At 46.0% G+C, this 57,671-nt stretch carries 54 protein-coding genes and 1 pseudogene (2 of these 55 cut by a window edge); 40 read left to right on the top strand and 15 right to left on the bottom strand.

Features of this window, described 5'->3' with window-relative positions; genetic code table 11:
- On the bottom strand, window positions 1–343 hold the 5' portion of the coding sequence (locus AC58UW_RS20050) for a metal-dependent hydrolase (RefSeq protein WP_497422379.1). 161 nt of this gene lie to the left of the window's left edge; only the first 343 of its 504 coding nucleotides appear in the window; its start codon is at window positions 341–343; its stop codon lies beyond the left edge, outside the window.
- A gap of 215 nt (window positions 344–558) precedes the next feature.
- Between AC58UW_RS20050 and AC58UW_RS20055 the strand changes: the two genes are divergently transcribed.
- The 7 genes from AC58UW_RS20055 (at window position 559) to AC58UW_RS20085 (ending at window position 7,064) form a co-directional block, all read left to right on the top strand.
- The gene (locus AC58UW_RS20055) at window positions 559–828 is read left to right on the top strand and encodes a late competence development ComFB family protein (RefSeq protein WP_497422380.1); all 270 of its coding nucleotides are present in this window, start codon (window positions 559–561) and stop codon (window positions 826–828) included.
- A gap of 224 nt (window positions 829–1,052) precedes the next feature.
- The gene (locus AC58UW_RS20060) at window positions 1,053–2,084 is read left to right on the top strand and encodes a BMP family lipoprotein (protein ID WP_497422381.1); all 1,032 of its coding nucleotides are present in this window, start codon (window positions 1,053–1,055) and stop codon (window positions 2,082–2,084) included.
- A 90-nt stretch (window positions 2,085–2,174) separates the two neighbouring features.
- On the top strand, window positions 2,175–3,674 hold the full coding sequence (locus AC58UW_RS20065; RefSeq protein ID WP_497422382.1) for an ABC transporter ATP-binding protein: 1,500 nt from the start codon (window positions 2,175–2,177) through the stop codon (window positions 3,672–3,674).
- Entirely contained in the window at window positions 3,667–4,734 is a 1,068-nt protein-coding gene (locus tag AC58UW_RS20070) for an ABC transporter permease (protein ID WP_497422383.1), read from the top strand. The genes AC58UW_RS20065 and AC58UW_RS20070 overlap by 8 nt, the downstream gene beginning before the upstream one ends.
- Window positions 4,718–5,641, top strand: coding sequence for an ABC transporter permease (locus tag AC58UW_RS20075; RefSeq protein WP_497422384.1), 924 nt, complete (start codon window positions 4,718–4,720; stop codon window positions 5,639–5,641). Before AC58UW_RS20070 ends, AC58UW_RS20075 begins: the two co-directional genes overlap by 17 nt.
- 21 nt (window positions 5,642–5,662) lie before the next feature.
- The gene (locus AC58UW_RS20080) at window positions 5,663–6,340 is read left to right on the top strand and encodes a sulfite oxidase-like oxidoreductase (RefSeq protein WP_497422385.1); all 678 of its coding nucleotides are present in this window, start codon (window positions 5,663–5,665) and stop codon (window positions 6,338–6,340) included.
- Between the two features lies 1 nt (window position 6,341).
- The gene (locus AC58UW_RS20085) at window positions 6,342–7,064 is read left to right on the top strand and encodes a nucleoside phosphorylase (RefSeq protein WP_497422386.1); all 723 of its coding nucleotides are present in this window, start codon (window positions 6,342–6,344) and stop codon (window positions 7,062–7,064) included.
- Between the two features lie 169 nt (window positions 7,065–7,233).
- Here the strand turns inward: AC58UW_RS20085 and AC58UW_RS20090 are convergent, their stop codons facing one another.
- The 3 genes from AC58UW_RS20090 to AC58UW_RS20100 all read right to left on the bottom strand — a co-directional run bounded on the left by AC58UW_RS20090 (window position 7,234) and on the right by AC58UW_RS20100 (window position 10,666).
- On the bottom strand, window positions 7,234–7,530 hold the full coding sequence (locus AC58UW_RS20090) for a hypothetical protein (protein WP_497422387.1): 297 nt from the start codon (window positions 7,528–7,530) through the stop codon (window positions 7,234–7,236).
- Between the two features lie 167 nt (window positions 7,531–7,697).
- Window positions 7,698–8,345, bottom strand: coding sequence for a response regulator transcription factor (locus AC58UW_RS20095; protein WP_497422388.1), 648 nt, complete (start codon window positions 8,343–8,345; stop codon window positions 7,698–7,700).
- Window positions 8,342–10,666 carry an ATP-binding protein gene (locus AC58UW_RS20100; RefSeq protein ID WP_497422389.1) on the bottom strand — a complete coding sequence of 775 codons (2,325 nt, stop codon included), beginning with the start codon at window positions 10,664–10,666 and terminating at the stop codon, window positions 8,342–8,344. Before AC58UW_RS20100 ends, AC58UW_RS20095 begins: the two co-directional genes overlap by 4 nt.
- Window positions 10,667–10,740: 74 nt before the next feature.
- On the opposite strand from AC58UW_RS20100, the gene AC58UW_RS20105 reads away from it, so the two are divergent.
- From AC58UW_RS20105 to AC58UW_RS20120, 4 genes are all read left to right on the top strand, one after another.
- Window positions 10,741–10,926, top strand: a complete 186-nt coding sequence (locus AC58UW_RS20105; protein ID WP_497422390.1) for a hypothetical protein — start codon at window positions 10,741–10,743, stop codon at window positions 10,924–10,926.
- A 223-nt stretch (window positions 10,927–11,149) separates the two neighbouring features.
- Window positions 11,150–11,320, top strand: coding sequence for a hypothetical protein (locus tag AC58UW_RS20110; protein WP_497422391.1), 171 nt, complete (start codon window positions 11,150–11,152; stop codon window positions 11,318–11,320).
- Window positions 11,310–11,684: a hypothetical protein gene (locus AC58UW_RS20115; protein WP_497422392.1), complete on the top strand. Its 375-nt coding sequence runs from the start codon at window positions 11,310–11,312 to the stop codon at window positions 11,682–11,684. Before AC58UW_RS20110 ends, AC58UW_RS20115 begins: the two co-directional genes overlap by 11 nt.
- Window positions 11,685–11,778: 94 nt before the next feature.
- Complete coding sequence (locus AC58UW_RS20120) at window positions 11,779–11,907, top strand: hypothetical protein (protein WP_497422393.1); 129 nt, start codon at window positions 11,779–11,781, stop codon at window positions 11,905–11,907.
- Window positions 11,908–11,974: 67 nt separating this feature from the next.
- Here the strand turns inward: AC58UW_RS20120 and AC58UW_RS20125 are convergent, their stop codons facing one another.
- Complete coding sequence (locus tag AC58UW_RS20125; RefSeq protein ID WP_497422394.1) at window positions 11,975–13,195, bottom strand: PASTA domain-containing protein; 1,221 nt, start codon at window positions 13,193–13,195, stop codon at window positions 11,975–11,977.
- Between the two features lie 464 nt (window positions 13,196–13,659).
- On the opposite strand from AC58UW_RS20125, the gene AC58UW_RS20130 reads away from it, so the two are divergent.
- From AC58UW_RS20130 to AC58UW_RS20140, 3 genes and pseudogenes are all read left to right on the top strand, one after another.
- Window positions 13,660–15,312 (top strand): hydroxysqualene dehydroxylase, encoded by a 1,653-nt coding sequence (locus tag AC58UW_RS20130; RefSeq protein WP_497422395.1) that lies wholly within the window; start codon window positions 13,660–13,662, stop codon window positions 15,310–15,312.
- A 102-nt stretch (window positions 15,313–15,414) separates the two neighbouring features.
- Window positions 15,415–20,103, top strand: a pseudogene (locus AC58UW_RS20135) (AAA family ATPase); the annotation flags it as partial.
- A gap of 3 nt (window positions 20,104–20,106) precedes the next feature.
- Window positions 20,107–20,610, top strand: a complete 504-nt coding sequence (locus AC58UW_RS20140) for a sensor histidine kinase (protein WP_497422500.1) — start codon at window positions 20,107–20,109, stop codon at window positions 20,608–20,610.
- A 58-nt stretch (window positions 20,611–20,668) separates the two neighbouring features.
- On the opposite strand, the gene AC58UW_RS20145 is transcribed toward AC58UW_RS20140, so the two are convergent.
- The gene (locus AC58UW_RS20145; RefSeq protein WP_497422396.1) at window positions 20,669–21,007 is read right to left on the bottom strand and encodes a L,D-transpeptidase; all 339 of its coding nucleotides are present in this window, start codon (window positions 21,005–21,007) and stop codon (window positions 20,669–20,671) included.
- 139 nt (window positions 21,008–21,146) lie between these two features.
- Here AC58UW_RS20145 and AC58UW_RS20150 point away from each other — a divergent pair, with 139 nt between their 5' ends.
- The 7 genes from AC58UW_RS20150 (at window position 21,147) to AC58UW_RS20180 (ending at window position 27,756) form a co-directional block, all read left to right on the top strand.
- The gene (locus tag AC58UW_RS20150; RefSeq protein WP_497422397.1) at window positions 21,147–22,313 is read left to right on the top strand and encodes an iron-containing alcohol dehydrogenase; all 1,167 of its coding nucleotides are present in this window, start codon (window positions 21,147–21,149) and stop codon (window positions 22,311–22,313) included.
- Window positions 22,313–23,233 carry an EamA family transporter gene (locus AC58UW_RS20155; protein ID WP_497422398.1) on the top strand — a complete coding sequence of 307 codons (921 nt, stop codon included), beginning with the start codon at window positions 22,313–22,315 and terminating at the stop codon, window positions 23,231–23,233. Before AC58UW_RS20150 ends, AC58UW_RS20155 begins: the two co-directional genes overlap by 1 nt.
- A 259-nt stretch (window positions 23,234–23,492) precedes the next feature.
- Window positions 23,493–24,956, top strand: a complete 1,464-nt coding sequence (locus AC58UW_RS20160) for an RICIN domain-containing protein (protein WP_497422399.1) — start codon at window positions 23,493–23,495, stop codon at window positions 24,954–24,956.
- 177 nt (window positions 24,957–25,133) lie between these two features.
- Window positions 25,134–25,538 (top strand): pentapeptide repeat-containing protein, encoded by a 405-nt coding sequence (locus AC58UW_RS20165; protein ID WP_497422400.1) that lies wholly within the window; start codon window positions 25,134–25,136, stop codon window positions 25,536–25,538.
- Between the two features lie 23 nt (window positions 25,539–25,561).
- A complete protein-coding gene (locus AC58UW_RS20170) occupies window positions 25,562–26,320 on the top strand; it encodes an AAA family ATPase (RefSeq protein ID WP_497422401.1) in 759 nt (252 codons plus the stop codon).
- Between the two features lie 2 nt (window positions 26,321–26,322).
- Window positions 26,323–27,117: a sporulation protein gene (locus AC58UW_RS20175; protein ID WP_497422402.1), complete on the top strand. Its 795-nt coding sequence runs from the start codon at window positions 26,323–26,325 to the stop codon at window positions 27,115–27,117.
- A 513-nt stretch (window positions 27,118–27,630) separates the two neighbouring features.
- Window positions 27,631–27,756 carry a hypothetical protein gene (locus AC58UW_RS20180; protein ID WP_497422403.1) on the top strand — a complete coding sequence of 42 codons (126 nt, stop codon included), beginning with the start codon at window positions 27,631–27,633 and terminating at the stop codon, window positions 27,754–27,756.
- Between the two features lie 245 nt (window positions 27,757–28,001).
- Here the strand turns inward: AC58UW_RS20180 and AC58UW_RS20185 are convergent, their stop codons facing one another.
- Together AC58UW_RS20185 and AC58UW_RS20190 are read right to left on the bottom strand one after the other, a co-directional pair.
- Window positions 28,002–29,426 (bottom strand): discoidin domain-containing protein, encoded by a 1,425-nt coding sequence (locus AC58UW_RS20185; protein ID WP_497422404.1) that lies wholly within the window; start codon window positions 29,424–29,426, stop codon window positions 28,002–28,004.
- Between the two features lie 159 nt (window positions 29,427–29,585).
- Window positions 29,586–30,068 carry a phage lytic cycle repressor MrpR family protein gene (locus AC58UW_RS20190; protein WP_497422501.1) on the bottom strand — a complete coding sequence of 161 codons (483 nt, stop codon included), beginning with the start codon at window positions 30,066–30,068 and terminating at the stop codon, window positions 29,586–29,588.
- Window positions 30,069–30,282: 214 nt separating this feature from the next.
- Here AC58UW_RS20190 and AC58UW_RS20195 point away from each other — a divergent pair, with 214 nt between their 5' ends.
- Window positions 30,283–31,614, top strand: coding sequence for an APC family permease (locus AC58UW_RS20195; protein ID WP_497422405.1), 1,332 nt, complete (start codon window positions 30,283–30,285; stop codon window positions 31,612–31,614).
- Here the strand turns inward: AC58UW_RS20195 and AC58UW_RS20200 are convergent.
- From AC58UW_RS20200 to AC58UW_RS20210, 3 genes are all read right to left on the bottom strand, one after another.
- The gene (locus AC58UW_RS20200; protein WP_497422406.1) at window positions 31,598–32,485 is read right to left on the bottom strand and encodes a LysR family transcriptional regulator; all 888 of its coding nucleotides are present in this window, start codon (window positions 32,483–32,485) and stop codon (window positions 31,598–31,600) included. The genes AC58UW_RS20195 and AC58UW_RS20200 overlap by 17 nt on opposite strands.
- 81 nt (window positions 32,486–32,566) lie before the next feature.
- Window positions 32,567–33,325 carry a twin-arginine translocase subunit TatC gene (gene tatC / locus AC58UW_RS20205; RefSeq protein WP_497422407.1) on the bottom strand — a complete coding sequence of 253 codons (759 nt, stop codon included), beginning with the start codon at window positions 33,323–33,325 and terminating at the stop codon, window positions 32,567–32,569.
- A 28-nt stretch (window positions 33,326–33,353) separates the two neighbouring features.
- Window positions 33,354–33,581 (bottom strand): MerR family transcriptional regulator, encoded by a 228-nt coding sequence (locus AC58UW_RS20210; protein WP_145657875.1) that lies wholly within the window; start codon window positions 33,579–33,581, stop codon window positions 33,354–33,356.
- 230 nt (window positions 33,582–33,811) lie between these two features.
- On the opposite strand from AC58UW_RS20210, the gene AC58UW_RS20215 reads away from it, so the two are divergent.
- The 5 genes from AC58UW_RS20215 (at window position 33,812) to AC58UW_RS20235 (ending at window position 37,749) form a co-directional block, all read left to right on the top strand.
- On the top strand, window positions 33,812–35,419 hold the full coding sequence (locus AC58UW_RS20215; protein ID WP_497422408.1) for a flavin monoamine oxidase family protein: 1,608 nt from the start codon (window positions 33,812–33,814) through the stop codon (window positions 35,417–35,419).
- A gap of 20 nt (window positions 35,420–35,439) precedes the next feature.
- Entirely contained in the window at window positions 35,440–36,000 is a 561-nt protein-coding gene (locus tag AC58UW_RS20220) for a RidA family protein (protein WP_497422409.1), read from the top strand.
- A 20-nt stretch (window positions 36,001–36,020) separates the two neighbouring features.
- The gene (tatA, locus tag AC58UW_RS20225) at window positions 36,021–36,233 is read left to right on the top strand and encodes a twin-arginine translocase TatA/TatE family subunit (protein WP_497422410.1); all 213 of its coding nucleotides are present in this window, start codon (window positions 36,021–36,023) and stop codon (window positions 36,231–36,233) included.
- 422 nt (window positions 36,234–36,655) lie between these two features.
- A complete protein-coding gene (locus tag AC58UW_RS20230) occupies window positions 36,656–37,183 on the top strand; it encodes an SDR family NAD(P)-dependent oxidoreductase (RefSeq protein ID WP_497422411.1) in 528 nt (175 codons plus the stop codon).
- A 56-nt stretch (window positions 37,184–37,239) separates the two neighbouring features.
- The gene (locus tag AC58UW_RS20235) at window positions 37,240–37,749 is read left to right on the top strand and encodes a hypothetical protein (protein WP_497422412.1); all 510 of its coding nucleotides are present in this window, start codon (window positions 37,240–37,242) and stop codon (window positions 37,747–37,749) included.
- A gap of 386 nt (window positions 37,750–38,135) precedes the next feature.
- Here AC58UW_RS20235 and AC58UW_RS20240 read toward each other — a convergent pair whose 3' ends face one another.
- Window positions 38,136–38,447, bottom strand: a complete 312-nt coding sequence (locus AC58UW_RS20240; RefSeq protein WP_497422413.1) for a hypothetical protein — start codon at window positions 38,445–38,447, stop codon at window positions 38,136–38,138.
- Window positions 38,448–38,580: 133 nt separating this feature from the next.
- Window positions 38,581–39,588, bottom strand: coding sequence for a LacI family DNA-binding transcriptional regulator (locus AC58UW_RS20245; protein WP_497422414.1), 1,008 nt, complete (start codon window positions 39,586–39,588; stop codon window positions 38,581–38,583).
- A gap of 121 nt (window positions 39,589–39,709) precedes the next feature.
- On the opposite strand from AC58UW_RS20245, the gene fucU reads away from it, so the two are divergent.
- From fucU to AC58UW_RS20290, 9 genes are all read left to right on the top strand, one after another.
- Entirely contained in the window at window positions 39,710–40,135 is a 426-nt protein-coding gene (gene fucU / locus AC58UW_RS20250; protein ID WP_497422415.1) for an L-fucose mutarotase, read from the top strand.
- A gap of 82 nt (window positions 40,136–40,217) precedes the next feature.
- Entirely contained in the window at window positions 40,218–42,008 is a 1,791-nt protein-coding gene (locus AC58UW_RS20255; RefSeq protein ID WP_497422416.1) for an L-fucose isomerase, read from the top strand.
- Between the two features lie 21 nt (window positions 42,009–42,029).
- Window positions 42,030–43,529, top strand: a complete 1,500-nt coding sequence (locus AC58UW_RS20260; RefSeq protein WP_497422417.1) for a rhamnulokinase — start codon at window positions 42,030–42,032, stop codon at window positions 43,527–43,529.
- A 7-nt stretch (window positions 43,530–43,536) separates the two neighbouring features.
- The gene (locus AC58UW_RS20265; protein WP_497422418.1) at window positions 43,537–44,196 is read left to right on the top strand and encodes a class II aldolase/adducin family protein; all 660 of its coding nucleotides are present in this window, start codon (window positions 43,537–43,539) and stop codon (window positions 44,194–44,196) included.
- A gap of 840 nt (window positions 44,197–45,036) precedes the next feature.
- Window positions 45,037–46,359 (top strand): response regulator transcription factor, encoded by a 1,323-nt coding sequence (locus tag AC58UW_RS20270; RefSeq protein ID WP_497422419.1) that lies wholly within the window; start codon window positions 45,037–45,039, stop codon window positions 46,357–46,359.
- 112 nt (window positions 46,360–46,471) lie between these two features.
- Entirely contained in the window at window positions 46,472–47,905 is a 1,434-nt protein-coding gene (locus AC58UW_RS20275) for an ABC transporter substrate-binding protein (RefSeq protein ID WP_497422420.1), read from the top strand.
- Between the two features lie 66 nt (window positions 47,906–47,971).
- Window positions 47,972–48,883 carry a carbohydrate ABC transporter permease gene (locus AC58UW_RS20280; protein WP_497422421.1) on the top strand — a complete coding sequence of 304 codons (912 nt, stop codon included), beginning with the start codon at window positions 47,972–47,974 and terminating at the stop codon, window positions 48,881–48,883.
- Entirely contained in the window at window positions 48,880–49,761 is an 882-nt protein-coding gene (locus tag AC58UW_RS20285) for a carbohydrate ABC transporter permease (protein WP_497422422.1), read from the top strand. Before AC58UW_RS20280 ends, AC58UW_RS20285 begins: the two co-directional genes overlap by 4 nt.
- A gap of 143 nt (window positions 49,762–49,904) precedes the next feature.
- Window positions 49,905–51,689, top strand: a complete 1,785-nt coding sequence (locus tag AC58UW_RS20290) for a sensor histidine kinase (RefSeq protein WP_497422423.1) — start codon at window positions 49,905–49,907, stop codon at window positions 51,687–51,689.
- A 352-nt stretch (window positions 51,690–52,041) separates the two neighbouring features.
- On the opposite strand, the gene AC58UW_RS20295 is transcribed toward AC58UW_RS20290, so the two are convergent.
- Complete coding sequence (locus AC58UW_RS20295; RefSeq protein WP_497422424.1) at window positions 52,042–52,236, bottom strand: hypothetical protein; 195 nt, start codon at window positions 52,234–52,236, stop codon at window positions 52,042–52,044.
- Between the two features lie 112 nt (window positions 52,237–52,348).
- Window positions 52,349–53,221, bottom strand: a complete 873-nt coding sequence (locus AC58UW_RS20300) for an AraC family transcriptional regulator (RefSeq protein WP_497422425.1) — start codon at window positions 53,219–53,221, stop codon at window positions 52,349–52,351.
- 248 nt (window positions 53,222–53,469) lie between these two features.
- On the opposite strand from AC58UW_RS20300, the gene AC58UW_RS20305 reads away from it, so the two are divergent.
- The 4 genes in view from AC58UW_RS20305 to AC58UW_RS20320 are tightly spaced (at most 39 nt apart) and all read left to right on the top strand, a layout consistent with a single transcriptional unit that may run on beyond the window.
- Entirely contained in the window at window positions 53,470–54,663 is a 1,194-nt protein-coding gene (locus AC58UW_RS20305) for an LLM class flavin-dependent oxidoreductase (protein ID WP_497422426.1), read from the top strand.
- A gap of 39 nt (window positions 54,664–54,702) precedes the next feature.
- Window positions 54,703–56,001 carry an ABC transporter substrate-binding protein gene (locus tag AC58UW_RS20310; protein WP_497422427.1) on the top strand — a complete coding sequence of 433 codons (1,299 nt, stop codon included), beginning with the start codon at window positions 54,703–54,705 and terminating at the stop codon, window positions 55,999–56,001.
- Window position 56,002: 1 nt separating this feature from the next.
- Window positions 56,003–56,878: a carbohydrate ABC transporter permease gene (locus tag AC58UW_RS20315; protein ID WP_497422428.1), complete on the top strand. Its 876-nt coding sequence runs from the start codon at window positions 56,003–56,005 to the stop codon at window positions 56,876–56,878.
- 20 nt (window positions 56,879–56,898) lie between these two features.
- Window positions 56,899–57,671, top strand: partial view of a carbohydrate ABC transporter permease gene (locus AC58UW_RS20320; RefSeq protein ID WP_497422429.1) — the 5' portion only. The gene runs 43 nt beyond the window's last position; 773 of the gene's 816 nt are visible here — the first part of the coding sequence; it begins with the start codon at window positions 56,899–56,901; the stop codon falls past the right edge of the window.

Here is a 57,671-nt window from a genome sequence, read left to right on the forward strand (position 1 = left end):
GCTCATTGAGCAAATCAATAAGGGGATGCGATGCGTAAGCCACGGTGAAGACCCAGAAGTACAAGGGTGACATCGGCAATGAGATCATCATTAGTAAAAGTATAAAGATAATAGAGTGGGTTAGCGTCCGATGGCGCACCTTCAGGATTCGAAGCAGGGCTGATAACGGGAATAGAACTTTGGCCATCGTTGAGCCCGGCTTATCGACATCAGCCAGCGTCCCTGCCAGGCAGCCCAGCAAAAGGGCTCCAGCCGTGTCCCATGAAAAAAAACTTACATCTTGGTAAGCGAGTACGAGTTCTGCCGATATGAATCCGGCAATACTGTGTGTTTTTTGCAGCATAAATTAACCCCTAAGTCTATTTTATTTATAACTGTATAGTATTCGGAGCTGAAACGATTTTTAAGTCGGAATTCGAGATTAGGGTGTCTGGAACTAGGAGTAGTTACCTACCATGAGTCAATAAAGTGGGTCTAAGTAGTCTACGAGCACTTTTTGAATATAGTTTTATACGTTATAATAGACATATAGTTGAAATAGTGAAGGAGCTAACTCCGATGCCAGTCTTTAATGCCATAGAAACAATCGTCGTTAATATGTTTGATGAGTTTCAGAAAAAATACGAATTGAAATGCGATTGCAATAAGTGTAAAGATGATATGCTAGCTTTGGTGTTAAACAAAATCCCGCCTAGATATACGTCAAGTGAAAAGGGAGCTTTGTTTGTTAAAGGCTTGTACATAAGTCCGCAGCTGCAGTCCGATGTCATGCGTGAATTAATGGAAGCTGCGAATATTGTCGCTGATCATCAACATCATGAAGTCTAGCAACAATGTTGAATAAAGAGCTAGTCTCCATTCCAGGAGGCTGGCTTTTTTATATAGCATGTCATTCGACAATATAGTATAATTATCGACGAGTTTCGTATATTTCGAACATAATTCGTTAACATTTGTCGGGCGAAAAAATACTTTGACTAAATCCGAGTTATTTAGTAGGATATACAAAAGGTGTTGTACCTAACATATTTTCATCAAGGGGAGAGATACACATGAAAAAAGCTTTAATTTCTATGTTTGCAGTTACAATATTGTTAACAGGCTGTGCAACTGCAAAGACAGACACAGCAGCAACCGGTGCTGAAGCAACGAAAGCAGCTACAGCTAAGTCAGATAAGAAAGTCATCCTTATTACGCCAGAGAAGATTGGTTTGAACCCATTTTTCGCGCAAGAAGATGAAGGTGTTAAAAAAGCGGGTCAAGAGTTTGGCGTTACGGTTAAAACGGTAGAATCCACAGACGCAAGCGCTATTGAACAAAATTTACGCGCTGCTGTTGCTGATAACTATGATCTCATCATTACAAGCTCTTTCGAGTCCGAAGATGCACTTAAGAAAGTAGCCGCTGAGAATCCTAAGAAATCTTTTGCAATTATTGATACGGTTGTTGATCTTCCGAACGTTCGAAGTGTAGTTTTCCGTGAGCATGAAGCTTCCTACTTGCTAGGTGCAGCTGCTGGTCTTGCTACTAAGAAGAATGTCGTAGGTATGGTAGCGGCACTTGATATCCCGCTCATTAAGAAGTTCACTGTTGGCTTCCAAGAAGGTCTGAAGGCAACGAATCCTAATGCCAAATTCATCGTTAACTATGTAGGCAGCTTCACTGATCCAGCCAAAGCTAAAGAATTAGCGTTAACGCAATTCTCACAAGGTGCAGATTTCATTGCTGCCGCTTCTGCTGTTGGTGATCTAGGCGTGTTCGAAGCTGCGAAAGAAAAAGGCTTCTTCACTTCCGGACAAGATATCGACCGTACAGTAACGGATCCACAGCATATCGTCCTTTCTCAATTAAAAGGAACAGATGCTGTTGCCTACCAAACAGTGAAAGATTTCGTAAACGGCACGTTTAAATTCGGTTCCGTTGATTACGGTTTGAAAGAAGACGGCGTTGGTCTTACATTCGTGACTAAAGAGAGCAAATCTGCGCTTAGTCCTTTCATTGGACAAGACGTCGTTACGAAAGTTAAAGCGATTCGCGATGATATCGTTTCCGGCAAAGTAAAAGTTGAGAATCCAGTTAAATAATTAGCACGATCATTTCATATTGACCTTGGGAACTGTTTACGGAGACGTAAACAGTTTCCTCATGTCTAGACAGAGGAGCGAAAAACCGTTATGCTGCTTCAAATGCGTCAAATTACGAAAACATATGGCAATTTAACAGCGAATTCAAATGTTGATTTTTCGCTGCGTCAAGGTGAGATTCATGCATTAGTCGGGGAAAATGGAGCTGGGAAAACAACGCTAATGCGTATTTTGTACGGCATGGAGCAGCCGACGGCAGGCAGCATTCTTTTGAATGGCAAAGAAGTGGCTTTCACGAATCCTACGGATGCGATCCGTCATCGAATCGGCATGGTGCACCAACATTTCATGCTCTTTCCTTCTTTTACAGTCGCCGAAAATATCGTTATTGGTAATGAACCAAAGTCAGGGCTCAAATTTGACCGCAATAAGGCTGTCAAGCAAGTAGAAGCATTGTGCGAGCAGTATCGCTTGCCGATTGATCCGTATAAGAAAGTGGCGGATATCCCGCTTGGCATGCAGCAGCGTGTGGAAATTTTGAAGGTCCTGTATCAGGGTGCGGACATTATTATTTTGGATGAGCCTACTGGGGTGCTGACGCCGCTTGAAGCGAAGGAACTTCTCGTTATTATGAGAAACTTAGCCAACCAAGGGAAGAGCTTTATTATCATCACACACAAACTTCATGAGGTGATGGAAATTGCTGACCGGGTTACCGTCCTTCGTGACGGGAAAGTTACCGGGGAGCTGGATGCAGGGGCAACTAATGTAGAGGAATTGTCCAAGCTAATGGTGGGCAGGGACCTGCTGCCAACGACCAAAAGCGATGTGAAACTGGGTGATACCGTTCTCCAGGTCAAAGATGTTTCGATTATGGGGGACAAAGGCAAACCCGTACTGGATCAGGTCAGCTTTCAGGTCAAGGCTGGGGAGATCGTTGGTATCGCAGGTATTTCAGGGAATGGTCAGTCTGAGCTCATTCAAGCTATTTCTGGGCTTCAATTTATTGACCGTGGGGAAATTCGTTTGCTTGGCGACAATCTTAAAGGTCGGTCTGTGCGGGAAATCAGAGACATTGGTCTTTCGCATGTCCCGGAGGATCGTTATCAATGGGGTGCGGCCAAAGAGGGCACCGTCTTAGAAAATGGAACCATGGGTCATCATAGAACCCGCAGTCGTAAAGGCTTTTTACAAGGAAAAGAGCTGCGTCAAATGGTCAGTGGCTTCATTCAGCAATTTCAGATTAAAGCAGGCTCACAAGATGCGAAGGTGAAGTATCTATCCGGCGGTAATTTGCAAAAGCTGATCGTAGCTAGAGAAATTGCGCAGAAACAGCCATTTCTTATTGCAGCAGAACCCACCCGTGGCGTTGATATTGGAGCCATGGAGCTTATTCACGAAGAATTGCTTCGTAAACGTGACGAGCAGGGCGCAATTTTATTAATTTCCTCGGAATTAACAGAAATTCTCAAGCTTTCGGATCGTATTATTGTCATGTACGAAGGACGAATAGCTGGCGAGATTTCAGCCGAGAACGCAACGGAGGAGCAGATTAGCTTGTGGATGGCGGGAGGAGTTTCTCATGCTTAAAAGTCGTTTCCCTATAAGCGCTTGGGTCCAACCGCTGCTTGCCGTCATTATCGGATTATTGGGCGGTGCGATTGCCATTTCATTGATTGGCGGATCCGTTATTGACACCTATGCACAGATGTGGAAGGGTGCTTTCGGTAATTTCTTTTTCATTACGAATACACTAACCCGGGCGACGCCGCTGATTTTGGTTGGTTTAGGCGTATCGATCGCTTTCCGTGCAGGGTTCTTCAACATGGGATCAGAGGGACAGATGATTTTGGGCGCATTATCCAGCGCAATGATCGCGCTTTATTTACCTGGGCCAGCTCTGTTTAAATTGTTGGCTGCTATTCTCGGCGGTATCATTGCCGGCGGTATTTGGTCGGCATTTGCAGGGTGGCTGGATGCCAAGTTCAGAATGAACTTAATCATTACAACGCTGCTGATGAATTATATAGCTGCTTTGTTTGCTGGCTATATGGTCGCCTATCCTTTTAAAGATAAGACAGGATCAGCCGCTCTCGCTCAAACGATGATGATTGAGAAAGGGGTCTGGCTGCCCAAATTATTTCAAGGAATGAGTATTCACGGCGGATTTATTATTGCCATTGTACTCGCAGTTCTCCTTTATCTGTTTATTAAATATACGGTTGCCGGCTATGAAATTCGTATGTTAGGGTACAATCCTCTTTTTGCTGGATATGGAGGCGTGAATAGAGGGAAAGTAATGCTGGCCAGCATGTTTGCCAGTGGCGGCTTTGCTGGGTTAGCTGGGGCTATCGAGGTTCTCGGCATGCAGTACCGGTACACAGATGGGATGATAACGAATCCTGGTTATGCGTGGTCCGGCATTATGGCGACTCTGCTATCAGGCGCTCATCCGTTAGGCACGGCAATTGCGGCCGTTCTTCTTGCAGCTTTGCAAACCGGAGGTATGGGTGTTGAGCGGAACACGAGTATTCCATTAGAGATTTCAAGTGTTATTCAGTCTTTGCTCATCTTGTTCGTTACAGCGAAGTTCAGCTATACCCTTTGGAAACGGCGGAAAGGAGGCAAGGGCGATGCAGCATCTTCTTGATGTGTCATTATTCAGTTCAATGATTCGGATGGTAGCTCCGATCCTGCTTGCCGCATTAGGCGGGGCGATTTGTTCCAGAGTCGGCTTGTTTAACGTGGGCTTGGAAGGATTCGTGTTAGTCGGCGCCTTCTCGGCGATTGTCGGCAATTTTTACACTGGAAATGTTTTGGCAGCTGTTCTTATTGCCGTTGCGGTCACGATGCTCTTTTCATTGATTTTTGCTTATATAAGTATTCATTTGCAAGCGAATGTCATCGTGGTTGGTATTTCGTTTAATTTCCTGGCGCTGGGATTGACTGCGTTTAGCTTGCGAGCGATTTTTCATGTCAAAGGGGCTTTCTATGATAAAAATATGATCGGACTGCCGAAATGGGATATTCCGTTCATTAAAGATATTCCCATAGTCGGGGAGATTATTTCCGGGCATTCACCGCTTGTCTATTTGGCCTTTATCCTTGTATTTGTCCTTCAGTATTTTCTGTTCAAGTCTGTATTGGGATTCCGGTTGGTCGCGGTTGGTGAGAATTCAGTTGCCAGCAAAAGCATCGGAATTAAGGTGAATCGGATGCAGTACTTGGCGGTCCTCATCTGCGGACTGCTCTGTGGACTCGCAGGTGCCCAGCTCTCCCTAGGACAAGTTACGATGTTTACGGAAGGGATGACAGCTGGAAGAGGATTTATTGCTCTTGTAGCAACGATGTTAGGCCAAGCTAATCCGATTGGCGTCATGGCTTCCAGCTTGCTTTTCGGCTTGATGGATGCGTTTAGTATCCGATTGCAGGGCTTCTCATTGCCCACCCATTTTACACAAATGCTGCCCTACGTTGTGACATTGCTGGCGATGCTTTTCTTCCGGAGAAGCAATTATTTGGCTGATGCGCAGAAGGCGAATGGCAGTTCCCGATAAGGAATTAACGGAGGATGACAGATGCATAAAGATAGCAAAGCAGAGCGCATCAAGCGCATGAATATTCCTGCTGTAGATGTTCCCCTGGAGATTGCAGACAGAGTTCCGCCTGGACAGGCTGTCACAGAGAGATTTCCGATTCTTCACGAAGGTGAAGTGCCGAAGTATGATATGTCCACGTGGTCGTTACGTGTGTTTGGCGAGGTTGCGGAGGAGAAATCGTTTAGCTACGAAGAACTGCTCGCGTTACCTCGAACGCAAATCGTTTGTGATATTCACTGCGTAACGCGTTGGTCCAAGCTGGATACGGTTTGGGAAGGCGTACTCTTTCGAGATTTCCTTAAGCTGATCAACGTTAAGCCAGAGGGCAAGTACGTCATGCTGCACGCAGATAATGAGTATGAAACGAATGTTCCACTCGAAGACCTCATGGGAGATCATATTTTGCTTGCCATGAGCTATGACGGCAAACCGCTTACACCTAAGCATGGTTGGCCGCTTCGTCTTGTAGTACCGCATTTATATTTCTGGAAAAGCGCCAAATGGATTCAGGGCATCGAATTCATGAAGGAAGACCGTGAAGGATTCTGGGAGCGCAATGGTTTCCATCATGTAGCAGACCCGTTTGAAGAACAGCGATTCTCTGGGGAAGCTATTCCGATTCCGGAAGACGAGTGGGTCAGAAAGGAGTTCGATTAAATTGAAATTATCCATTTTACAGGTGAATACAGAGGATTTAAGTCCATACGCGATCGTCTGCGGGGATCCATTCCGAGCAGAGGCGATCGCACGCAAGCTGGACAATGTTCGTGAGCTGGCTTTTAGCAGGGAATATCGAACTTTCGTCGGCGAGGCGTCTGGCGTAGCAATAACCGTTGTCAGTCATGGTGTTGGATCGCCTGGAGCTGCTGTTTGCTTTGAAGAGTTGATCAAAGGCGGCGTAAAGACGTTGATTCGCGTTGGAACAGCGGGCTCATATTCGGCAGACGTCCCTCCAGGTAGCTTGGTTGTCAGCACAGCAGCGGTTCGGGAAGACGGTTTGACCCGTCAGTTAGTACCGCTAGGTTACCCCGCTGTAGCCGATTCGGACGTTGTACGGGCACTGTTTGATGCTGCAAGCGAGACGGAAGGTCTTGTGAAAAAGGGAATTACCGTCACGTTGGATGCTTTCTTCCAAGGTGTAGAGGAATTCCCTCATCAGAAATATAAGCAGGCAGGTGCCTTGGCGGTTGAGATGGAAATCTCTGCGCTATACGTCATTGCATCGCTCCGCGGAGTGCGTGCAGGTGCGATAGTGGCGTTGGATGGTTACGCAGATGCGGATCTGAGAGAAGTCTATGATCCGCACACGGATGTGGTTTCTGTTGCGGTTGAGCGGGAGATTGAAGCTGCCATACGTGCCATTGTCAAACTGAACCAATAGCAGGCGTGGAATAGAAGAGAGGTCAATCAGCGTGTGCTGGTTGACCTCTTTGTATATTGCAACTACTGCATCTAAATTGTCGGATGCGTACGAAAGCCGCAGGATTTGATGGAAATAGCGGTAGCAGGAACAATCGGCGTTAATGTAAGTAACCAATCTATGCAGAAGGCTAGTCGCCAACCGCTTGTTTCCCAATCACCAAGTCTCCATGACGAAACTCAACTGAATTAGCTGGAAAATCTACCGTTAATCGGAGCTGCTTCAATCCCAGGGAAGGAATAGCAGTAGAAACTACATCTAAATCGACGGATGCGTAGGAAAGTCGCAGGATTTGATGGAAATAGCGGTAGAAATTCCATTTAATTAGAATAAAGTGGATCATTTGCGTAAAATAGCAGGAACAATCGGCGTTAATCCAAGTAAGCAGTCTATGAAGTAGCCTAAATTGCAGTTGCCAACCTCTCATTCACGGAGTTTCCCGTCGCAAGCGTCTCATTCATTCAGTTTTCGTCGTCAGCCTCTCATTCACCTAGTGCTCGTTGCCAACCTCTCATTCACCCAGTCACCGCGCTCGGCTGAAGCAGCAATTTTCATTGCCGCCTTCACCACTCCACAATGCCGCTATCAATTCACTTATCTGCGGTTAACGTCAAAAATGTGCTTGAACTGATTAAACTTATCCACCGCTTGCGCACGGGATTTGACGCCTAGTTTCTCGTAAATTTTGCGAACATAGTTATCGACAGTGCGTTTACTCATATGTACTTCATCAGCCATCTGTTCATTAGTTAAGCCTTGAACAATCATCGTCATCATATTCACTTCATCATCATCCAATAAATCCGTCTGATGCAAATTTCCGCTCGATACTCTCATTTTGTGAAAAACAGGAACCGGTACAACCGTAAAGTTCTCCATCAAAAGGGTTACTAAGCTCTTGATGAGCGTTCCGCTGGACTCTTTTGAGATTACCGCGCTAACCTCCAGCCCAATCAAATGGTTATAGAGATGAGATAATTCGATGCCAGAGAAGATTACGAGATGTGTCGTGGGATATTTTCCTTTGATAATTTTGGCAACTTCATCACCGTACTGGTCTGGCAAATTAAAGTCTAGAAATACAATATCTGGTACATGCAAATCCATGAGTTCTAAGCATTGTTTGGCCGTACCTGCAATACCAACAATTTGCACGCCATCAATTTGCTTCAAAGTACTGGACGTTGCCTCAGCCATTAAAGGGTGATCATCTACGATTAAAATTTTTGATTGCTTGTTCATGCAGTACTTCCTTCCTGTGTAGGTATGGGAATCCGAATGGTGAGCTCAACGCCGCTTCCCTTATCTGACAGAAGCTCTAGATGTCCACTCAAATGTAAAACTCGGCTTTTCATCTGTTCTAATCCAAAGCCAGAGTTAGCAATTGTTCGAAGTCTTTTGTCCTTGGCGAGGGCTTGTCGATCTAAGCCAACCCCATCATCCTTGTAAAATAAACACAAGTAATTCTCAATGACAGTCAATTTAATGATGACTTTAGAAGCATTTGAATGCTTCTTGGCATTGTGCATAAGCTCTTGAAAGATACGGAAAATGTGCTTCTTAATATCGATATCGAGCCTTTCAATAATCAAATCCCCTTCAACATGGAATTGGGTTTCATATTCGTTTAACCCGATATCCAGGTCCAATGTTGCTTGTATGGTTTGAATTAGTCCAATATTTTGAAGCAGATGCGGATTTAATTCAAAGCAGCTTTGACGCAAGCTTTCATTGACCAAATCCAAATGCTTGATAGCTTGAACCACCTGCTGTTGATCCTCGTTATTATCGATAAAAGAAATTAATCTTCTACGAACTAGTAAAATGTCCTGCATGGTCGTGTCATGCAGATCCGTAGCAATTCTATATCTTTCTTGTTCCTGTAATTCAAAAAGCGATTTGCGAAGCCAAACAACGTCCTGACCGGCTTCCTCATTAGGAATTTGAGAAGCTAAATCATGCAATTTGACCGTTAACTTGCGGATCAGATATATATTTTCTAAGCTTACTGCTAAATAAGAAATGATCAGACTTAGCCATTGACGTTCCTCTAGACTCAGCAGTGTGTTGGTCTTTTTCCTCGCAGTGACTAAATAACAGGAATACTCTTCGTTTTGATTAATTACAAAAATGGAGTACTTCGAGTCATCCAACCGATTTTCACGCAGATATTGTTCGATTTCTTTTAAATCCAAGACTCCCTCGCCAATGGTTTCCATCGAATGCGGATATTGAAAAACGATGGCTCCGCCGTAGACGTTGAGTGTACTTACGATATCTACCAGAATGATATCTTTTAATTCACGAAAACTCGTAATTGTCCTTAAGTTTCTTGCAATTTTCTTAAGTGCAAGCTGCAAGTAAAACTTTTTGGGAAACATGATGGCATCCAGTTTTGTAACAAAATATTCAAGGACATAAAGCAAGAAGGAGATGGTTGTTAGTATAAATAAAAAGCTTAACGACATGTTTTTCACAGTGACTTCCTTACCGAAAATCAGGGCAATCATGAGAACGATTAGTGCGCTTGGCACCATCGAAATAAGCGTCGTATACACAATCCGGCGAAGCAAGATATGGATATCAAACAATTGCTTGGTTACAATCATATAAGTAAACGATAATGGAAATAACACGACAAAATAGCCGGTGTACAGCGATTTAACGAGCGGCGCTCCCGTAAACAATATAGGCAGGAAGGATAGAAAAGCTAATGGTGCGGTCGAAATGAAGAGTGCGAACCAGACAAGCTTGATGATGGCCTGAATGGATGAATTCTCCCGCCGATATTTGAAAAACACATAAAATAGTAATCCGATATTCAGTAAAAAACCACACAAAAATAAAAGTAGGACACAACGATAGTCTAGTATATAAAACTTGTATGTGTCCAGCGGCGTGAAATAGATGCATCTTCCAAAGAAACTAAGGAGCATAAAGCTATAGACATATTTCAAATAAGTAGTCGGCAGTGTGACACCACTCTTCTCTTTGAAAAACAGCGTTAGAAAATGAACGAAAACAAACGGCATGATCATCACAAGATTACTGATCAGCACTTTCGCCAAACTATCTCCGCGAGCGGAGGGGGGGATGCACATGAAAATGATGCCTACAATGAGAAAAACGAGAGATAGCAGACGAGCTGACTTGGAGTGGGGAATTTTCCACAAGATCATAAATGAAATACACAGACAAATAATCTCTCCAAACAAAGAAATGAAGTCGAAGGCTGGTTGAACGATCTCTTGCAGCGAAATCGTTGCTTGCTGGCCATTCCTCGCGAAAGTAATCGTATCGGCTTGCTCAATCGTGGCCCATTTTCGGATAATTTTATTTTGGTTAGGGTCTTTTCCGTTCACATAGATAATCTCGTCCCCAACCTGAAGCCCCAGATCTAACCGGATTTGTTCAATTTGAAATGATTTGATATGCCATTCCATATGTTCATTTCTTTGTAATTGAATCCCGAAAAACGTGTGCTGGAACGTGACGAATAAAAACCAAATCTGCAAACCTACTAGACAAAATGATAGAAGAATTTTATATAATTTGTGATTCAACCACTATATCTTCCTCTCAATCACTGCTATAATAGCAGTTGTTACTTAACTTAGGTCAATTAGGGGGTATGTGTATGATTAGTGCAACATGGTCACCAGATTTATCAACAACAGTTGCTTCTTTGAAAAAGTTGGGTTTGAGCGAGAGATTATCTGCACTTCAAGGTCTGACTGGTGTTTCAGCTTCCGAAAAACAGGCAATTATGAAAACGTTTACCAATTCTAGGAAAAACGAACCGAAAGAAGAATTTTGGTTTTAATTAAAGTACACCGTTACTTGATTTTACCAAATCTCTCAAAAAGATTGCAATTAGATTTTTAAAATCTAGCTGCAATCTTTTTTTTGCGCAAAAAAATGTGCGTTTTTTTGAGAGTTAGAGGTGCATTTACGAAAATAATTATTGCGCTGTTATTCCGAGCGCTTCGATATATGATGTAAGTAGGTAATTTTCCAAAATCATCTAAATAAGGAGGGATTTCATAATGAATAACGAACAGTTTGAATTTATGTTTGATACGGTGTTAACGGATGTTGTAAAACAAACCTACAGCACGCTTTCCCTGCCCTCAAAAGAACAAATCCAAATTTCCATGAAAAAGATGATGGATATCATCGAAGCGAATCATCGGTGGAATACAGGGAATGAGCGATAGGAAGATGAATCGGTGGAGTACTTACGAACCTTTGGCTGCTGAGCTGGATGGTAAACAAATCGCCGACCTCGTCGTAACAGGCCATGCCCATTCCCGCTTTGGCGAGCGCGTTACGCATGAAAAAGCGAATCTCGAAGAGGTTAACTTATTTGTACGGAAGAAGCTTGAAGACGAGCGAATTAAACCCAGTGACCTCAACGAACCGACGATGTTTATCATTGATGATGATGTAGAGATGGTTGCTGAATTTGAGCTGATGGAAGAAAATGAGCTTCAAGATGGCCATTCGCGATATAAAATGATCGTCGTTACCTTTTTGGGGCGGTTGTCTGCTAACAGTGAATATACGGATTTACATTCTTAATATATAAATTTCAAATATGGTTGGACAGAGCAATTCTGTCTGATCATTTTTTGCTTTATGAGGACTTTTGAACTAAATTAATGTTGATTAAGAATTGAACGTATGGGAACATAAGCTGACCCGCGAACAGCTCAAAATAGCCCAGGAAATCGCAGATTCGGCAGATGCGCTAAGCGGGCTCACAGACGAAATGCGAAAGTCTATCGAACAAATCAAAGTATAATTGGTCATAAAGTTGGATGGGGAAACAGCCTCTCGATATGAGAGGCCGTTTTGTTTTATTGGTAGTTCTACTGGCTTTCCTTGCTCACCCAAAACGTCACATTGTCGCCTTGCAGTCCTTTTGCCCCAGGTTGCGGGTCTTGCTTAAAGACCGTACCATTGGGAGAAGTGCTTGCTTCAATGACATATTCATAATGCAGTCCCAAAGCTAAGGCTTGTTGTTCGGCATCAGCAAGTGTTTTCCCAACCAAATTGGGGATCTCTATCTCCACCGGCTGCTTATTGGTATCCCCGCCAGATTTCGTTGGGACAGGCGTGGGGGTGGGGCTGCTCAACTGTGGAGTCGGGGTAGCGGTTTGCGCTGGTGTGTTGACAACAGGCTCCTTCTTCTCTGAGGAAGGCCAAAGAATCCAACCTGCAATAGCTACAACGAGAACGGCAGATGCTCCGATGCCAACTTTACGTAACCGGCTCCCTGTGTAACTTTGCTCAGTCTCTTCTTCGTGATCCGTATCCTCCTGCTCCTCGTGCGCGACCACCTGCGCCTTCTGGGATCGGGATGGACGCTGAATGGGCATGGCTAAAGCTTCTTCCTTATAGCTCGATGGCTGTAAGCTGCGCATGCCAAATACGAAGGAGGACAAGGAGGCTTGACCTTGACAGATGAGCTTCACAAGCTTAACGAGAGCAGCTTTCTGCTCGGGAGTCGCAGAGGGGATAGGAGTACGCTCTAACTGCGTATGTATCACTTCAAACGGGGTTGTACTCGGCTGCGTACCGCTAAACAGCTGGAGCATTAAGCGGCAGAGCCCAATAGCGCCTTGTGTCTGAGCATCCCCCTCGTCCCAATAATTGATAACGGTAAGCTTATTATGATCGTCTAACCATAGGTTTTCGGCGGCAACGGAAAATCCTGTAATCCGCTCCTCTAAGGCGTCAAGCAAGGAGACACCCAGATCTGCGATCATGGCGATTATTTGATGGAACGTCCACGGTTTTTTATTGATTAGGCGAGAAAATAAAGATCCTGGCTTAGCTTGTAAAATAATGGTTACAGAATCTTCTTCTACGGAAGTGTCTAGAATATGCTGAAAGCCGTCATGGATGAAAGCGGCCTTATGATGAAGCGTTCGCATATAATCTGCGCCAATCTGGCCTGGAACAAGTTTTATGTTAAAAAGAAGAACTTTACGAGTCAGAAATACATCTTCTCCATCATGAAGAGTGCCCTGAGGTAAACTGATGATCCGGGTTCCCGGTATATATCGTGTACCCATCTTGTTATGCATGGAATATCCATCCTCTCTTGATGGCATCATTTGAGCATTGCCTATATTATATATGATTCGTTGAGATATAGGAATTTTGGTAGTTTATTCACAAAAACAACCATGGAAACCCGAATTTTTTTAAGTGATTTATCAAGATTGTTCGGAATACGTGGGGTGAAAATAGGAGTAAGGTCGAGTTAAGATTTAGAGGTGAAGCTGATACTTCATTGACTTTACTCTACACCTTTTTGCCTAGTTTTGGAACAAGGCTTGAGCAAATAAAACGAGAATTTTATAATTCTTAGCATGTCTAGGCTACAATAATTTACAAAAAAATTACAAGACCCAATTTAACTGGAAAATGTTATCGTTTTTCAGTTTTTTCCTGTTTCTATTGAACTAAAAGTCTATGATTCAAATTGCCTAGATGGTATGATAGCTTACAGATGATTTTACAATATGATCCAAATCGAGGGGGAATTATGGTGAAAAAAGTCGCAATTTTGGGTGGCGGCGTCGCTGGTATGAGCGCAGCGCATGAATTAATTACAAGAGGTTACGAGGTGTCTGTCTATGAGTTTAAGACTATACCTGGTGGTAAAGCGAGAAGCATGCCTTTTGTAGGAAGCGGAGTCGACGGGAGAAGAGACCTGCCAGGTGAACATGGCTTCCGATTGTTTCCACGTTTTTACAGACATGTTATTGATACTTTACAACAAATTCCCTATGAAAACGGTACCGTATATGATAATTTAATGGAAGTGACGAGGCTGGACATTGCGACTTTTACGGCACCATTGCTTCCATTGCTCGCGAAGATTGAATTCAGTCTTGACAACTTCCTAGTTGTTGTCCGAGATCTTTTCGATAATAATCTAGGATTGACGATGGACGATATGGAGCAGTATGGACGTAAGCTATGGCAAGTCATGACTTCCTGCGATGAGCGTATCCGCGAGGAATATAACCTGATCGATTGGTGGACATTCATTGAGGCCGAACAGCAATCCCCTGCTTTTCAAAAAATATTCGCGGGTTTCACCAAAACCCTTGTTGCTTGCCAGTCCAAGATTGCCAACACGCAAACGGTAGGTCCTGTAGCCGCACAGATGACACTGGACATTACGACGCCTGGGACAAGCTTTGTTCGACTATTGAACGGTCCCACCAATGACAAATGGGTGAATCCTTGGTTATCCTTTTTAACAGAAAAGGGTGTTGACTATCACTTGGCTGCTAAAGTAGAGAGCATTGAGTGTGTCGATGGTGTCATTCGCAGCGCGAAGGTAACGGAGAACGGAGAAACTTTTGACGTTGAAGCGGATTACTACATTGCAGCATTCCCAGTAGAAGTGATGGGGAAATTCATTACTAATTCGATGCTAGAAGCAGACCCAACACTTGCGGGTGTTCAGAAGTTGGTTGATTCTGTAGCGTGGATGAACGGGATCCAGTATTATTTGAAGAAGGATGTTACAATTACTCATGGTCATGTTATCTATTTGGATGCTCCATGGTCGCTCACTTCTGTTTCACAGAAACAATTCTGGCCTGATGTTCATCTGAGCGAGTATGGCGATGGCACCGTTGAAGGCATTTTGTCTGTAGATATTTCCGATTGGGATACGCCAGGGATTCTATACGGTAAGCCAGCCACGCTTTGTACGGCTGAAGAGATCAAAGAGGAAGTCTGGGCACAGATGAAGAAAAGCTTGAATGTGGATGGAGCCGTTATTTTGGAAGACGAAGTCCTGCATTCCTGGTTCCTGGATACCGATATACAATTTGATAATCCTGAACATGCTTGCACGAATATGGAGCCACTGCTTATTAACCGTGTAGGGACTTGGGATGACCGTCCAGAAGCTTATACGGCTATTCCGAATTTGTTCTTAGCAGCTGATTACGTTCGTACGAATACGAACCTTGCGACGATGGAAGGCGCCAATGAAGCAGCGCGACGTGCGGTGAATGCGATTCTGGAACGGGACGGTTCGAAGGAAAAGCCATGTCAAATATGGGAAATGTACACCTTTGAGCTGGGGCACCTTGATATATTGAAGCCTTATCATGTACATGATAAGCACCGTTTTGAGAAAGGACTTCCTTGGGACGGCAAGATTTTAGGTTGGTAATACGTAGCAGATAATACATATCCCAGGCCAACGCGCTCCTTGATTGTTAAGGGGCGTTTGTCTGTGGAAGTACCTGGCAGCAAGGTTTACTAGGAGGATTTTATGTTAATTTTGCCGGAATATGAGTTGATCAGACAGATTTATCAAGGCGACCGGACCGTGCTGTTCCGTGCCATCCATAAGCCGACTATGGAAAAAGTAATTATCAAAACCCTTCGGTCGGATTTTCCGGTTTCTGCGGATGCAGCAAGACTGAAGCGAGAGTATGAAATTGGCAAAATGCTTGACATATCCGGTATTGTGAAACCGCTGGGCCTGCCAAAATATCAGAACAGCATCGCGCTTGTTTTGGAGGATTTTGACGGTGATACCTTGTCGGCTTACTTTCCTTTGTTTCGCCAGTCTCTTCAGGCTTTCTTAACGGCAGCCATTCAATTGGTCAAAATCGTTGGGAACATTCATCAGCGATACGTTATACATAAAGATATTAAGCCAAGCAACATTATTATTAATCCTGACAAAAAGATTATGAAACTAGCGGATTTCAGCATCTCCTCCTTTACTAGAGAACGCCAAGAAATGTTAGATCCTAATCAGCTTGAAGGAACACTAAGTTATATGTCCCCGGAACAAACAGGCCGAATGAATCGGATTATCGATTATCGTTCGGACTATTATTCGCTAGGGGTTACTTTTTACGAAATGCTCACGGGCCGGCTTCCTTTTCAAACAGAAGATCCGGTGGAGCTTATTCATTGCCATTTTGCAGTGACGCCAATTTCTCCCGACAATATCAGGATGGACATCCCAAAGCCGCTTTCTGAAATCGTCATGAAACTCTTGGCTAAAAATGCAGAAGACCGTTATCAAAGCGCTTACGGGATCATTCAGGACCTTGAGCATTGTCTGATGATGGTCAACGCCCCGGATGAATTCCAAGACTTTGCCATCGGTCTCTACGATATGACTGATATGTTCCAAATTCCCCAGGGGCTATACGGGCGCTCCCAGGAAATTGAAAAACTCTTGCACGTCTATTCACGCGCCATTCATGGGTCAGTGGAGGCCGTATGGGTGACGGGGGAGTCCGGTTACGGCAAATCCTTCCTCATTGCGGAGACGATGAAGATGGTTATGAAGGACAACAGTTGGTTCTTGGCGGGGCGCTTTGAACCCGGCAAACAACATGTCTCCTATCATGCGCTATCGAGAGCGCTTCGGCAGCTAGTCCGTCAGCTTCTGACGGAGAAGGATCAACAAATCGAAGAGTATCGCGTGCAATTGCTCAAGGTTCTGGGAACGAGCGGTAAAGTATTAACCGATCTAATTCCTGAGCTTGATCTGCTGATCGGCGAGCAGCCGGGCGCCAAGCAGCTTCCACCGCAAGAAACGCAAAACCGGTTGCATTTCTTATTGCAGCAGTTTCTTCTCATCTTTTGCTCGAAAGATAGACCTATCGTGCTATTTCTTGATGATTTGCAATGGGCGGATGCAGCCTCCTTGCAGTTCATTGATCTGCTTTTAAACGACTCCCAGATGAGGCATTTCCTGTTCATTGGTTCCTATCGAAGTGAACACGATACCAATTGGTTATCCTCCACGCATGTTCAACTGCTCGATAAGCTGCCAGAGCGGCTTGTTTCCGAACGCATCGTCTTGAAGGCGCTGGAAATCAGCGACGTTAAACAGCTAGTTGCTGAGTCATTGAAGACGGAAAAGCAGCAAGTTGCGGAATTGGCACAGCTGGTCTTGCAAAAAACAGGCGGCAATCCTTTTTTCGTCAAGCAATTCCTAACGGCCTTGCATGAACAAAACTTGCTTACCTATAGCTATGAAGCTAATCGCTGGATTTGGGATATGAATGAAATTCAAAAGCTGCGAATCACAGACAATCTCATGTTCCTTCTGGCAGAAAAACTGCTGCGAATGCCGTCCAGAACGCAATATTTATTGCGGCAGGCAGCTTGCTTAGGTGCAACCTTTGATTTGGAAGCGCTTGGCATTATCGCGATGACATCATTTGAAGAGGTCTTGCAGGAACTGGAGGTTTCTATCCAGACAGGCTTGATCATCCCTGTTGGTACGGATTATAAATTTTATACGGATTCGCAAGGTAATTCAGCCGCTCAAGATATTCGGTTTATGTTCGTGCATGATTCCATTCAGGAAGCTGTATATGGGTCAATCGAACAATCCAATCTGCCTGAAACGCATTTGCATATTGCGCGCAAACTGCTGGAGTTTTTACCCGAAGAACAAGTTGAGCATCGCTTATTCGATATCATCAACCATATGAATATAGGTTCCGATTTGTTGGAAGAGCGTCAAGAGCTTGTTAGTTTGCTGGAGTTTAACTTGCGAGCTGGCCGGAAAGCCAAATCTTCGAATGCCTATCGTTCTGCGCTGCAATATTACAACAAGGCTTTGGCCATGCTGAATCTGGTAGAGAATAAGGAAATGGAGGATCTCAGCTTCTCGATTCGGCTTGAGAAGTCCGAGGTGCTTTATTTGAACGGCCAAGCAGATGAGGCGGAGACCTCCTATGAGCAGCTGCTCCTGGATGCCCGTACGAACGAGCTGAAGCTCGAAGTGTATAACTTACAAGTTATTCTGTACACCAACGTTGGGAAGCAACGCAAAAGTGTCGAGGTTGGCTTAAAGGCCTTGGCTGAACAAGGAATTCGCATACCTAGTGAACCGACGGGGGCGAACATTTTTATAGCCTATATCAACCTTAAAGCGAAGATTGGGCGCAAGAATACGCTGCAGCTGTATGATTTGCCAATCATGGAAGATGAATACCGCTTCAAATTGATGAGTTTGATGATGAGTGTTGCCGTTTCTGCTTATTTCGTAAATACGAACTTATTCGTACTTTTCATGTTCATCATGACCAAGCATGCGTTGAAATACGGTAATACTCCGGTTATGGCTTACGTGTACGGCTCCTATGGATTAATCCTAGGCTCAGGCTTCGGGGATTACCAGCTAGGCTACCAGTATGGGCAGCTTGGAGACAGATTGAATGCCCGCTTCCAATCCCATCAATACCGCAGTAAAAGCCACTTTTCCTTCGGGTTGTTTGTTACCCCCTGGGTCAAGCCTCTGCGGATAAGCTTGGAGCATCTGAATGAGTCATTCAAAAGCGGAATCGAAGACGGAGATCTGGTTTTCGCAGGCTATGCGCTTACTTATCAGGTGCTGGCGAAGGATTTCCAAGGTGTGGCGCTCCCGGAAGTGCAAGAGGATCTGAACAAAAACTATCGTATTCTGGAACAGACCAACCATCATGACACCTTGCTTATGCTAGAAATGCTGCGCATGGTGATTCAGAATTTGGAAGGAAAGGCCGGAAATCCTCTGATTGTCGGCACCGATGAAGAAGCGGAAGAGCGATTTGTCCAAAAGCTGATCATCCACCCGAATCAAGTGATTTTACATGAGTATAAGGTTAAAAAAATGATGCTGTATTATTTGTTCGGTCAATACGAAGCTGCTCTAAAGACCGGCAAAGAAGCAGAACCGATGCAGTCTGTCTCTTTCGGATTGTTCCACATTCCCGAGAATTATTTCTACTATGCACTGTCCATTGCCGCTGTGTATAAGGATGCTACCGTTTTTGAGCAGAAGGTTTACGCCAAGCAGATGGGCAAAATGCAGCGCAAAATGGACAAGTGGGCAACCCACTGTCCGGAAAACTTCTCGCACCTTAGCTCCTTGATGCGTGCCGAGTGGAGCCGTGTCACGGGGAATTTCCAGAAAGCCGAGCAGGACTATGAAATGTCCATTCGGCAAGCAAGGGAGCAGGGCTTCATCCAACATGAAGCGATCGCCTGCGAGCTAGCGGGGAGGCTGTACAAAGATGCAGGCCGCGAGAAAATAGCTAAAACGTACTTCATTGATGCTTATTACGGCTACTTAAGTTGGGGAGCCAAAGCGAAAGCCGATGAGCTTAAGCTGCGCTATCCGAACTATCTAACCTCACTGAAGGAGCAGCAGGACTGGAGTACGACGAATATTAGCGACTACTCGCTGCAGGCGCTGGATTTTATGACGATTATGAATACGTCGAGGTCCTTGTCCAGTGAAGTGAATTTGGAGCAATTGATCAAACGATTGATGGAAATCGTTACGTATTCGTCAGGCGCAGAGCGAAGCATCCTTGTTTTGAAAGAGAAAGAAAGTCTGTATGTCGAGGCGGAAATGCTTGCGACGGATGGCAAGGATACCTGCACGGTGAGCTCGGTTGCTCTGGAAACAAGGGAAGATCTTCCAGCCGCTGTTATTCATTTCGTTGCGCGAACCAAGGAAGGCGTCGTGCTGGATGATGCGGCGAATAAAGGAATCTTCACCCATGATCCTTATATTCGCGCAGCCGAAGGCAGATCGATTTTCTGCGAGCCGATTCTGCATCAGGGCAATCTCGTCGGTGTCTTTTATCTGGAAAATAATTTGATTCGCAATGCCTTTACGTCGGACCGCCTTGATATTATCAAGCTGCTGTCTGCACAGGCGGCAATTTCCATTGAAAATGCCAGACTCTACAACGACTTGGAGTCAAAAGTCAAAGAGCGCACGAATGAATTAATCCTGATGGAGACTTCGAGACGCGACTTGCTTTCCAATATTTCGCATGATTTGGGTACGCCGTTGACTTCCATTCAGGGCTATGTAGAAGCGATTCTGGACGGTGTGATTCAAGAGCCCGAAGAACAAAGAAAGTATCTTTCGGTTGTGCATATGCGGATTGTCGGTATCCAGCGCTTGATTACCGATCTCTATCAGCTGAGCCGTTTGGAGACGAAGCAGTTCCATTTCCAGCTCGCGCCTACCTCATGTCAGACCATGGTGCGCCAGCTGTTTGCCAAATATGAGCTGGATTGCGCCAATGCGGGTATCACCTACACGCTGGACATGGCTAATTCGGAAGATGAAGAAATGCTGTTAACGGTTGATACGGATCGCATCGAGCAGGTGTATGCGAATATTATTTACAATGCCATTAAGTTTTCGGCCAAAGGCGGCTTCATTCATGTGCATGCGGACATCAAGGGCGATCCGCGCGAACTTGTGATCCGGGTTACCGACACAGGTGTAGGGATTAGTGAAGAAGATCTGCCGCACATTTTTGAAAGGTTCTACAAGGTTTCCAAATCACGCAGCACATCTGGCGGAAGCGGGCTTGGTCTTGCCATTGCCAAAGAGATTGTCCAATATCACGGGGGGCAGATCTGGGCTGAAAGCCGTCTAGGCAAAGGCTGCAGTATCTCGTTCTCGTTGCCTGTACACCGAATTTAATGAAAAGGGAGCTAAGATGCTTGCTGGCGCTTAGCTCCTTTGCTTTTGGGACAGCCTCTTAGGGACGAATCGTCACGCGGGTGTTAATAGGCACGAGTGAAGCCAGCTCAAGCACATCCTCGTTGTGCATTCGGATGCAGCCGTGAGAGGTGTGTTTGCCAATGGAGGAGGGGTCATTCGTGCCATGAATGCCATAATGCGGTCTGCTTAGTCCCATCCAGAAGACGCCGAAGGGTCCGCCGGGATTTGGCTGTTTATTGATAATCGTATACTCGCCTACGGGTGTTCGGGTTACCATCTTGCCGATCCCAACTGGGAAGCCGCGCACAACGCGATTGACATCAAGCAAATATAATTGGAAATCGGACAGGTCGATAATAATGCGGTAATTAGGCATGGGATATTCACCTCCGTCTATCTTATGTAGGTAGATGCGAAGCGAACAGGGCGCTTAACCTTTTTCGAAATTAAAACGGACTTGTGGTATACTGCTTTAGTTAGATATCAGAGATCAGTCATCCAAGGGAGCTACAATCATGCAATCTTTTTTACAATTCAATCCAACAAAATTATGGTTCGGCAAAGGTCAAATCGAGCAGCTAGCGCTGGAACTTGGCACTTCTGGCAAAAAGGTATTGCTCGTATTTGGCGGCGGAAGCATTAAGAACAATGGCGTTTACGAGGCTGTTAAGCAGCAGCTTGATCATATGCAAGCGGATGTGTATGAAATGTCAGGCGTCGAGCCGAACCCGCGGCTTACGACAGTGAAGAAGGGAATCGAACTGTGCCGAGAGCACGGTATTGAGCTTATTCTAGCTGTGGGTGGGGGTAGTGTGATCGACTGTGCCAAAGCGATTTCGGTAGGCGTTTATTATGAGGGAGATGTTTGGGACATTATTACGCGCAAGGCTGTCCCTGCTAAAGCGCTGCCGTTCGGAACGGTGCTGACATTGGCAGCTACGGGGTCCGAGATGAATAACATTTCAGTCATTACCCACTGGGAGAAAAATGAGAAACGCGGCTGGAGCAGTCCATTGGCCTATCCGGCTTTCTCCATTTTGGACCCGGAGTTTACCTATTCGGTACCATTGGACCAAACGGTATACGGCATTGTGGACATGATGTCTCATGTGCTTGAGCAGTATTTCCACCTCACTGAGAATACGCCAATGATGGATCGTTTCATGGAGTCGGTGCTCCTGACGGTCATAGAGGCTGCTCCTAAACTGCTTGAGAACCTGCACAGCTATGAGCATAGAGCAACAATCATGTATGCGGGAACTACAGCCTTTAACGGGCTTTTATCAAGCGGGACCGATGGTGGAGATTGGGCATCTCACCAGATCGAGCACGGCTTGTCCGCGGTCTATGATATTCCGCATGGCGGAGGTCTTGCCATTATTTATCCGAACTGGATGAGACACTGCGCAGAAGATGATCCATCACGGATGAAAAAGCTGGCAATGGCTGTTTTCGGCGTTGATCCCACTGATAAAACGGATCACGAAATTGCCTATGAAGGCATTGAGGCGCTGCGCCAATTCTGGAATTCGCTTGGCGCGCCGAATTGCTTGGCGGACTATGACATTACGGATGCCAGACTTGAGGAATTAGTCCATAAGTCCTTCATGAAGGAGCAAGTGGGTAGTTACAAAATCATGACGCGTGATACGGTCAGAGAAATTCTGACGCAATCGCTATGATGAAATATTATTTATTCGTGCTGGCTGGCGCGTGCAGCTTCGGATTGTTATCCACATTTGTCAAAAAAGCGTATGAATCGGGCTTCCATGTGGGGGAAGTGGTTGGCAGTCAGAATTTGTTTGGCGTGCTGATGATTTGGATATTGGTTCTCGTTACAGCCAAATCCAATCGAGGCGGCTCAGCCGAGACCAAGAAGTATAAAGTGGCACCGCGGCAAGCTTTGTCGCTCATGGCAGTTGGAACGACTTCCGGTTTAACGGGTATTTTTTATTACGCAGCTTTGCAGTATATCTCGGCTTCCTTTGCCATTATTCTTCTGTTTCAATTCACATGGATTGGTATTTTACTTGAGGCTATAACGGAGCGGAAACGTCCGGGGAAAGATAAAATATTCGCGCTCATCATCTTGTTTGTCGGAATTATTATGGCGAGCGGATATCTGAGTGGCGGTCAAGAAGCGCCATCATGGATTGGAATTAGTATGGGGCTTCTCTCTGCCCTGACTTATGCTTTATTCATTATGTTTAGCGGCAAAGTTTCTAGCGCGGTTGCGCCAATCACACGCAGCGCTATCATGCAGTCGGGATCGTTACTCCTGGTCATGCTGGTATATCCGCCACATTTTCTGTTTAATGGCTCTTTACATGAAGAACTTCTGCCTTGGGCGCTGCTGCTTGCTTTCTTCGGCGTCGTCATACCGCCGCTGTTTTTCGCGATTGGGGTTCCCAAGATTGGCGGTGGACTGGCCACCATTATGAGTGCGGCTGAATTGCCGACAGCGGTTATCATGTCCTTCGTTGTGCTTCATGAAACCGTTAATAGCTTACAGTGGATCGGTGTTATTATTACAATGGCTGGTATTGCTCTGCCAGAAATGATGAAGCTTCGGAAGCGGCGGAGTCATATGGGTGTGAATTAGAATCTGGTGAACTCTGCATCGTGAGGATGAGGGAGTTCACCTTTTTTATGCAGAAAGTTCACATGAAAAAGTATGAAAAGTTCATAGTTGTTCCAGATAATACAGTAGTAAAAATCCGTAAATTTCCTATACTGTAGAGGTAAGGGAGGTGATTGAAGATTAGTTTGTAAGCGCTTAATCTGAAATTCGATTAAAGCGGTATCAGTTGGGAGAAGGACTAATCAACCGAAAATTATCGATGAGAGGACGGATTTATTTGATGAAAAAACCTGGTTTGAGGTTGTTCAGTTTCATGATTGCAATGTTACTGAGTCTTCAAGTATGCGGTGTATTCCTTTTTGCTAAGGAAGCATCCGCGGCTGCTGTTACGGTGCAGAACGGGATTCAGTTCAAAGATACGAACGGCAATGTGATACACGCTCATGGTGGCGGGGTTATCAAGGTTGGCAGCTACTATTATTGGTTCGGAGAGAATCGCAATGCGGATGGAACCTTTAAGGCGGTATCTTGCTACCGTTCCAGCGATCTCAAGACATGGGAATTCCGCAGTGATATTTTAACCAAAAATTCAGCGACTGAACTCAATGTATCTAATATCGAAAGACCGAAAGTTATTTATAATAGTTCAACTGGCAAATTCGTGTTATGGATGCATTGGGAAAATGGCGTCGATTACGGGCAGGCTCGTACGGCTGTCGCTTCATCCAGTACCGTAGATGGCGCGTATACGTATCATGGCAGCTTCCGTCCGCTTGGGTACGATTCCCGCGATATGACGGTGTACAATGACAATGGAACAGCGTATTTAATTTCAGCGACAAGTGTGAATGCGGACATGAATATCTACAAGTTGACTCCCGATTTCCTTGGCGTGGATTCTTTGGTCAAAACGTTATGGGCAGGTCAATATCGAGAAGCGCCAGCCATGTTTAAGCGCGGCAGTGTATATTTCTTAGTGACCTCGGGAGCAACAGGCTGGGATCCGAATCAAGGCAAATATGCAACGGCAAGTTCTATTATGGGGACATGGAGTGGACTTAGCAATTTTGGGGATGGAACGACGTATGATTCCCAGAGCGCATATGTTCTTCCGGTTGAAGGATCCAGCTCAACGTCTTACTTATATATGGGCGACCGATGGGCGGGAGCTTGGAGCGGAAAAGTGATGGAGTCCCGCTATGTGTGGCTGCCGCTGCAATTCCCGTCGAGCACATCGCTTTCGATGAGCTGGGGAAGTAACGTAACCATTGATGCTAGTGCAGGAACGATTTCGGCTTCCTCGCCAGCCATTGATACGAATGCTTATTATATACTTGAAAACCGCAATGGCGGCAAAGCTTTGAATGTTCTGAATCAAGGTACGGCGGATGGAGATAATCTGGAGCAGTACATCGATAGCGGCTGGAATAGTCAGCAATGGAAATTTATAAGCGCCGGCAGCGGGTATTACAAAATCCAAAACCGTGGAAGCGGTAAGATTATCGGAGTAGAGAACGGTTCGACTGCAGACGGTGCTGTGATTGAGCAGTGGTCAGACGGCGGCTGGACCAGCCAGCATTGGCAAGTTATTGACAGTGGCGCTGGTAATTTCAAATTGAAAAATAGGGCTTCCGGGAAAATTATTGACATCTCCGGAGGCTCCAAAGCAAATGGCGGCGCAGCCATCCAGTACACGGACAATGGCGGCAAGAACCAGCAATGGCGGTTGTTAAAGGTTGAATAGATGAAAGCGGTTACCCCGTTTGTAGATCAATCTGCAGCGGGGTGATTTTCTATTCACCTTAGAAGTCAGAAAAGAACTAGAGGTCAGATGCATTTTCGTGTAAAGTTAGATGCGAGCACCCCAAATGTTGTCATTTTATATGAATCTAATGAAAAGGCGAGGTTGATGAGATTGAATTTGAAAACGGAACTTTTGGAACTGCATATGGTGGATATCTCAGGCTCAAAGTTTAATAAAGTGAAGGCGGAACAGCTCGTTTTTGATAATGTGAATCTTGCCAACACAAACTTCCATAATGTGAATATGAGTGAAATTGAACTTGATGATATTAATATGCAAAAATCAAAGATCACGAACATCAATCTTTCAAATACGCGCATCCAAAATGCCAATTTCAGCAACGTTCAGATGGAACATGTTCATCTTGTTTACACTTCATTCACGAAATGCAATCTGAAGAACACAAGGATAGAGAGTTGCGATTTGACAGATGCTGAGTTTACAGCTTGTGAAATCAAAGGCATGAGAATCAACGGCATTCTTGTTGAAGATTTACTCAAAAATTATTCAGCAAACCAATAAGTCATGAAAAGCAGGAGGCGCGAATGCCATTCTTACAGCGAATTACCTTGGACTGGTCCGAGCTGTCTGAAGCGGATCAAGAAGAGTTTCCTTTTAACATTAGGCCTATTCGAGAAATCAATGAGCTTAGGTTCCGCTCGAATGTCACCTTTTTTATCGGAAATAATGGTTCGGGGAAGTCTACGCTGCTGGAGGCGATCGGTGTCTCCTGCGGCTTTAGTGTGGTCGGAGGCAGAGATTTAACGATCAAGAAAGAAAAAGATAATGAATCACTATCGAATATCATGCGATTATCGTGGCTCCCCAAAGTCAGCCACGGACTCTTTTTCCGTGCAGAGACCTTTGATACGTTTGCCGGCTATATTGATGAACTTGCGAAGGATCCCTATATTGGATCTCAAGCTTATGCGCCATATGGTGGCAAATCCTTAAATGAGCAGTCGCATGGACAAGCATTTTTGACCTTTTTCCAGAACCGGTTAGGCCGCAAAGGCTTGTACTTACTGGATGAGCCGGAGTCGGCGCTTTCGCCGCAGAATCAATTAGCTTTCCTTAGCATGATTCGGGAGTTAGAGCAATCAGGTAACGCGCAGTTTATTATTGCGACGCATTCTCCGATCATCATGGCGTATCCAGGCGCGCAAATTTTGCAGTTTACTGAAACCGCCATCGAGCCAATCTCGTATGAAGATACGGATCATTTCAATTTAACGAGAGATTTCTTGAATCATCGGGAGCGGTATTTTCGGGCTCTATTCGATGAGGAGGAAGCGGAGGATTAATCATGTCTGTTTTTAAGAAAATGATGGCTAAAGTAGGAATTGGAAACATTGAAATCGATACGCAGTTCCATACGGAGGCCTTCATTCCTGGGGAACTAGTAGAGGGAGTCGTTGTTGCCAAAGGCGGTAGTGTAGAACAGAAAGTAGACAAAATCTATTTTCAAATCATGACCGAATACCTCAAGCCTGCACAGAACGATTCGAATCGGATGCATAGAGAAACAGTTGTTATTGCGAATATTCTGCTTGGGGAAAGCTTTGTGTTTGAACCGGGAGAATCGGTCGAAATTCCTTTTCATTTCGTGCTGCCGCATGAGACGCCTATTTCTATTGGCATAAGCCCGATCTGGATTCGCACGGGAATGGATGTGGACAATGCGGTTGATCCATCCGATCGTGATCCTATTGAGGTGTTGGCTCACCCGCACACGTCGGTTATCTTTGAAGCGCTGGAGGAACTCGGCTTTCATTTGCACAAAGCAGAGAACGAATATTATCCGCAGCGCAATTATCACCTGCCTTTTATTCAAAACTTTGAATTTGTCCCTTATCAAAATGGTGAATATCGCAGTACCGTTGAGGAGTTGGAACTTGTCTTTTACCCAGATGAAAACGGCGTTGAGGTCCTCCTGGAGTTTGATCGCAGAACGCGGGGCTTTGGCGGGCTTTTATCGGATATGCTGGATACGGATGAGTCCCATCACCGATATTATTTCAGCAATGTAGAGCTGGAAGAGGGCGTTGAATCCGTGGCGGATCAGTTCCGGGGCATTTTTGACGATTTGTTGGATGTATAACTAAACATAGCTTCGAAAAAACCTTCTATCCCTTATCACTCAAAGGGTAGAAGGTTTTTTCTTTATCCAAGCAGCCTATGTAAAATGCTGAAGACGCAGGTCTTGAGCAAGTCGTTTGAAAAAACGTTTAAAAAATAGGTACTCTTGCTTTGTTACCATCATTTGAATAAATAATGGCTTCTGACGTAAATAAGTCGACGCTTTCTATGGTTTTAATCAAGTTAATCATTGTTAATCTGTTGTTCTGTAAAGCATTCAGAAGTGCAGGGAGTAGTTTGTGGTCGGTACCAACAAAATTGACCAAAATGGATTTTTTGTTAAACAAGATGCTCATGCTCATTCATTCATCCCCTAAGAAGTATTTTAATATAGCCTATGAGTCACTCTTTGAAAAAATCTTGAAAAATGTGTTCGAATTGTGAATGTTTTTTCAAAGATTGTGATGGACAAGAGGCAACTTTGATAGCGTAACATGCCCAGCATAAGAAGTTAGTCGAAATCTAGTGTCAGAAAATGACTTTATTTGTAGAGTGGGTAGGATCGATTGGTGGGGAATGGCGAATCAACTTCGTGCAGGAAAGGAACTACAGGGCGTTATTTCCGCAAAAAGGTGAGAATTCAACGATGAGGGGGAACTAGGGGGCGCTATTTTGAGGCTTTTGTCAGAAAAGAAGCACATTCAGCGGGGGGTAAGACCCTGTAGTTCCGCTTGCAGCCAAAAGTGGCTGATTTCGGCGAAATAGAGGACCATAGTTCCCCTCGTGAGGGGGGGCTGGGGGCTGTGGATGGTGCGGTGGGAGGGATGAGCTAAGGAGACTATGCAGGCAAACTGCGCACAAAGGCTGCCCTCAAGGTTCATCTAAAGGGCAGCCTTTGTGGCTTATTTAATTACCGTATAAATCGACTTCCGTTATGGAATTCCACCCATTGCCGGACGAATTACCGTGACCGACGATGCGGATGTAACGGCCTGCCGTATCTGTAAAGTCGTAGGTTACTTGAGATAACGTCGTGCTGCTTACTTTATTCGTCAACACATTTGTCCAGTTCGTGTTGTCACTAGAAATTTGGACGTCAAAGGTTGTCGTGCGGATGTCGCCTTGATGGAAGGCGATCGAAGCATTGGAGATGGTTTTGCTGGCACCCAAATCGTATTTAATCCATTGACCGTCACCCTGTGAAGACCAGCGTGTGCTTAAGCTGTTGTCTAGCGTGTTCGTGGCGACATTCCCGTCGTTGCCGCTATCGCTAACGGTTGAGACAGTCAAGAGAGATGGCGTTGGCGTCCCGCCTGTGCAGGATGTATAAGTAGTAACCCCAGCTGTGTACATATTGCCTGCAGGGGTGCGGGTATTATTGCAGGCTTTCGCAGAACCTCCGTTAACCAGCACGACATTAGGGGTAGCATTATCTAAATTAGCCGTATTATTGTAAAAGTCATTGTTATAACCCCAACCTGGTGAACGTTCATGTACCTGGAAGGCGTCGACGATGATGGAGTTACCATTGCGGTTAACGATATTATTGCGAATGATAGAATTATTGCCTTTGACATCCATGAAGCTATCAGCCGCATTGGCACCGCTGATGCCTGTACCGTTGAAGGTGCTGTTCTCTACAATGGTGCCAGTTGTGCCTTCTTTGATGTCAACGGATTCAGCCGTGACGTTCGGCCCAATCGTTACATTCGTAATGCGATTGTTATTCGCTTCCTTGACGTAGGTTTCCCATTTGCCGACATCAGAACCGACGTAAAGCCCTTCGCCATAATCGGCGGTGACTTGTCCGGTATCATGCACACTGGAGTTTTGAATGACGTTGTTAGAGCTTCCATCGCGGTAATGAACGCCTTCTTCGCCAATATTGTAGACTTCGACACCATCAATCAAGCCGTTGTTGGCATTGTCAATCATGATGCCTTTCTTGGCACTGGTAATCTTTAGGTTTTTCACTTGGGTGTAATCGCCAGTCAGGTAAAGTGTGTAACCGCTGGACGTTCCTCCGCCATTGAGTATGGCTTTGTTGGTGGCGCTGGCGCTTTCAATCGTGATCGGGTTCGAGGCCGTGCCGTTCACACTGGACACAAAATTGCCTGTGTAGGTTCCTGCGGCAAGAATGATCCGGTCGCCGGGAGCGGCATTCGCCAATGCAGTTGACAGGCACGAGGCTGTACTGCAGTTAACGGTTGCTGCTCCAGCTTGCGCCGGCAGTGCGAACGCAGCTACGATCGTCGAAACGAGCAGCAGGCGGGAGGATCTCCTTCCAAAAACGGTTGATAGGTCAGTCGTCCTCATTGAAAAATAAGTCATTACCTCATACCACCTTCCCAAGTGTGTAATCGCTTACAAATTAAACGATATCATATGATTTCAACTATTTCAAACATTTTCGTACATAATAAATAGAAAAGAAACATCCGCGATAGAAATACACAACAAAAAAGAGGCCCTGTGGCCTCTCGCAGCGTGTTAAGCATGTGCTAGTTGTTTAATCTCAAGCTTGGTCGTGGTTAAATATGTAAGCTCCGGCGTCGCAAATCTTTCCGCTAACTGCCGAAGGCGCATATAAATTGTTCTTAATATCACGCAATCCATCTGAGTGATCAGACAGCGGTTTGCGATGAAATCGTGCATGCTTACTTTGATCAGATCGTCGCTGCTGCGCAAATCGGTTATCTTTTGCTTAGTAGGATGGCCGAAATGGACGACATATTGCGTTTGGAGTATAGCATTGTGAAACAATTCGACACATCGTTTTGATACGTGTACTTGTCTTTTTGCGCCGAAGGCATCCGTGACAGTGAGCAGCTGCTTTTTGGCGTCTAAGGAGCTCTTTTTCAAATAAACAATTTCGTGGGCCTCAATGCCCTCGACCAGCAGGCGGATAATAATCGCATCTTGCGGATTTGTACAGTCAACCTCAATGTGTTCAATTTTCTCAAGTGTAAGAATACGAAATCAACTTCCCTTCCCAAGTAAAAATGATTTTCTGTAAAAGTTTCATGCGGCTTTCAGTAACAAGCAACTATATAAACTATGCAGGTGCGGGGAAGATTTATGCCGGATTACAAAAAATATAAATTTTCAGAAAATAAGCAGGGAATGTCGTCTGCATGAAGAATTTGGTTGTTAACTTTATGAATAAAGTTGTGAGGGGGTTGTCAAGGTGGCGAATGAAGAGACGGATTTGAAAAAGGTATTAGGGTTAAAAGACGCGATTGGCATTGCCATTGGTCAAATCATTGGAGCAGGCATCATGTCCATTACAGGGATTGCCATTGGATTAACGGGGACTGGGGTGCCGCTCGCTTTCCTGCTTTCCTCGATTTTTATGCTCATTATTACGATTCCGCTTGCGGTGTTAGGTTCTGTGCTGCCCACAACTGGCGGTATGTACACCTACACGAGCCGGATGCTGTCTCCGAATGCGGGGTTTGTTTATCTGCTCTTATTCACCTTCGGTCACTTGACCATTGCGGTGTATGCGATCTCATTCGCTCAATATTTACAAGGGCTTATGCCGGAGACGCCCATTATGTTAGTCGCCTTCATCACTCTCACATTTTTCTATCTCATTAATTTGTTCGGCGTGAAATTTATGTCATCGTTGGGTAAATGGTTGGTCGTGATCAAACTGCTTTCGCTGCTTGTCTTCATTGTGTGGGGAGTCTCGGAAGTAGACTACTCGGTGTTTCATAGGGCAGAGATGATGCCAGGTGGTTGGACGGGGCTGCTAACGGCTGTAGGGATGACCTCCTTCGCTTCCGGCGGCGCTTATGCGGTTGTTGAAATGGGAGGGGAGATGAAACGTCCTCATCGGGACATTCCGCTTGCGATTCTGATTAGCAGTGGTATTGTTGCTCTGTTGTACATTGGTATTGGCATTGTAGCGACTGGTGTGTTACCAGTTAGCGAGGTTGCGGGAGAGTCCCTTGCAGATGTGGCCAAAACGATACTGCCAAATCCATTGTTTTTGTTCTTTATCATTGGTGGAGCTATGTTCGCGTTAGCTTCAACGTTGAACGTGACATTCTCTTGGGTGACGAGGGGAATGCTTGTTGCCTGCCGGGACGGTTGGCTTCCTGCAGCATTTGGCGCCGTCAATCGCAAGTTCGGTACGCCGCACTGGCTGCTGACGTTCTACTACATTCTCGGCGTCATACCGATCGTTACAGGCGTATCCTTAACGACGATTTCTCAGCTTGGGGTCGGTATCTTGCTCTTTTCCAGCATATTCCCCGTCCTCTCGGCAGTTCAACTGCCACGCAAACATCCGGAACTTTACCGTAAAGCTCCATTTACAATGAAGCCAACGCTGCTATATATCATTGTCTCCGTAGCTGTTATTTTAATTATGTACCAGAGCTATCTGCTGCTAAGCCGGTTGTCAGCTCCCTTGATTATTGGAAATGTCGTGTTGTTCGCAGCTTCCATCCTATATGTGAAGATTGTTGGCAGACGAAGGATCGATCGATTAGAGATTAATTTAACGCAATAATAGCTTTTAATTCTTTGGCGAATTCTCTGGATGCGATGGATTGATGCCGATTTTTTAATCGGATCGAGCAGAAGGTGACATCCATGTCTTCTCCGGTGATTTCTAGGGCAATGGTATTGCCCGTAAGAATATAGGGGTCATATTTTAATCCGAGTTCTGTATAAAAGCCAATTGCAATGCCCTCGGCGATCACGCGCTTTGCCGCTTCCGAGTTTCCGAGTTTGAATAAAATGTTCGGTTCCCCGTATTTTCTGAGCTTTTCAATTAAGTACTCGGAATTGAGCAGGATAGGTTGATTCGCCAGTTCCTCCACGGAGATGCTTTTCCGGTGAGCGAATGGCGAATTTTTGCCTACACAGGCCATAACCCGGTTATCCATTAGCTTTTCTACCGTTAATTGTTTATTGTTCTCTTCATGCTCCTTTGACGAAGCAATTAAACCCATGTCGACGTTGCCGGAAAGAACCTCTTGTTTGATCTGTTGATAATCAAGCTCCAGCATTTCAAGCTCAACCTCAGGGTGTTTTCCTTTGAAAACCGCTAGCGCCCCAGGGAGTACGCTTAAGCACAGGCTGGGTACGGACGCAATGGAGAGGAGCCCGGAGAGCTCTTTGTCATGATGACTGACAGACTCCCGGAGCTCCTCTACTTTGCTTATAATTTCTTCTGCTTTTCTTATGATCAGCTTGCCTTCTTCGGTAGGAGCGGCGCCAAAACGTGAGCGGTTAAAAAGCTTAACGCCAAGTTCCTCTTCTAGAGAGACGATGGCTTGTGAAATATTCGGTTGGGAAACATGCAGCTTCTCAGCTGCAAGGGAAATAGATCCTGTTTGGTTGATCTCGATCATATACAGCAGTTGTTCAATACGCATAATTCACCCTTCCCCAGTAGGATATATAGGAGTAAATATATCCCATACAGCAAGGGAAGGCAATGATAGTGAAGGCCTATTTTAATAGGAAGGGACCTCAGCGTTCAGTTTGCTGCTCTCGCGGATTTGCGCGTTAAAAACGAAGCGGGAAAGCACGACGCTGATTTCATATAAAGCAAACAAGGGCACAGCAACCATCAAGTGTGAAATGAGGTCAGGCGGCGAAATGAGGCTGGCCGTGATGACGAGCACGAGATAGGCGTACCGGCGAAATTTGTGCAGCAGCTTCGGATTGAGCAGCTTGATTCGCGTCAGGAACATCACAACGATAGGCAATTCGAAAGCGATGGATAAGGGGAGCACGATATTCAGCATAAAGCCGAAATATTGAGCGACACCATAGGTTTGGGTCAAACCAAGATTTTCGGTAATACGAACTGTGAATGTCATACACATCGGGAAAACGACGAAGTAGGCAAAGGAAAGGCCGATGATAAAGCAAAGGAATGTATAAGGGATATAGCGAAGTGTTGCGCTTTGTTCTTCCTTGGTAAGACCTTCTTTCACGAATCCCCATAGTTGAAAAAGGATAAAAGGCAGCGTAATCGTAAGCGAAATTACGAAGGCGATCATCATATAGATGCGAATGCCATCCATGGGAGAGAACACATGCCAACTCATATCAGAAGCCGGTGGTGTTTCTTTGAAGTAGAGGAGAATTTTCTGAGCTGCGAAAAAGCCGCCAATCATCGTAAGAACAAGAACGACCAAAATACGAATAATGCGGGTTCGGAGTTCGGATAAATGGTCAACCAGTGACATCATTTCTTTTAGTTGCATAGAAGGCGCCTCCAACTCTCAGTTTGCCTTACGAACCTGCCAGCATGCGCTTGAGCTCAACGGTGTGGAAGCCGTCTGACATTTTCGTATGAATGTCCATAATCAATTGAATATCCTCGAACGAGTATTTGCGAACGCCACCTTTACTCCTCTCCGGAAAAATAAGCTTCCGATCTTCGTAGTAGCGAATTTGTCTTTCTGATAATCCTGTTAATTCACTGACCACTCCTATTTGTATCACTTTCTTTTGCGTCATCTTCGTAATCATCGTTATCCAACCTCCATTATGTAAGTTAAACTAACATGTAAGTGACGTAAATATAAGTAAACTCTATCACCTCGGAAAAAACAGATCAAATAACCTGTTTTTATCCTAGTATAAGTTTAATTTATGTAATGTTATCTTACACAAACTAATGACGAAACCATTTTCCGTTGGTATGTTTAATGTGCGGTTTATCCAAACACGAACGAGGAGATGGGAGCATGGAGAAGACACCGATCAAAGAAGATCAAATTACACGTAGACAATTTTTAACTACAGTCGGAAAAGTAGGAGGGTCAGCCGCACTTTTCAGTGTAATGGGTACATTAGGTTTGTTATCCCCAGAGACAATGAAAGCAGCCGACTATACGCCACCTTCTGGCTGGGATCTCACATCTACAAATCGCAATGGCAAGAAAGTTATCATTTTAGGCGGAGGGATTGCAGGTTTAACAGCTGCCTATGAACTAGGAAATGCGGGGTATCAATGCACCATTCTAGAAGCTAGAGCTCGTGCGGGTGGTAGAGCATGGTCGGTTCGCAGAGGAACGACGGTCACGGAAATTGGCGGCAGCAAGCAAGTTGCCCGCTTTGATAATGGCATGTATTTTAACGCAGGGCCAATGCGGATTCCGCAATTTCATGTGACTTTGGATTATGCCCGCAAATTTGGCGTAGCGCTTGAGCCTTTTAACAATGTGAACGAAAGCGGCTACTATTACAATGAAAATGTTGGCGAACTATCTGGTGTGAAAATTCCGAAGCGTCAAGCCAAAGCAGATGTGAGAGGTTATGTAGCCGAAATGCTGGCCAAAGCCGTGAATCAGAAGGCGCTGGATCTCCCGCTGACAACAGAAGAAAAAGCGAAGCTTGTCGCGTACTTGAAATCCGAAGGGGATCTTAATGCGGATCTGTTCTATAAAGGTTCGGAGCGGGCCGGATACACCGAGGAACCAGGCGGTAAATTCGACTCAGGCGTCCGAAAAGATCCTTTTAGCTTAAAGGCCATCATTAATTCCGGTTTTGGACAATATTTTAGCAGCGAATATTCCTACGATCAGCAAATGATGATGTTCCACCCGGTTGGCGGGATGGATATGATTGCCAAAGCTTTTGAAAAGCGTGTCAGCGACAAAATTGTGTTCCATTCCGAAGTGCAAGAAATTAAACAATCATCCGATGGCGTAACCATTCTGTATAAAGATTTGAACACGGGTGCTGGCAAAGAGATTTCTGGAGACTTCTGTATCTGTACCATTCCGCTCCCTGTTCTCAAAGATATTAAGGCTGATTTCTCGGCTGAAATGAGGACCGCAATTTCCAAGATCGCTTACGCATCTGCAGGTAAAATCGGTCTTCAATTCAAACGCCGCTTCTGGGAGGAAGATGAGTTCATCTACGGCGGAAGCTCGCTGACGAATATGGATATTTCCAGCATCTATTATCCGCCTACCGAATATTTTGCCAAAAAAGGGCTGCTGCTCGGCTACTACGCCTTCGGCGGCAATGCGGATAAACTTGGTAAAATGACACCTGCCCAACGTGAAGACCATGCTTTAAACCAAGGCGCCAAAATTCATCCGCAATATCACAAAGAGTTCGAAGCCTCGTTCTCCATCGACTGGAAGAGGATCAAATATAATCTGGGTGGATGGGCTTCGTATACGGCGGATGACCGTAAAACCTACTATCCGACTTTGTGTAAGCCAGACGGCCGCATTTATTTGGCAGGGGAGCACATCAGTTATATTACCGCTTGGCAAGCAGGGGCTATCGAGTCTGCGAGAAAAGTGGTCACCGAGATTCATGAGCGCGTCATGAAAGAGTAGACAAAGGGGAGCGATGAACGATGATCTTAACTAAAAAAGTGAAAACAATTGCAGCTGCCACCATAGGTTCATGCCTCATTTGCGTTAGCGCTTATGCAGCGGGAGCTGAAAAGACGAATAAATACGCAGCTGAACCCATTAATGAAGTCGAGTTCTACGGCAATCCGAGCTCCTCGATTTCTGCGGGTGTATCCGTCCCGGCCGGTTCTTCCTATTTATTTACAAGCGGTACGGTACCGCCGGTAATTAATAAAGACGGCAAAACCATCTATGAGCGTTATGGGGATACCAAAACGCAAGGTATCGGTATTTTGAAGGAAATTGAGAAGCAATTGAAGGAGAAAGGCTTAACGCTTGCCGATGTCGCCTATCTGCGTGTTTATGTAACGGCTGATGCCGCCAAAGACAATAAGTTTGATTATCAGGGCTGGTTTGATGCTTATGCCCAATTCTTCGGCACAGAAGCCAATCCTGTTAAACCGGCGCGTTCCACGGTTGGCGTTGCAGGTCTCGTAAGCTCTGATTGGCTGATCGAAATCGAAGCGGTAGCGGTATATCCGAAGCATCATAACCAAGACTAATGAAACGGAGTTGATGATCTATGCTGCAAAATATTGGGTTTCCAGGTCTCATGTTAATCTTAGTTGTTGTTCTGGTGCTATTCGGGCCTTCCAAACTTCCCGAGCTTGGACGCGCCGTTGGCCGTACGCTGCATGAATTTAAGAGTTCTGCCAGGGAACTTGTTTCTGAAGGCAAAGAAACAGCTGATCATATCGAGAGCGATGATAAACTGCTTGATAAAGCAAAGGCTTAACTTACAGTACGACTAAACGATAAGGTTAAACGATGCGGATAAACGAAACCTGCACTTGATCTCCTCACTTTCGAGGAGAACAAGTGCAGGTTTTTTTGCCTATAACAATAACACCGTGAATTTGGATAGCTCGGCGGGCTATGTGGTGTATGCGACAAGCGCTGCAACTGGGACGACTGCACAGAATGACACCCGTACGGGTTGAGGTAATTTGTATAACTCCAATGTGAATGAATAATTGATTGTGTGGGAAGAAGCCCTTGTCTGGGGCTTCTTTTTGTTGGAGGGAGGGGATTAAAACGTAAGGGTTATGGGCATGCATGAGAATGAATGCGCTCACTTCATCCCTTTTGCATATCGACAATGTGAGGTTTGTATGGGATTATGTAGGATAGTGATTGGAAGATGTGGTGGCAGCTGTGATGAGTACTGCACGTGGAATCGCACTAGTGACAGGCGCATCCAGCGGATTCGGCTTATTAACGTCACTTGCATTGGCTCAAAAAAGGTATCAAGTCATCGCGGCGATGCGGGACTTGAGCAGAAGCGAATCTTTGCTGCTGCAAGCTGAAAAGGCAGGTGTTAGCTCATCTATCGACACCATACACTTAGATGTAACGATTCAGACATCGATTGAACAGGCTATTTCTGCTATCATGAAGAAGTATGGACGAATCGATGTGTTGATTAACAATGCCGGCTTCGCTGTTGGCGTATGCGGAAGATGTTCCGACGGAAGCAGCGCCATATTGGCAGCGGCTCAACAGGGGTGCTGGCGTATTCGCGGAAAGTGTCCACGACTGCACCCGATCCTCAGGAAGTCGCAGATACTATCGCGCGGCTGGTGGACTAGCAGGGAGCTAAGCCTCGCTATCCGCTTGGTCGCGGTGTGCAGACGGGACTGTGGGCAAGAAGTTTTTTGCCATGGAAACGGTACGAGGGGCTATTAAATCGATTGTTGAAATGACAGGGAGTCCAGAACGCAGAAAACCAAGGAGTGAAATGAATGTCTCGCAAGTGGGAACGAATGGTCAGTAAAAATGCTAAGAAAATAAATAAGGATAGGTCCAAAAGAGGGGTTGCCCCTATATCTACAGACCCTGATCGGGCTGAAGTATTTAAGGGTAGAAGTATTCTGTTAGCTTTGTTTTTCGTTCTGATTTCCGTCTTTCTATTGTTGACCTTGACTAAAACAAGCGGGGATACCATGTATTGGTATACAACCTGCGCGTACTTGGTTGTAGGTTTGTTCGTTTATTTCATTCGCCGGCCTTATCTCAAGGTGAGTAAGACGAGCCTCTCGAAGCGTGGTTTCGCCAGAGAGCTAATGCTCAGCGCGGATAACATTAACGAGATCGTGTATGCGCCTGGGCAAGTGGTTATTCATCTGAAAGGCAAGTCCCCACGCTGGGTTTACAACAGAACATTGAATCGTTTTGATGTTGCGGCAATGGCGGGCAGATTGAAGAAATTTGCTGAGCACAATCAAGTTGCATTTGTAGATAAAACGGTATAGACATGAAAAAGAAGCTATCCCAAAGTCGAAAGACCAAGGGATAGCTTCTAATTTGGGGGATAGGCTCTTCCAATTAAAGGGAAAACCTAGATTACATATATTTAACGCCGATTACTCCTGCTATTTTTAATAATTAACCTACTTATACCTAATTAACTGGCATTTCTACCGCTAATTTCACCGAATCTGGCAGATTTCGCCGATCTACCATCGATATAGATGGAGTTTCTACCGCTATTTCATTCTTTGCCACAGTGCAGAGCAGAATAACGGTAGTTTTTCCGTCCTACTTCTACTAAGGTTGGTTAAAAAGAAGCTATCCCAAAGTCATTGAATGACCGAGGGGAGCTTCTTTTTTTGAATTTAGGGGACAGCCTCATTCGTGTTTAATCATACGTATCCTCGTCAACTCGGAGGACATTATCCATGATCAACTCGGCTTCTGTCTCGAAATTGAGGTGGAGCGGCTCGGGGAGGATGTCCAGGATGTCCTGCACCATCTCTAAATTCATCAGATCATCAATGGATTGCGGCCGTGGATCTAACCCATGGACCCATTCACGGAAAGCATCGATGAATAGGTAAAAAGAGGACTGGAATTGGTCCGCGACCGCTTCCTGCTCATCGTTTCGCGAGGCTGACATGGCGTTCCAGTTGTCGATGGTTGTTAGCAGGGCTTGTTTAACGTTTGGATTCATGTGATCTCCTTTGATAACATGGTGATTTTGCTGCGCGTGCGGCGCAAGGCACTGCAACGATATATTACATCGTTGCGGAGCGCGCAGCGGATCGTGCGCGCGCGTAACGATGTTTCTCATCGTACCAGATGCCTTATGTCAAAGCTTGCGTAGACGAGCGAATGAGCAGCTCGGAAGGCAGAATCATCTTCCGATGCTCCAGCGTTGCTTCGCCTTCAATGCGCTCAATGAGCAGCTGCATACCCAGCGCGCCGAATTGGTAGGCAGGCTGCGAAGCTACGGTCAAGAAAGGATTTAAGGCGTCAGTGTGGCCAAAATCATCGAAGCAAACGACCGAGAGATCGCTGGGAACCTGCAGGCCGCGTTTTCTCAAGGCTTGAATGGCACCGATTGCCAGCATGTTGTTAGCTGCAAAAATCGCGGTAGGCGGATTCTCGTGATGGATCAGCGCATCAAGCGCAGATTCATCTTGGAAATCCCGATAGTTTCGATGAATCACAAGCGAATCCTCTACAGCGAGCCCGCTGAGCAGATGCGCTTCGCGGTATCCTGTATACCTTAGACGAGCGGTAGAGACATCCGGGGAACCGTTAATCATAGCGATACGGCGATGCCCGAGCTCGATCAAGTGCTCTACGAGCTTTCTTGCGCCTTCCTTGCTGTCCCCAAGTACGAGATCCGCTTCAATACCCGGGATTTCACGGTCGAGCACGACGAAGGGGATATTGTGTTTTTGCAGCTGCAGCAAGTTCTCGAGCGAATGATCCCCAGTCGGCGCGAACAGCACGCCATCCACGCGAGTGGACAGCATCATATCGACATAGCCTTTTTCCTTGGCGTAGTCCTCATCGCTATTCGCGAATAGCAGCCGGTATCCGGCTCGTAAAGCGGCATCTTCAGACCCGCGGGCCAGTGTCGTATAGAACGGGTTCGTAATATCCGTTATGAGCAGTGACAGGATTTTAGTCTTTTGAAGTACGAGGCTGCGAGCCATCGAGTTCGGAATATAGTGGAGCTCTTCCATAACTTTCTTCACGCGCTTACGCGTGGCCTCGCTGATGCGGCCTGTGTTATTGATAACTCGGGAAACGGTCATGGCCGAAACACCGGCTTTTTCAGCGATATCATAAATTGTAATCAAATAGCGTCACCTTTTCATTCATGTATTTGTCTATTGTATAGAAATTAAAGATTGACAGCAAGGCTTAAAGTTGATAATTTTGAGTTATCGATAACACACATTTTCAGAGGAGGACTTGAATATGCTAAAAGGAATACCTCCCATTCTGTCGCCTGAGTTATTGAAGGTGCTGATGGAGATGGGCCATGGCGATGAAATTATTTTAGCGGATGGAAATTTTCCCGCAGCAAGTCATACGAATCGTCTGCTTCGCTGCGACGGCCATGGCGTCCCGGAATTATTGGAAGCGGTTTTATCGTTGTTTCCGCTGGATACTTACAGTGAACAGCCGGTAGCTTTAATGGCTGTTGTCCCGGGTGATAAAGTAGAAACGCCGATCTGGGGCGTGTACGAAGCAATCATTCAAAAGCATATGAATCCAGAGATTGAGTATGTAGAACGCTTTGCCTATTATGAAAGAGCTAAGAAAGCCTATGCCATTGTAGCAACAAGCGAAAATGCTCTATACGCCAATGTAATTTTGAAAAAAGGTGTCATTAGCTCGTAATTTAAATTATCGATAACTCTAAATTTAACGTGTGTCTGGACTGCATAAATCGAAATCACCTAATACTGAGGAGGATAACAAAATGGCAAACAGTAACCACAGATGGAACCAGGAATTCCCTAAGATCGGGATCAGACCAACGATTGACGGCAGAAGAAAAGGGGTTCGCGAATCCCTTGAAGAGCAAACGATGAACATGGCCAAAGCGGTAGCCGCACTATTGAGCGAAACTTTGAAATATCCGAATGGCGAGCCTGTGGAGTGTGTCATTGCTGACACTTGCATTGGCGGGGTGGCTGAAGCAGCGGCAGCAGCAAGCAAATTCACGAAATCCGGTGTAGGCGTGTCCATTACGGTTACTCCTTGTTGGTGTTACGGAACAGAAACGATGGATATGGACCCATCCACGCCGAAAGCGATTTGGGGCTTTAACGGTACAGAGCGTCCTGGCGCGGTTTATTTGGCGGCTGTTTTGTCTGGTCATGCGCAAAAAGGGATTCCTGCCTTCGGCATTTACGGGAAAGATGTGCAGGATGCCGGTACGACCGATATTCCTCAGGACGTTCAGGATAAATTGATTCGTTTCTCTAAGGCTGGCCTTGCAGCCGCTTACATGAAAGGCAAATCGTATTTGTCGATTGGCTCCGTTTCTATGGGGATTGCGGGTTCAATCGTGAACGAGGAGCTATTCCAGAATTACCTGGGCATGCGCAATGAATATGTTGATATGTCGGAGCTAGTTCGACGCATTGACGAGGAAATTTTCGATCCGGAAGAGTACCAACTGGCGCTAAACTGGGTCAAAGAGAATTGCGCAGAAGGACCGGATAAAAATCCAGCTGCCATCCAAACAACCCGTGAAAAAAAAGATCAAGATTGGGAGACTGTCGTGAAAATGTCCCTGATTGTCAGGGATTTAATGATAGGTAATCCGCGTCTGAACGATCTTGAATTTGGTGAAGAAGCGCTTGGTCACAACGCGATCCTTTCCGGTTTCCAAGGTCAACGCCACTGGACAGATCACTTCCCGAACGGCGACTTCATGGAAGCCATCTTGAACTCGTCCTTTGACTGGAACGGCAAACGCGCGCCTTATTTGGTTGCTACTGAAAACGACAGCTTGAACGGGGTTGCGATGCTGTTCGGCAACCTGTTGACGAATACGGCGCAAATTTTTGCAGACGTAAGAACATATTGGAGTCCAGATGCCGTTAAACGGGTAACGGGGCACACATTAAGCGGCGCAGCAAAAGACGGCATTCTTCACTTAATCAACTCAGGACCTGCTGCACTCGACGGTACGGGTGAGATGACACGTGATGGTCAGCCTGTAATTAAGCCTTATTGGGAAATCACGGATGAAGAAGTGGGCAAATGTCTAAAAGCGACATCCTGGCGCCCGGCTTCCGTCGAATATTTCCGTGGTGGCGGGTACTCGACAGACTTCCTTACGAAAGGCGGAATGCCAGTAACGATGTCACGAATCAACCTTGTGAAGGGCTTAGGACCTGTCCTGCAATTGGCTGAAGGTTACTCGGTGGATCTGCCTGAGGATGTTCACAAGACGTTAGATGATCGCACGGATTCAACGTGGCCGACGACTTGGTTTGCTCCTATTTTGACAGGTGAAGGGTCATTCACAGATGTGTACTCGGTTATGGATAACTGGGGTTCGAACCACGGCTCGATCAGCTATGGTCATATTGGCGCAGATTTGATTACATTGGCGGCGATTTTGAGAATTCCGGTTTCCATGCATAATGTGGCCAAAGAGCAAGTGTTCCGTCCGCGCGTTTGGAGCAATTTCGGAACGTCCGATCCTGAAGGTGCAGATTTCAGAGCTTGCGGCTCCTTCGGTCCTTTATACAAGTAAGAGGAATTGAGGTGGCACCTTGTGAGCACGAACCATTTGAATATGTTGGCCGTCGATTTCGGGGCTAGCAGCGGTAGAACGATGCTGGGGCGGTGGAACGGCTCGAAGCTTACAGTTGAAGAAATTCACCGCTTTGCCAATGATCCTGTTGAGCTCAGCGGTAGATTATATTGGGATTTTCTCAGGCTTTTTCATGAGTTGAAAAAAGGCATTCATGCCTTTAAACAGCAGTCACCCGGCAGCCCAGCGTCTATTGCCGTTGACACATGGGGAGTCGACTATGGCTTCGTTGATGGCAAAGGAAAGCTGCTTGGCAATCCGTATCACTATAGGGAAGCTCGCAATGCAGAGGCCATGGAGGCTATGCTGCAGCATACTCCCCCGCAGGATTTGTACAGCAGATCAGGCATTCAGCCCTTATCTTTTAATACGATTTTTCAGCTTTATGCGGAGAAAAATGAGCAGGGATTAGCGCTGCCAGAGGATGTTCGCTTGCTGCTTATGCCGGATTTATTCCGTTTCTATTTATCCGGCATCCGTTCAACCGAGTACACGATCGCCAGCACAACGGGTCTGCTTGATTCGGCAGCAAGGGATTGGGATAGGAACTTGCTGCACACGCTAGGTATCCCGGCTAGCCTGTTCACAGACATCGTGATGCCTGGAACGAAGGAAGGGAACCTGCGCCAAGAAATCGCAGATGAGCTCCAAATCGGCGGCATGTCTGTCGTAGCGACAGCTTCGCATGACACGGCTTCTGCCGTCGTTTCTATCCCTTCGTTGGAGAAGGATTATGCATTCATTTCGTGCGGCACTTGGTCGCTCATGGGCGTAGAAATCGATCAACCGATTCTAACTGAAGAAAGTCTCGGTTATGGTTTTACGAACGAAGGCGGCGCTGAACACAAAATTCGCATGCTGAAAAATATTATGGGCCTTTGGCTGCTGCAAGAATGCAAAAGGCAGTGGGAGCTGGAGGGAGAATTCCTCAGCTTCGCTCAGATGCAGGAGATGGCGAAGGCGGAGCCAGGACTTCACAGCTATGTCGATGCGCAGGATCCGGTATTTCTGGCTCCGGGCAACATGCCCAATCGGATTCGCCGTTATTGCGCGCAATCCGGCCAATCCGTACCGCAAACCAAAGCGGAGCTTATTCGCTGTGTAGTGGACAGTTTGGCGATGAAATTCAAACAAACGTTAGACGAAATTGAAGAGCTGCTAGGCAAAAAGCTGCAAACGATTCATATGGTGGGAGGCGGAATTCAAAACCACCTGCTTTGCCAGCTGACCGCGAGTGCGACTGGCCGTCCGGTCATTGCGGGGCCTGTTGAAGCGACTGCCATCGGCAATATGATGATGCAGGTCAAAGCGCATGGCGAGGTGGATTCGCTCGATCAGATCCGCCAAGCCGTAAGGGATTCCTTTCCGCCAGACCGTTATGAGTCTCGAGATGAGTCACAGTGGCAGGAAGCTTATCAAACGTTCAGGCAAGTCATTGCCAAGAAATCTGTAAGGAGCTGAAGATGCGATGTCGGAGCAACATGTAAGAAAAGAATTAACGAAATATGCACGAAAAAGTGTAGCCAAAGGCCTCGTCGTAGGTCCAGGCGGTAATATCAGCGCGAGATTCGAGGATACGATGTATCTTTCCCCGAGCGGTTTTGCGCTTGAAGATATTGCGCCGGATCAGTGGGTACCGGTTGATATCCCTTCGGGCACCATTTTAGATAAAACATATCGTCCATCATCTGAAGTTCTCATGCACTTATTCTGCTATCGCGTGAACCCGAACATGGCGGCAATTGTGCATACGCACCCAGCCTACTGTATCGCCTTAACACTTGTGGATGATGAGCTGCCGATGCTGTTCCCTGACCAAGCTGCGTTAGTCGGCGATGTGGCCTTCGTACCTTACGTTGTGCCAACAACGGATAAACTGGCCAACCTCGTAGCTGAAAAGGCCGATCGTTACAGCTCGATTTTGTTGAAAAATCATGGGCTCGTCACCACCGGCAAAAACCTGCGTGAAGCCTACTATCGCACCGAAGTAATGGAAGAAAGCGCAAAAATTTATCTCATCGCCAAATCGGTCGGCACGCCTAGAAGGCTGACGGAGGAAGAGTACAAAGAAATTCAAGGCTTGGAAAGCGAAGCTTACCGCGTAAATTTATTGCAGCAAATGAAATAAAGGTTAACCTGTAACCCGTTCTCATCGGCATCCGATGGGGACGGGTTTTTATGTGTTGGTTTGTTCTGGTTGCTTTGGTGGGTCGGAGGTTGCCTTGGTGAAGTGATGGCTACTTTGGTTAAGTGATGGTTGCTTTGGTAGAGTGATGCTTGCTTTGGTAGAGTGATGCTTGCTTTGGTGGAGTGACGGATACTTTGTTAATGTGTTGTGGTTGTAGTGGCGGCTACAAGCCCAACTCATTGGACGTTTTCCAATGGAAACCCAATTACAGGTGCTATTTCGTCCTTTTCGTTGGACAAAATCCAACCAACAGACGATTTTGGCTTGTTTTAGCCTCACTTTTGCCGATCGCGTTGGATTTCATCCAACGAAACGAAGAAAACACGCATCAAAAAGCAGTTCTCGTTGGAAAACATCCAACGGGAACTGGAGGCAAGGTGTTGAACATCGGAAGTAGGGTGTAAGTGTGAAGACTTAGAAGCAGCAGTCAACACTAAGTAGAACAAAAAGGGAATGGATATGGGGTGGAAAAGCGTAGCGCCCGTATTTGAAATCGTGTTCCAACCATAAAAACCAATTTATATGAAACACGATTTCAAGAAACGGTTGGAACCCCATATTCAATTCCCTCCCCACACTCAAACGTTGAAGGTATAGTCATTCACTCTTTGTGTTAGTCATTCACTCTGAAGGTTTCATCACTCACTCTATGTGTTCAGTCTTTCAAATTGTGGGTCACACAGTTACATCCGACACAATAATCGTAATAAAAACCATAGGAAAGCCAATTGTTGTACAATAAAATGAAGGGAATGCATGAAAAGAATGCCGAGGTGACCCATGGTAAATATTTTAGTCGTAGATGACGAGCCGATGATTTGCAAAGGTGTCGCAACCATTTTGAAGCAATCCAAACTGGATATTGGCGAGGTTTTTATTGCCTATAACGGATTTGAGGCGCTCGATTTCATCCATTTGGAGAAAATTGACCTCGTGTTTACCGATATTCAGATGGAAAAGATGAATGGCATTGAATTAATTGAAAATATATTCATGGAGGATCCATCGATCCCGATTGTCATTTTATCCGCCCATGGCGAGTTTGAATATGCCCAGAAAGCGATCCGTTTCGGAGCCAAGGAATATTTGGTGAAGCCGATTACTCCGCCGCACCTAATTGCTGTAACAGCGAAGCTACTGAAGGAAAAGGAAGAACGGCAGCAGCATTTTTCCAATTGGGAAGGCAACCGAACATTGGCGGACATTACCACGCTGGAAATGAACTATTATTTGAGCGAGATTGTTACGGGTACCGTTCATGAATCTGAAGTGCCCGATATCAGGGAGAAGCTCGGAAATCGTGTGTCAGGTACGCATTACAGCATGTTGGTGATCAAATTATTTTTGAACCGTGGCGGCATTAGAGATGAGGAGATTGCGACACTGAAAGACCGTAGTCTTCTGAAGTACGCCGCATTGAATATTATCGAAGAGACCGCAAGTCAGTGGAACCACCTTGTTTTCAATACGCACAATTCCACCTTTTCCTTGCTGATGCAAATCCCTGAGGAGGAGAAGCAAGGCACGTTGAGTATTAATCAGATGCTGATGGTAGCCCAAATGATGAACGCGAATTTGCAAAAATATGTGAATGTCAAAAGCCAAATCGGCATCAGCCGCATTCAGGAGGGCATCATCAAATGGCCTGCCATTTATAAAGAAGCGATGGAGAGCTTGACGTGGGGCGAGACACAGAAAGACCACTATATGTTTTACATAGAGGATATCGGGAAAACGACGAATGAGCAGAATTTAACGAACACGCAGGTGGACGAGGCGAATAATCGCATTGTTTTTGATACGAAAACGTATATTGAACATCATTTTTGCGATAAAGGGCTGAAGCTGCAGGACATCGCAGATAGTGTGCATTTGAGCCCCAATTATTTGAGTTATTTGTTTAAAAGAGTGATGGGCCAGGGGATTTGGGATTATGTGACCCAGCTGCGCATGGAAAAAGGGAAACAGCTGATTCTCATGACTGACAAACGCAGATACGAAATTTCGGAGGAAATCGGGTACGAATCGCCGGAGCATTTTAGTAAAATTTTTAAAAAGCATTTTGGGATGAATATTTCGGAGGTCAAAGTGGCGGGACCGTAATATGCGACATGATTAGCGTAATAGTGCACATCGCTAGGCTGCCGGGGTCCCCCTTATAATCGGAATTGTAGCAGCAAACGTAACTAACATGATTTTGAGAGGGGAACCAACGATGAGAGGTAAAAAGACATCCGCAATCAGTGCGATCGCACTGACTGTCCTACTGGCAGGATGTGGCACGCCATCAGCGACTACGAGCACGCCGAGTGCTAGCCCGGCTAATCCGGCCGCAACAGGGGCAACTGGCGCTTCTACGGCAACGCCTGCAGCCAAAAAGGTGACCATCACCGCCCAAGGCTTCAAGCCGGATCAAAAAGAGAAAAACGATCAACTGGATCAGCGGATCACCCGCTTTAAGGCGAAAAATCCGAACGTTGAATTTAAGAAAGACGACTGGCAGTACAACCCGCTTGAAATCGGGATCAAAATGGCTTCCAACAGCGCTCCGACCGAATACACAACCTATGCGACCGAAGGCAAAGTGCTGGTTGATAAGAAATGGGTAGCGGACATTACCGATTCCATGAATGCCTGGGAACATGCGAAAGACATGAATGATCTCCTCTCCAAACCGTTCGTTGTGAATGGCAAAACGTATGGTGTACCGATCGATGGATACGTCATGACGATTACTTTGAACAAGAAGCTGTTCAAGGAGAAAGGCGTCGAACTGCCGCCAATGGATTGGACGTGGGATGACCTGCTTGCAGCAGCAAGAAAAATCAACGACCCAGCCAAAGGGATCGCAGGCTTTATCCCAATGGGGAAAGGTCCAGAAGCAGGATGGAACTGGACGAATTTCCTCTATGCAGCAGGCGGGGATGTACAGAAGCTCGACGGTGGCAAAGTCGTAGGAATCTTCAATTCAGACGCCGGCTTGAAAGCGCTTGAATTTTATAAAAAACTGAAAGATGAGAACTTGATTCCGCAAAACTGGGCACTCGGCTACGGCGACGCACTAAGTGCATTCTCGCAAGGACGCGGCGCGATGGTGATGTGCGGAAGCGGGAATGCAGCTGATGCTGCGATTAATGAAGGCGGCATTTCCAAAGAGGATATGGTTGTGTATCCGATGCCAGCATTGACCAAAGGCGGCAAGCATACAGGCGTTCTCGGGGGCAACTACCGCGTGATTAATCCGAAGAGTGACAAAGACCAACAGGCTGTAGCCTTCAAATGGATTACGGATGAGTACTTCACGGACGATTTCTTGAACTCCACGAAAAAAGAAATCGAGGACCGTAAAACGAAAAACCGCGTCTACATTCCGCAGCCGATCAACTACTGGAAGGATTCCTCCGATTTCGGTAAAAAGTACACGGACTTATTAGCTAAATATGACAACGTTTTCAAATACGATCCGCAGCTGCTCAGCCTCTGGGACGGCAAGCCGGAAGCCCAGTACGAAGCGCAAAAGTATTACACAGAGATGGCCAATGTAATCCAAAAAGTGTTCACAACCAAAGATGTGGAGTTGAAAAAGGCTCTTGCAGATGCGTCGAACAAAGTGCAATCGGAAGTCTTTGATAAAGTGAAAGTCGAATAGCGACCGGAACAATCGGATCTAAGCTGCTTTTGCGGTTTAGGTCCGATTTTATAAGGAGTGTTGGAGATGGATGCAGAATTAAGTGTACAGCCTGCCGCAGCGGCAAGCACCGTTAAGAAGAAGATGAATTGGTATCTGTGGGGAACGTTATTCATCATCCCGGAGATTGTAGTATTTATTATTTTCTTGTGGGTACCGATTATCAAAGGCATATTCTATAGTTTTTACAATATTGATTTTGTGGACGGCAATCATTTTATTGGTCTTGCAAATTATCTAAGTATTTTTCAGGATGAGCTTCTGCTGATATCTGTCAAAAATACCTTGTTTTATATGGCGCTTGGTATCGTGATTGGCTTCTGGGTTCCTCCGCTCATTGCTATCGCTGTCTCGGAATTGAAGTGGTTTCAGGGGGGAGCGCGCATTATCGGATACTTGCCAAGTGCGATTCCCGCTATCGTCCTATACGGCATGTGGCAGTGGTTCTATGATGCAGTAGGTCCGATTAACTCCTTTTTGCAATCATTGGGGTTTCCTCAGCTGCAATTCTTCAGCCCTAAGCTCGCTATGGGTTCCATTGTTTTGCTTGAAACGTGGCAAAGCTTCGGGGCGGCTACGCTCATCTATATCGCTGCTATCGTGGGAATTCCAAGGGATATTTATGAAGCGGCGGAGATTGACGGGGCGAGCGTGTGGCAGCGAATTCGCTACATCACCTTGCCAAGTATCCGAACATTGATGCTGCTCCTGCTTCTTCTGCAGGTGATCACGACGTCACAGGGCTTCCAAGCGCAGTTATCCATGACCGATGGCGGACCGAACAATGCCACGTTGACGTACCTGCTATGGCTTAATCATACGGCATTCCGTGATCTTGATTTTGGCAAAGCGAGCGCGATGGGCAGCTGCATGTTTTTTGTCTTAATCCTGATGTCCGTCTTATACAATCTGCTGCAGCGTAGAGGTGAGAAGGCATGAAGCAAGAAGAACGCGGCATTATTTCTAGATTTGATATGAAAAAAGGCCCGGTGCGCACGGGCTACACCATCATGGTGGTGCTGATGCTATTGGTGGGTGTAACGATGCTGTACCCGTTTTTCAATACGTTTTTTGGTTCACTGAAAACGCGGGAAGAATTTTTCGCTTTCCCTCCTACCTTTTTCCCCAAGAGCTGGGTTTGGACCAATTATAAGGATGCTTTTACCGGATTTGACCTGCCATTGTTGACATTTCTCAAAAATACCGTGTTCATCTATGCCGGCAATGTGATCGTTTCCCTGCTGCTGATTGGATTAGCGGCATATGCGCTGTCACATTTAAGAGTTCCCTTCAAACGATGGGTGACGCTGTTTTTCTTCTCTACGCTCCTCATCCCGCCGGCCACATACGTTGTGCCTAACCTGCTCAATTTGAAAAGCCTCGGTATGTTGAACACCTACTGGGCTTTCTGGCTGCCGGCTGCGGCTAATGCGTATTTCATGCTGCTGCTCAAAAACTTCTTTGACGGCATTCACAAGGAGATTCTGGAAGCGGCGAGGATCGATGGCGCCAGCGAGTTCAGCTCCTTTATCCGGATTGCGGTTCCGCTGTCTACTCCGATCATCGGTACGCTGTTGATGTTATCCTTCTCGGCGACGTGGAACGATTTCTACTGGCCGAGTCTGGTCATGACGGAGAGAGGGATGTATCCCCTCGCAACGGGGATTTATCTGTATGTCGTTTACTCGACATCGGTTATCCCGTGGAGTGTCCGCTTTGCGGTATTGACAATGGCGATGCTGCCGCCGGTGGTGTTTTTCCTCGTTTTTCAAAAATTTATTATTCGCGGTATTTCGGTTTCCGGTGTAAAAGGATAAGCGAAGAACGTCCATCAGAACTATTTCTGGTGGCGTTTTCTTTTGCTAAAAGGAGAATGTCTCCGCGATCGCGAAACTAGGTGAAAGCAAGGTGTATCGGGCGTATGACCTGATGAAATGGCTTGAAAGGAAGGATAATCAGTATGCGAAAAATGCTGCGTAATATGAATCTGATGAAAAAACTGATCGTCCTGCTCATCTTATTCGTCGTCATCCCGATATTGGTCTTGGATTTGGTTGTCGCCAAAAAGCTGGAGTCCATTACAGAAGAGCAGGTGGGCAACGCCTTGCTGCAATTAGTGCGAGGAAGCCACTTAACGTTGGATAGGGAGAGCAGTGATTTTGAAGAGAAGACGGAGAAAATCATGATCTCTCAGGAGATTCAGCAGCTCGCGAGCATCCCCTCCTCATCGGAATATGAGCGGTTTGAAATCTTCAAGACGCTTGATAAATATTTGAGCAATTATTCTACGAATGCGATTCGTTATTCGATGTTCTTTTCAGACACCGATAAGCAGTACTCCTTCGTGCCGAATTCGGATGTTTTAAACAACGGGATCTTTTATGCTACGGATTTGAATGCGCTCTCTTGGTACAAATCGGTTAGTCAAGCTAAGGGAAAAGGGGTTCTTCGCGTTATTGATAAGTTCGGCTATAATCCGAATAACGTGAAAACTGTTGCTTATTTGCGGCAGCTTAACAGCATTTATAACGGGGAAACGGTCATTGGTTACTTGCTTGTTTCGGGCATTGAGACGCCTTTGCAACAGGATTTTTCGCCCTTTGATAAGTATGCGGATGGCCAAGTCATGCTGCTGGACCCAGATAACACAGTGCTCGCCACCAACACGGAGAAATTCCAAATCGGCTCCACAATGCCCGCTGCTGCCGATAAAGTAGAAGGTGTTTATAAGCTAAAGGAAGCTGGCGTAGAGTATATGCATGTGCTTCACACAAGTGAGGCTACAAACACGAAACTGCTGATGAGGGTGCCCGTTCAATCAATCATTATTGATCATATCAGTGTGCAGCGCCTTGTGGATTGGATTATGTTTATTTATTTCTTTATTTTATTTTTGGCGAGCATGTACTTTATTCAATCGATCTTGAAGCCGATTTCGAGGCTGGCACGAATTACTAATTCCTATCATCCGGGCAGGCCGCTGGCGATTTCCATGCATTCGGAGAGTAAAAATGAGATTGTGCTGCTCAGCAACCATTTTATCCGGATGACCGACCGTTTGAATCAGACGATTTATGATCAATACGAGCTTGAATTAAAGCATAAAGAAATCGAATTATCGATTCTTCATACGCAAATTAATCCGCACCTTCTGTACAATACGCTGGAGTCTGTTTATTGGCATACCTTTATGGAAGGCGCGACGGAATCCGCTGAAATGATTAAGGATTTATCGCTTATTATGCGGATCGGGCTAAGTAAAGGAAAACTGCTAATTCCGGTGATGGAGGAAAAGAATCATGCGGAGGCTTATGTCCGCTTGCAATTGTTCCGTTACGAGTACGCTTTCCAGGTGCATTGGGACATTGAGGAGGATGCCAAAAAGTATCTCGTGCCTAAGGTCATCCTGCAGCCTATCATTGAGAATGCCATTCTGCACGGCATTAAGCATATGAGTCAAGACGGGGAGTTGTGGATCACGGTGCGAGTGCGCAAGGGTCTCGTCATTATCAGCATAGAAGATAACGGTTACCGGCAGGCGGATATCGAGATGCTTAATGCTATTCTAAAAGGCAAAGAAAACAATCGCGGGTTTGGCATTATTAATGTTCAGAAGCGGATACAGCTGCATTTTGGCAGCAGCTATGGCTTGCATTACAGCCATAGAGAAGATCAGGGCGTACGTGCCTGGATTGAGATTCCGGCGATCCTTGACGAGAACGAATGGAAGCAGCCTCCGGCCTGAGGCCCTTGGTGGCAGGTGAGGCAATCGTACAATCGTTCAATCGTCCAACCACTTTGCGTCGAGGGAACTACAGGACGCTATTTCCCAGAACAGGCAGGCTTTTCGACTGTGATGGGAACTACGGTCCTTTATTATGCCAATTTCCTGTGGAAAACGTAACAAGGAGGAGAAATAAGGACCTGTAGTTCCGCTAGGGATGACATAGCTCGATTTCCTCTTAAATAGAGGACTACAGTTCCCTCTAAGTAAGACTTAGCGGAAAACGCCGCTAGGGTTATTTGAAAGTAATCAAAAAAGAACCTATCGGTATAACTATACCAATAGGTTCTTCCGTTTGAGGCTATGTTTACGTTTAGTTTTGCGGAAAACCAAACTCGGTATTCGTTGATGTGTTGTGATCAGCAATATCCACATATTGATCAACCGTATCCAGGATCTGGCTCAGGAGCCAACGGCTAAAAATAACATGGTCGGAAGAAATAGCATTATAAGTGCTTTCTTCTTTACTAATCTTAAAGCCTCGGTAATTCTCATAAATGGTTCTCATTCTGATCTCTCCCTCGCTTTGATGTATATCTTAAACTATCATCATTCGCGCAATTTTGGTAGAGGTGTAATTTGATAGATATTGTCAATTCTTGGCTTATTTCATGTAAAAATCATGAATTGCTTCTTTTTTGCTGCCTATAGGCGGTTGGGGGCATCCCAAAGTGCTTCTTAAACGCTTTAGAAAAGCTAAACAAATCAGGATAGCCAACGGAATTTGCAATTTCTGAAAGCGTATATGCCGTTTGCTCCAAAAGCAGCTGGGCTTCGTTCATTTTCAAGCTCTGGAGGTACTGCATCGGTGTAACCCCATAAGTTTTGCCGAATTGCTTGGTAAAATGCGTTCTTTCTACGCCAACATGCTCGGATACTCGCTGTACAGTAATTCCATCGGCATAATGGATTTGCATATAAGAGAGGCCCATTTGCAGCCAAGTAAGGGCGCGGTTTTCATGGTTGGCGGCGGGCTGGTGCATGCCGGACAATGAATTAAAAACTTGATAAAGATGATTAAGCCTCGCCAAATCCGTCGCTTGACGCTCTCCTTCGCTGACTGCGCTAATGAAATCCCACATCAGGCTGACGGCTTGCTCTGTTGCTGCGCTTGAGAGATGAGGCGAGTGGGGGCTCAGTCCAATTCGTTCCAACAAATGTAGCGACTGCTTCCCGTCAAAAGCCACGAAGATTTTACGCAGCGGATTGCTCGCGACCGTGACATATTCATGCGTCACCTGCGGAAATAAGCAAAACATATCGCCTTTGCCAAGTGAAAAGGTCTGATTGCTTTGATGAAATGTTCCTTCGCCTTCCAAAACGAAAATTAAATAATAATAGGGTGTGGTCCTAGGACCGATATGATAATTTGATTTCGCGATATTATGGCCGATACGGATGGGCCATACATTGCCTGCTTTTTCAAATTCAGACGGGGTAAAATAGGTTATCTCCAAATACTCATGATGATCTTCACGCATATTCTTCCTCATTGACTACACCTCTTTTTCACATGCCTAGCATATCGGATACTCATGAAGAAAGCAGAACCACAACTCCATAATAAGATCGAAACCCACAAATTGACAAGTTAAAAATAACGCGAAATGACATTGACCCATGCCGTGGTTCGTTGTTATGATACTAATACATTCTATTCCTACCTTTTTTGTTGGATATTGACCAGACAACTGGAAATAGCAACATATAAAATAACATCAAGTCGACAGGAGAGCCTGAGATGACACTTCATAAAGAGATTGAATTTGGTTGGTTTTTGCCGACATCAGGTGATGGCAAGTATGTTGGAGTAGCCCCGGAGCGAGAAGCTACGTTAGATTATTTAATCGATGTTGCGCAAACGGCAGAGAGATCTGGGTTTGAATTTGTCCTGATCCCAACCGGCGGTGCTTGCTTGGACGCTTGGGTTGTGGGCTCTGCAGTGATGAGTCATACGACTGCATTGCGCCCGTTAGTTGCGGTACGTCCTGGGCTTGTTGCCCCTGTTCTGGCAGCGCGCATGGGAGCCGCATTGGATGTGCTTTCCGGAGGGCGGGCGATGATTAACGTCGTAACCGGCTCGTCCGTGCAGGATTTGGAGGAACTCGGAGATCCCCTAGCGCATGCCCATGATGAAAGATACGAGCGTGCTAAAGAGTATGTAGAGGTTATGCAGCAGGCTTGGACGCAAACAGAAGTCCTCGCGGCTTCCGAGTTTGCGGATACATCGAAGGGTGAAGCGGTTAAAGAGAACAAACTTTATCAAGGCAAGTACTATCAATTCAATCGTCCCGTATCGTCCCCTTTAACGATTCAAAAGCCTCATCCGCCTTTTTACCTAGGAGGAAGTTCACCGGTTGCCAAGCGATTGGCAGTTGAGACTGCTGACACCTATCTCATGTGGGGAGAGCCGCATGATTGGATTCGTGAGCAGATCAGCGAGATAGAAACCGTTCGGGCCGAGTATAAGGCAGAAACAGGTGTCGATCGTCCTCTTCGTTATGGATTAAGAGCGCAGGTGCTCGTTCGTGATACGGAAGAAGAGGCTTGGGCAGCAGCTTGGGAGAGCATCTCCAAGGTATCGCCAGTAGCAATCGAGAAAGCGCAAGCCGCGTTTGCCAAGACAGATGCTACCAATCAGCAGCGTCAGAACGATTTAAGAGAGCTTTCGAAAGGCCAACAATTCGTCGTAGGACCCAATCTGTGGACCGGTTTATCACTGGTTCGCTCCGGCGGTGCCATCCTCATTGTAGGTACAGCCGACCAGGTCGCGGATCGTTTGATTGAATATGCCGAACTCGGCATCTCGTCGTTCATCCTTTCTGGTTACCCTCATCTGGAGGAGGCCGAGACATTCGGTCAAGCCGCACTTCCTTTATTCAGGGAAAAATGGCAGCTGAAGCTGGCAGAAGCCGGAGTGCCATCCAACGCGTAAGTAACATCCTAACGATACAAACAATCAGGAGGTCTTTCCATGAAAAAACATAGAAGAAAGAGCGGTTTCCTCGTCGCAACAGTCACGCTGCTATCCATCCTTACGGCAGCATGCGGATCAGCCACGGACACTGCGTCGACGCCAGGAGCATCAACTGGAGCTAGCACGACCGCTGCTTCAGGCAAACCTGTTACCATTAGCTTCCTGCATTGGCGTGGAGAAGATGTGAACTCCTTGAACGGCATTATTGCTAAATTCCAGGCGGAGAATCCGGCCATTAAGGTGGAGATGCAAACGATGCCCTCGGAGCAGTACCAATCCACAGCGCAAGCCAAGCTGGCGGACGGTTCTGTAGGTGATGTTTTTACATCGTTCCCTGGCGCGCAGTTTGAAGCTTTAGCCAAAGCGGGTATTTTCGCGGACCTATCCTCGGAAAAGTTTCTGAGCAATTTTAATGATACCCTCATTCAAGTGGGCAAAAAAGACGGTAAACAAGTGGCTGTGCCTTACCAACTGGTTTACAACGATCCGATTTATAACGTCAAACTGTTCCAAAAGTTTAATCTGACCCCGCCTAAGGATTGGGAAAGCTTTCTTGCTTTATGCGAAACGCTGAAAAAGAATGGCATCATTCCGATTGCTTTCGCAGGCGCGGATATTGGTCCAGGGCAATTTATGAATACGATGGTGATGAACAATGAACCAAGCACCGATATCTTCACCAAGGTTGAAGCAGGTCAAGCGAAATTAACCGACGAGTTCTGGGTCAAAACCTTAAGCCAGTTCAAGGAGCTTAACGATAAAGGCTATCTCCAACCTGATGCGCTTGGCACGAAGGACGCGGCAGCAGGGGCTCTTTTTATCCAAGAAAAAGCAGCCATTCTGGCCAGCGGATCTTATCAATTAGCGCAAAATAAAAAGCAAAATCCGAATCTGGAGCAAAAGCTGCTCGCTCCTATCACAGTTGCTGCTGATCAGGCCAAATTCGAAGGTGTCCACACAAGCACATTTCTGCTGGCGGTAAATAGTAAATCCAAGCATCCGGCTGAGGCTAAGAAATTCATTGAATTTTTAAGCCGCAAGGAGATTGCGGGTACGTATGCGAATGAAACAGGGCAAAATGTAACGGTCAAAGACGTTCAATACACAACGCCTGAGCTTCAGGTGGCGACAGAGTGGGCAGGTAAGAAAACACTCTTCCAGCCGCGCTTCAGCATCACGAATGCTGATAATCAGAAGGCTGTTACGAATTCGATTCAGGCCGTGCTCAGCGGTAAATCACCTCAGGATGCTGCGAAAGAAGCGCAGGCTATTATCGATCAGCATCTAGTCAAATAAGATGACACATAATCGCCGTGTGCTATGGCTGTTCCTTCTGCCGGGAACGCTGCTGTACTTGTTCTTATTCGTCTTGCCGACATTAACCGGATTGTTTTACTCGTTTACAGATTGGGACGGCGTATCGCCGTCCTATCAGCTTGTCGGACTGAACAATTACGCCAAAACGCTGCATAGCATCGTCTTCCAGAAAGCGCTTTGGAACAATACGAAATTTATGCTGACGGTTGTGATCGCGCAAACGTTTGTGTCCTTGCTACTTGCCATGCTGCTAGTGAAAAATACTAAAATTCACGTGCTACTGCGTGCGCTTTACTTTTTCCCGACCATCCTCTCGTCTGTAGCGGTGGGGTTGATTTGGTCGTTTATGTACGATCCTTCCCTAGGACTAATCAACACTTTGCTCCACCAAACAGGGCTTGGGGCATGGGGTCAAAACTGGATTGGCGGGGTCAAAATCGCGCTCTACGCCATAGCAGGTGTTCAGGTCTGGGCGCATGCCGGGCAAATGATGATTGTGTTTATTGCGGGCCTGCACGCGATTCCTGAAGAGTTGTATGAGGCAGCGAAAATGGATGGGGGCACCAAGTGGCAGGTGTTCCGTAAAATAACCTGGCCGCTTCTGGCTCCGTCAGCGACGATTGTTGTTGCTTATACGACTATTCAGTCGTTTAAAGCTTTTGATTTAATCTTTACCATGACGGATGGCGGACCCAATTATGCTACCGAAATTTTGACCACATACATTTATCACACGGCTTTTGCTAACTATTCGTTTGGCTTGGCTTCTGCCGGTTCTGTATTGTTCCTGATTTTGTTGTCTATTTTGACGGTTCTGCAGTTCAAAGCGCTGCGTGCGGACCGTGTTTCGTATTAATTCAAAAGAGGTTAACCGATATGGGAATGAAATGGTTCGGTCGCGTTGTGCTGCTGCTGTATGCCGTCATTATCACAGCACCTTTATATTTTGTCTTTATTTCGTCGTTTAAGTCGACGCAGCATTTTTTTGCTTCACCGCTGGGATGGCCGAAGCCATTCACATTGTCTAACTTTACGTCCATGTTCAAAGGCCAGACGATCGGCAAATATTTTTTGAACAGCGTAGAAGTGACGTTAGGCACAGTATTCATCGAGCTGCTGCTAGGCAGCTTGATCGCTTATGCGATCTTTCGGTTGGGTGGCAAGCTTGCAACGGTTCTGTTTGCTTTATTCATTGCAGGACTCATCGTCCCTTCTCAAGTGAACATGCTGCCCATCTATTCGTTAACGCACAAACTTGGCTGGTCGGACAGTCTATATGGCTTAATTCTTGTCTCTGTCGCGATGCTGATGCCTTTAACGGTCTTCATGCTGAAAGGTTTCATGCAGGTACTGAGCAAAGAGATTTTGGAAGCAGGCAGCATTGATGGTGCGGGCGAGTGGATGTTGTACTCGCGCATTGCATTGCCTTTGTCGGCGCCTTCACTGGCCGCTACAGCAACCTTTTTGTTCGTCATGGTATGGAATGATCTGCTCATTCCGATGCTGCTTATCAACAGTAAATCGAAGCTCACGCTTCCGCTTGCCATGCTGCAGTTCCGAGGCGAATACGTGACGGATTACCCGATGTTGTTAACAGGCGTAGTGATCACAGCAGCACCGATGGTTGTCCTGTTTTTGTTCCTGCAGCG

Source organism: Paenibacillus sp. J22R160 (assembly GCF_059692135.1).

What these genes read in the sequence shown, in the direction of transcription:
- AC58UW_RS20055 (WP_497422380.1), top strand. Translation starts at nt 559, where the DNA reads ATGCCAGTCTTTAATGCCATAGAAACAATCGTCGTTAATATGTTTGAT.
- AC58UW_RS20060 (WP_497422381.1), top strand. Translation starts at nt 1,053, where the DNA reads ATGAAAAAAGCTTTAATTTCTATGTTTGCAGTTACAATATTGTTAACA.
- AC58UW_RS20065 (WP_497422382.1), top strand. Translation starts at nt 2,175, where the DNA reads ATGCTGCTTCAAATGCGTCAAATTACGAAAACATATGGCAATTTAACA.
- AC58UW_RS20070 (WP_497422383.1), top strand. Translation starts at nt 3,667, where the DNA reads ATGCTTAAAAGTCGTTTCCCTATAAGCGCTTGGGTCCAACCGCTGCTT.
- AC58UW_RS20075 (WP_497422384.1), top strand. Translation starts at nt 4,718, where the DNA reads ATGCAGCATCTTCTTGATGTGTCATTATTCAGTTCAATGATTCGGATG.
- AC58UW_RS20080 (WP_497422385.1), top strand. Translation starts at nt 5,663, where the DNA reads ATGCATAAAGATAGCAAAGCAGAGCGCATCAAGCGCATGAATATTCCT.
- AC58UW_RS20090 (WP_497422387.1), bottom strand. Translation starts at nt 7,530, where the DNA reads ATGAGAGGTTGGCAACTGCAATTTAGGCTACTTCATAGACTGCTTACT.
- AC58UW_RS20095 (WP_497422388.1), bottom strand. Translation starts at nt 8,345, where the DNA reads ATGAACAAGCAATCAAAAATTTTAATCGTAGATGATCACCCTTTAATG.
- AC58UW_RS20105 (WP_497422390.1), top strand. Translation starts at nt 10,741, where the DNA reads ATGATTAGTGCAACATGGTCACCAGATTTATCAACAACAGTTGCTTCT.
- AC58UW_RS20110 (WP_497422391.1), top strand. Translation starts at nt 11,150, where the DNA reads ATGAATAACGAACAGTTTGAATTTATGTTTGATACGGTGTTAACGGAT.
- AC58UW_RS20115 (WP_497422392.1), top strand. Translation starts at nt 11,310, where the DNA reads ATGAGCGATAGGAAGATGAATCGGTGGAGTACTTACGAACCTTTGGCT.
- AC58UW_RS20125 (WP_497422394.1), bottom strand. Translation starts at nt 13,195, where the DNA reads ATGCATAACAAGATGGGTACACGATATATACCGGGAACCCGGATCATC.
- AC58UW_RS20130 (WP_497422395.1), top strand. Translation starts at nt 13,660, where the DNA reads ATGGTGAAAAAAGTCGCAATTTTGGGTGGCGGCGTCGCTGGTATGAGC.
- AC58UW_RS20145 (WP_497422396.1), bottom strand. Translation starts at nt 21,007, where the DNA reads ATGCCTAATTACCGCATTATTATCGACCTGTCCGATTTCCAATTATAT.
- AC58UW_RS20150 (WP_497422397.1), top strand. Translation starts at nt 21,147, where the DNA reads ATGCAATCTTTTTTACAATTCAATCCAACAAAATTATGGTTCGGCAAA.
- AC58UW_RS20155 (WP_497422398.1), top strand. Translation starts at nt 22,313, where the DNA reads ATGAAATATTATTTATTCGTGCTGGCTGGCGCGTGCAGCTTCGGATTG.
- AC58UW_RS20160 (WP_497422399.1), top strand. Translation starts at nt 23,493, where the DNA reads ATGAAAAAACCTGGTTTGAGGTTGTTCAGTTTCATGATTGCAATGTTA.
- AC58UW_RS20170 (WP_497422401.1), top strand. Translation starts at nt 25,562, where the DNA reads ATGCCATTCTTACAGCGAATTACCTTGGACTGGTCCGAGCTGTCTGAA.
- AC58UW_RS20175 (WP_497422402.1), top strand. Translation starts at nt 26,323, where the DNA reads ATGTCTGTTTTTAAGAAAATGATGGCTAAAGTAGGAATTGGAAACATT.
- AC58UW_RS20180 (WP_497422403.1), top strand. Translation starts at nt 27,631, where the DNA reads ATGACTTTATTTGTAGAGTGGGTAGGATCGATTGGTGGGGAATGGCGA.
- AC58UW_RS20185 (WP_497422404.1), bottom strand. Translation starts at nt 29,426, where the DNA reads ATGACTTATTTTTCAATGAGGACGACTGACCTATCAACCGTTTTTGGA.
- AC58UW_RS20200 (WP_497422406.1), bottom strand. Translation starts at nt 32,485, where the DNA reads ATGCGTATTGAACAACTGCTGTATATGATCGAGATCAACCAAACAGGA.
- tatC (WP_497422407.1), bottom strand. Translation starts at nt 33,325, where the DNA reads ATGCAACTAAAAGAAATGATGTCACTGGTTGACCATTTATCCGAACTC.
- AC58UW_RS20210 (WP_145657875.1), bottom strand. Translation starts at nt 33,581, where the DNA reads ATGACGCAAAAGAAAGTGATACAAATAGGAGTGGTCAGTGAATTAACA.
- AC58UW_RS20215 (WP_497422408.1), top strand. Translation starts at nt 33,812, where the DNA reads ATGGAGAAGACACCGATCAAAGAAGATCAAATTACACGTAGACAATTT.
- AC58UW_RS20220 (WP_497422409.1), top strand. Translation starts at nt 35,440, where the DNA reads ATGATCTTAACTAAAAAAGTGAAAACAATTGCAGCTGCCACCATAGGT.
- tatA (WP_497422410.1), top strand. Translation starts at nt 36,021, where the DNA reads ATGCTGCAAAATATTGGGTTTCCAGGTCTCATGTTAATCTTAGTTGTT.
- AC58UW_RS20230 (WP_497422411.1), top strand. Translation starts at nt 36,656, where the DNA reads ATGAGTACTGCACGTGGAATCGCACTAGTGACAGGCGCATCCAGCGGA.
- AC58UW_RS20235 (WP_497422412.1), top strand. Translation starts at nt 37,240, where the DNA reads ATGTCTCGCAAGTGGGAACGAATGGTCAGTAAAAATGCTAAGAAAATA.
- AC58UW_RS20240 (WP_497422413.1), bottom strand. Translation starts at nt 38,447, where the DNA reads ATGAATCCAAACGTTAAACAAGCCCTGCTAACAACCATCGACAACTGG.
- fucU (WP_497422415.1), top strand. Translation starts at nt 39,710, where the DNA reads ATGCTAAAAGGAATACCTCCCATTCTGTCGCCTGAGTTATTGAAGGTG.
- AC58UW_RS20255 (WP_497422416.1), top strand. Translation starts at nt 40,218, where the DNA reads ATGGCAAACAGTAACCACAGATGGAACCAGGAATTCCCTAAGATCGGG.
- AC58UW_RS20265 (WP_497422418.1), top strand. Translation starts at nt 43,537, where the DNA reads ATGTCGGAGCAACATGTAAGAAAAGAATTAACGAAATATGCACGAAAA.
- AC58UW_RS20270 (WP_497422419.1), top strand. Translation starts at nt 45,037, where the DNA reads ATGGTAAATATTTTAGTCGTAGATGACGAGCCGATGATTTGCAAAGGT.
- AC58UW_RS20275 (WP_497422420.1), top strand. Translation starts at nt 46,472, where the DNA reads ATGAGAGGTAAAAAGACATCCGCAATCAGTGCGATCGCACTGACTGTC.
- AC58UW_RS20280 (WP_497422421.1), top strand. Translation starts at nt 47,972, where the DNA reads ATGGATGCAGAATTAAGTGTACAGCCTGCCGCAGCGGCAAGCACCGTT.
- AC58UW_RS20285 (WP_497422422.1), top strand. Translation starts at nt 48,880, where the DNA reads ATGAAGCAAGAAGAACGCGGCATTATTTCTAGATTTGATATGAAAAAA.
- AC58UW_RS20290 (WP_497422423.1), top strand. Translation starts at nt 49,905, where the DNA reads ATGCGAAAAATGCTGCGTAATATGAATCTGATGAAAAAACTGATCGTC.
- AC58UW_RS20295 (WP_497422424.1), bottom strand. Translation starts at nt 52,236, where the DNA reads ATGAGAACCATTTATGAGAATTACCGAGGCTTTAAGATTAGTAAAGAA.
- AC58UW_RS20300 (WP_497422425.1), bottom strand. Translation starts at nt 53,221, where the DNA reads ATGAGGAAGAATATGCGTGAAGATCATCATGAGTATTTGGAGATAACC.
- AC58UW_RS20305 (WP_497422426.1), top strand. Translation starts at nt 53,470, where the DNA reads ATGACACTTCATAAAGAGATTGAATTTGGTTGGTTTTTGCCGACATCA.
- AC58UW_RS20310 (WP_497422427.1), top strand. Translation starts at nt 54,703, where the DNA reads ATGAAAAAACATAGAAGAAAGAGCGGTTTCCTCGTCGCAACAGTCACG.
- AC58UW_RS20315 (WP_497422428.1), top strand. Translation starts at nt 56,003, where the DNA reads ATGACACATAATCGCCGTGTGCTATGGCTGTTCCTTCTGCCGGGAACG.